The sequence below is a fragment of the Microvirga yunnanensis genome (assembly GCF_025460875.1).
Genome location: NZ_JAMXFI010000008.1, coordinates 1 through 56625, shown reverse-complemented (window position 1 = coordinate 56625; position 56625 = coordinate 1). Strand labels below are relative to the sequence as shown.

Here is a 56625-nt window from a genome sequence, read left to right as displayed (position 1 = left end):
CCGGTCCGCCATGGACCATGTGCGGCATCGGCGAGCCGTGGCCGGTCTGTTCCTTCGCGCAATCCCGGTCGATCAGTACCAGGCGGCCATGGAAGGCGCCCACGCCGAAGACGAGATCGGCCGCCGCAGCGGGGTCGTAGGTGTAGAGGGACGCCACGAGGCTGCCGTCGCCGCGATTGGCCAGGGTGACGGCCTGATCGAGGCCGTCATAGCCCATCACGGTGCAGACCGGGCCGAAGGCCTCGACGCTGTGGACATGGGTCGCCCGGATCGGGTCCGGGCAATGAAGCACCAGCGGCGGGATGAAGGCGCCGCGCTCGCGGTCCGCCCCTTCGACCATGAAATTGTCCGGATCACCGACGACGATATCCGCCTCTGTCCGGAGCTTCGCCACCTGAGCCATCACGTCCCGCCGCTGACCAAGCCCGACGACCGGTCCCATGCGGACGCTTTCGAGTTCCGGATTGCCGACCTTGATCCTGGAGAGCCGCTCCCCCAGAGCATCGATCACCGCAGGGACATGCGCATGGGGGGCGATGGCGCGGCGGATGGCCGTGCATTTCTGTCCTGCCTTGACGGTCATCTCCTTCGCCACTTCCTTGACGAAGAGGTCGAATTCCGGCGTTCCCGGCCCGGCGTCAGGCGCAAGAATGGCAGCATTGAGCGAATCGCGCTCGGCGATGAACCGGACGGATTCGCGCGCAACGATCGGGTGTCGCTGCAGTTTCTGGGCCGTATCGGCGGAGCCGGTAAAGGACACGACATCCTGACAGGTCAGATGTTCGAAAAGATCGCCCGTCGAGCCGACGATGCACTGGAGCGCTCCGTCGGGAAGGATGCGGGACTCCGCAATCATTCGTACCAGCGCATGGGCCACATAGGACGTGATGGTCGCCGGCTTCGTCACGACCGGGACGCCGGCCAGGATGGCAGGCGCGAGCTTTTCGAGCATGCCCCAGCAGGGGAAATTGAAAGCGTTGATGTGAACGGCGACGCCATGGAGAGGCGTCATCACGTGCTGGCCGACGAAGCTGCCGCCCTTCGAAAGGGCTTCGACATTTCCATCCAGAAGAAAGGTGGCGTTGGGCAGTTCGCGACGGCCCTTGGACGCATAGACGAAGAGGGTGCCGATGCCGCCATCCACGTCGATGAAGTTGTCGGACCGCGTGGTGCCGGTCTGGTAGGAGAGCGTATAGAGCTGGTCCTTGCGTTCTGACAGATGAATGGCAAGACGTTTCAGAAGTTCTGCACGCTGATGGAAGGTGAGCTTCCGCAGGTTGGGTCCGCCGACCTGGCGGGCATAGGCCAGCACCTCGCCCATGTCGAGGCCGCCGCTGGCGACCTGGGCGACCACGTTGCCGGTGACGGCGCTGTGAATATCGGCCAGGTCTTGGCCGGGCGATATCCAACTTCCACGAACGAAGCTCTCGAGTCTCATTGGGGCACCTTGGAATGATGAATGGGCGGCCCCGTTGGCATGGCCGCGCCTTTCGGGCATTATTAACCGACCGGCCGGTTAGTCAAGGAATTTTGGAGGCGCCGTCGTTCGCCCGGATGGCTCGACAGGGATGGGGCAGTCTGGGTAGGTGAAGGTCGGACAGGCGGAGGCGGCACCAGCTCCTCGGCCCCAGATCATCGGAGTACGCTTGCATGGCCGCGGTCGTAGAGGCTCTGCTGGACAGGTTCCACGAACGGACGCCGATCCGGGCGGGCTCGCTCATCGTGACGGTCTTCGGGGACGCGGTGGTACCCCGGGGCGGGGTGCTGTCCCTGGCATCCCTGCACGAGATCATGCGGGCCTTCCGCATCAGCGACACCCTTGTCCGGACGGCCCTGTCCCGCCTCGTCGCCGAGGGCTGGTTCGAGCGCTGGAAGGTGGGACGCAACAGCTATTATCGCCTGACGCCGCAGGGCCAGGAGGCTTTCGCGGAGGCCACGCGGCGGATCTATGCCGACCCGCCCCACGAGTGGCACGGATCGTTTGATCTCCTCCTGCTCGAGAACCCGCAGGACCGCAATGCGCTGAGGGGCGAATTGTCAGCGGCAGGGTATGGCACGCTGGGACCCGATCTCCTTATGGGTGCGGGACCCGCCGCCAGGACCGGCCCCTTCCTGAGGCTGGCCGCAACCCCGGCCGATCTGCCCACGGCCCGGCGTCTGGTGGAGAAGGCGTGGCCCCTGGCGGAGATCGAAGCCCGCTACAGGCGGTTCATCGACACCTATGCGGGCACCCTCGGGGCCCTCGAACGGGGTGCGGGGTTCACAAGTCTCGATGCCCTTCTCGTGCGCATCCTCCTGATCCACGATTACCGCAGGGCGGTCCTGAAGGATCCGCTGCTGCCGTCCCGGCTCCTTCCCAGGCCTTGGGCCGGAACGGGGGCCAGAGCCCTCTGCGGCACGATTTACCGCACTCTTCTTCCGGCTGCCGAGCGTTGGATCGATACCCATGCCCAGAACGACCTGGGACCGCTTCCCGCGGTCGACGAGACCTTCAGGCAGCGCTTCGCGGCGGCGGAACCGGCCGCTGAATTGAGGATCGGCTGATGAAAGTGTTACAAAAAATTCTTGCTTAATATGTTTTCTGTGACATATTGAAAGGGCCGCGGAAACCCGGAGAGGCATGCCGCCTGCGCGCCATCGCCGGCCGGCGCAGAAGGGCCGCTCCGGCGGCCGGGACTGCAAGACGAGAGCCCGACAGGCCTTAACGTCAGGGAGAAGCGCCGTGTACGCACAGATGGTGAAAACGGGCGTCGAGCACATCCGATCCAAGGACGAGATGTCTCCGGAGGAACGTGCCTTCCAGGATCGCATCGATGCCGACATCAAGATCGAGCCGAAGGAGTGGATGCCGGAGGCCTATCGCAAGACCCTGATCCGGCAGATCTCCCAGCACGCCCATTCGGAAATCATCGGCATGCAGCCCGAGGGCAACTGGATCACTCGCGCGCCGACCCTGGAGCGCAAGGCCATCCTGCTCGCCAAGGTGCAGGACGAGGCAGGCCACGGGCTCTATCTCTACTGCGCGGCCGAGACCCTCGGCGTGAGCCGCGACGAGCTCCTGGAGCAGCTCAACAGCGGCAAGGCCAAGTATTCCAGCATCTTCAACTATCCGACGCTCACCTGGGCCGACATCGGGGCCATCGGCTGGCTCGTGGACGGAGCCGCGATCATGAACCAGGTGCCGCTGCAACGCTGCTCCTACGGACCCTATTCCCGCGCCATGATCCGCATCTGCAAGGAGGAGAGCTTCCATCAGCGGCAGGGCTACGACGCCATGACCAAGCTCGCCCGCGGCACGCCCGAGCAGAAGCAGATGGCGCAGGACGCGCTGAACCGCTGGTGGTGGCCCTCGCTGATGATGTTCGGCCCGTCCGACGCAGATTCCGTCCACAGCGCGCAATCGATGCGCTGGAAGATCAAGATCAATTCCAACGACGAGCTGCGCCAGAAATTCGTCGACCAGACGGTGCCCCAGGCCGAATATCTGGGCCTCACCGTTCCCGACCCCGATCTCAAGTGGAACGCGGAGCGTGGGCATTACGATTTCGGCGCGATCGACTGGGACGAGTTTTATCAGGTGATCGCCGGCAATGGTCCCTGCAACCGTCAGCGCCTGCGCACGCGGGTAAAGGCCTATGAAGAGGGTCAATGGGTGCGCGATGCGGCGGACGCCTATGCGGCCAAGAAGGCCGCGCGGGGGCAAGTCAAGGCCGCTTAGGCGGGAGAGAGACGATGACCGACAAGAAGGAATGGCCTCTCTGGGAGGTGTTCATCCGCAGCCAGCATGGCCTGGCCCACCGGCACGTGGGCAGCCTGCATGCGCCCGATGCCGAGATGGCGATCATGAACGCGCGCGACGTCTATACGCGCCGCAACGAGGGCGTGAGCATCTGGGTCGTGAAGGCGTCCGATATCGCGGCGAGCTCGCCCGGCGACAAGGGGCCGCTGTTCGATCCCGCCAACAGCAAGGTCTATCGCCACCCGACCTTCTACGAGATTCCCGAAGAGCTGGGGCACATGTGATGAATGCGCAGGACGCTCTCGTCGAGTATCTGCTGCGGCTGGGCGACAACGCCCTGATCCTGGGCCATCGTCTCTCCGAATGGTGCGGGCATTCGCCGGCGCTCGAGGAGGATCTGGCGCTCTCCAACGTCGCCCTCGACCTGATCGGGCAGACGCAGCTCTGGCTCAACCTCGCCGGTGAGGTCGAAGGCAGGGGACGGGACGCCGACAAGCTCGCCTATCTGCGCGACGCGCGCGATTTCCGCAATGTGCTTCTGGTCGAGCAGCCGAACGGCGACTTCGCCGCCACGATGGCGCGGCAGTTCTATTTCGATGCCTGGCATTATCTGCTGCTGCGCGGGCTGACCGGCTCGACGGACCCCCGCATCGCCGAGATCGCCGCAAAGGGCCTCAAGGAGGTTACCTATCACCTGGAGCGGAGCCAGGAATGGGTCCTACGCCTCGGCGACGGTACGGAGGAAAGCCACCGCCGGATGCAAAGCGCCGTCGACGATCTCTGGATGTATACCGGCGAACTGTTCGAAGGCGACGAGGTCGACCAGGTCATGGTGCGGGACGGCATCGGGCCGGACCCCGCGACGCTCCATGAGCCCTGGCTCGGTCTCGTTCGTGCGACCATCGAGGAGGCGACGCTCACGCTGCCGCAGCCCGGATGGGCGCAGAAGGGCGGCAAGCGCGGCATTCATTCCGAGCATCTCGGCTACATCCTGGCCGATCTCCAGTTCCTGCAGCGGGCCTATCCCAACGCGACGTGGTGAGGAGCGCGGGAAAGATGATCGACAGCCTGACACGGCCGGATCCAGACCAGATCAGAGACTGGCTGGGCGACGTTCCCGACCCGGAGGTGCCGGCGGTCTCCGTCATGGATCTCGGCATCGTGCGCGACGTGCAATGGCAGGATGGCGAACTCGTTGTCGCCATCACGCCCACCTATTCGGGCTGCCCGGCCACGAGCGTCATCGCGTTCGAGATCGAAGCGGCCCTGCGGGCGAGAGGCATCGACCGCCTGCGGATCGAGCGGCGCCTCTCGCCGCCCTGGACCACGGACTGGATCACCCAGGAGGGCCGGCGGCGGCTGGAGGCCTACGGCATCGCACCCCCGGCGGAGAGCGCAGGCGGGCCGTCGCCATTCGATCGATTCCTGCGCAAGCCTTTGACCATCGCGTGCCCGCGCTGCCGATCCGAGAACACCGACCGGGTGAGCGAGTTCGGCTCGACGCCGTGCAAGGCACAATACCGGTGCCGCGACTGCCTCGAGCCTTTCGACTACTTCAAGTGCATTTGAAAAGAGCGGATGCTCCATGACGAAGTTCTACCCCGTCACCGTTGCCGACGTGCGGCGCGAAACCCGCGACGCCATCGTGCTCACTCTCGACGTGCCGGAGGAGCACAAGGATGCGTTCCGCTTCTCGCCGGGCCAGTACCTGACCCTGCGCACCACCATCGACGGCGACGAGGTGCGGCGGTCCTATTCCATCTGTGCGACGCCGATGGAGGGGCGGCTCCGGGTCGGCATCAAGAAGATCGCCGGCGGAGCGTTCTCCAGCTGGGCCAGCGAGCAGCTCGCCCCCGGGCAGGTCATCGAGGCGATGCCGCCCATGGGCAATTTCTTCGTGCCTCTCGACGAGACCCGCAGGCGTCACTTCGTGGGCTTTGCCGCAGGCAGCGGGATCACGCCGCTTTTGAGCATCATCAAGACCACCCTCGTCGCCGAGCCGAATTCATCCTTCACCCTGTTCTACGGCAATCGCGCGTCGGGTTCGATCATGTTCCGCGAGGAGCTCGAGGATCTCAAGAACGAGCATCTCGAGCGCTTCAGTCTGATCCACATCCTCAGCCGCGAGCAGCAGGACATCGACCTCTTCAACGGGCGCCTGACCAAGGAGAAGTGCGACCAGCTTCTGGACCATTGGATCGATGCGTCGTCCATCGATACCGCCTTCATCTGCGGTCCGCAGGATATGATGCTGGGCGTCGCGCAAAGCCTCGAGGAACACGGGCTCGACAAGCGCCAGATCAAGTTCGAGCTCTTCGCCACCTCGACGCCGAGCCGCCGCCAGCGCAAGCCTGAGGCGACCGCAGCGGACGACAACAGGAACCTGTGCGAGGCCACCATCGTCATTGATGGACGCGCCCGCACTCTGTCCTTCGAGAAGGGCACCGCATCGGTGCTCGATGCCGCAACCGCCGAGGGACTGGAGCTGCCCTATGCCTGCAAGGGCGGCGTCTGCTCGACCTGCCGGGCGATGCTGGTCGAGGGCGAGGTGGACATGGACGCGAATTTCGCTCTCGAGGATTACGAGATCGCGCGGGGCTACATTCTGACCTGCCAAAGCTACCCGGTGAGCGACAGGATTCTGGTCGATTTCGACAAGTGACGCCGCAGGAGGCGGGGAGGGTGGTTCCATGGTCGATGAAGAAAGCCTCGTCACCTTCGTGGCCGGCGGCGGTCGCCTCAGCGCTCCCGATAACGTGACGCCGCGCTATCGCGGCGAACTCATGCGCCTGATGGCGATCTTCGTCGATTCCGAGATGGCAGGAGCCTCGGGCTTCGCCGATTGCATCAACCTGGCTCCCGGGCTCAAGGAGCGGATCATCGCGACGCGCATCGTTTTCGAGAAGTTCGACCATGCCCGTCAGGTCTTGGCTCTCATGGAGCAGTTCGGCGCCGATACGGCGCAATATGTGGGGGCTCATCCCTGGGCGTCCCGTCTCGACCGCAGCGTCAATCTGGCCACGCGGCGCATTGCCGGAGACATGCGCCTCAACGTGTTCCATTACCCGATCAACGGCTGGGTCGACGCGGTGGTGATGAACTGCCTGATGGGGCAGGCCACCGTGGTGCAGCTCGACGAACTGACGCGCGGCTCCTATCAGCCCCTCGCCGACGTCTTGGCCGAGATTCTTCCCATCGAGAAGCGCCACGCGGAACGGGGGGAGCAGGGATTGCGGGCGGCTCTCGAGAGAGGCCACGACAGGACCGATGCCCAGGCCTCCGTCAACTACTGGTATCCGCGCGTGGCGGATACCTTCGGCAGCAGCGCGTCGGATCACTTCGCCCAGCATCGCAAATTCGGCCTGCGCCAAAAGGGCAGGGACGAGCTGACGGGGCAATGGCAGAGCCACGTTCATCCGATGCTCTCGCGCTTTGGGCTCGAGGTTCCGGGTCATGAGCCGCGCGAGATCGGCGATCAGGTCTCGCTTCAGTGACTGCTGAGCATCGGCCGTCCCGTGGGGCGCGGAATGCCCGAGCCGTCGCAGCCTCTATTCCGCAGCGCTGACCCGCCGCGACGAGGGTGCGGGTTCCGCCTGAAGATTGCGGGTTCCGTCCACGATGAGCCGCGAGACCAGCGCGGCATAATCTGCGCGGGTCACCTCGCCGGTGCTCTTGAACCACAGATAATGCCAGTTGATCATGCCGAAGAGCGACATGGTCACGGGCTTGAGCAGCTTGGTTCCCTTGAGCTGCGGCGCAACGCCCGCCACCGCATCGGAGAAGATCGTGACCAGGTCCCGCTCCACCGCCTTGAGCTCAGCCTGGCGGTCGGTCGGGAGCAGGCGCATGCCGTTGATCTGCACGTTGTGCTGGGCGTCGGCATCGCGATAGGCCTCGAGCAGCGCCGCCACGAGCTCCCTCAGGCGCTCGTCCGGAGCAAGGCCCGGGCGGTCGGCCGCCTCCACGACCTCCAGCAGCTCTTCGAGGTGGAAGCGGATCACGTCGAAGAGCAGCGCCTCCTTGTCCTTGTAGTAGTGGTACAGGTTGGCCTTGGAGACCCCGCAGGCTTCTGCGATCTTGCTCATCGAGGCGCGGTCGTAGCCGTGCTCGGCAAAGAGTTCGGCCGAGCGATCGAGGATCGCCCGGCGCTTGTCGTCATAATCGGTGGCACGGGTACGGGCCATGGGATTTTTCTATTCCTTCGGTCTGCGGTCGATCACGCGCCGCGCCTTGCCGAGCGAGCGCTCGATTCCTTCCGGGTCGAGGACATTGACCTGGGCCGTGATGCCGATGGTGTCCTTGATCGCCTGGCTCAGGCGGTCGGCGGCGGCTTGCCGGGTTTCCGGATAATCGGCATCCGGCCGGATCTCGGCCCTGATCTCCATCTGGTCCATCCGGCCCTCGCGGGTCAGGATGATCTGGTAATGTCCCGACAGGGTCGGAATGGCGAGGAGCTTCTCCTCGATCTGGGTCGGGAACACGTTGACGCCGCGGATGATCATCATGTCGTCGGTTCGGCCCGTGACTTTCTCCATGCGGCGCATGGTGCGCGCCGTGCCGGGAAGAAGACGCGTGAGATCCCGGGTGCGATAGCGGATGACCGGCATGGCTTCCTTGGTCAGCGAGGTGAAGACGAGCTCGCCCTCCTCGCCGTCCGGCAGGACTTCGCCCGTCACGGGGTTGATCACCTCGGGGTAGAAGTGATCCTCCCAGATGTGCAGTCCGTCCTTGCTCTCCACGCATTCGCAGGCGACGCCCGGCCCCATGACCTCGGACAGGCCGTAAATGTCGACCGCATGGATATCGAAGGCCTCTTCGATCTCCGTCCGCATGGCGTTCGTCCATGGCTCGGCGCCGAAGATCCCGACCTTCAGCGAGGATTGCCGGGGATCGAGACCTTGCTTCTTGAACTCGTCGAGGATCGCCAGCATGTAGGACGGCGTGACCATGATGATGTCGGGCTTGAAGTCCTGGATGAGCTGCACCTGGCGTTCGGTCATGCCGCCCGACATGGGGATCACCATGCAGCCGAGGCGCTCTGCGCCGTAATGCGCGCCCAATCCTCCGGTGAAGAGGCCATAGCCGTAGGCCACGTGCACCTTCATGCCCGGACGCCCGCCGCTCGCCCGGATGGAGCGCGCCACCACGTCCGCCCATGTGTCGATGTCGCGCTTGGTGTAGCCGACGACCGTGGGCTTGCCGGTGGTGCCCGACGAGCCGTGCACGCGGGCGATCTGGTCCTGCGGAACGGCGAACATGCCGAAGGGATAATTGTCCCGCAGGTCGGCCTTGGTGGTGAACGGGAACTTGGCGAGATCGCTCAGATCCCTGAAGCCGTCCGGATGAACGCCCGCCGCGTCGAACGTCGCTTTGTAATGCGGCACGTTCTCGTAGGCATGGCGCAGGGACCAGGCGAGGCGCTCGCGCTGCCAGGCGGCAAGCTCATCCCGGGACGCCAGTTCGAAGCGATCGAGCTGCGTCGCCTGAGGCTTGAGTTCGGACAGCTTGCGGTGCGGAATCTGAAGCAAGGGAACCTCCCATTCGTTCGTTCTTATGGGGTCTTTCCGGTGTCGCCCGATGCGAGAAGCGTGCCCGCGATGGTGCGCGAGTGCCCGCGGAATTCGGCGACGGTTTCGCCCTGACCGTTGCGGACCGTGACGTCGTAGATCCCCGAGCGGCCCGAACGGTGGCGCTCGACCGCATGGGCCGTGAGCGTGTCGCCCCGCCGGCCCGGCTGGAGGAACGTCACGGCGCATTGCTGGGCGACCGTGCGCTGGTCGTAGGTGTTGCAGGCGAACGCGAAGGCCGAGTCGGCGAGGGTGAAGATGAAGCCGCCGTGGCAGATGCCGTGCCCGTTCGTCATGTCCGGGCGGATCGTCATGGACAGGACGGCCTCGCCGGGCGACACGCGCTCGACCCTCATCCCGAGCCCCTGGCTCGCCTGGTCCTCGGCCCACATGGCGTCGGCGCAGGCTGCGGCGAGGTCGCAGGCGGAACGTCCTGCGGGGGTCGATCCTGCGTCCATCACGCCCTCCCGGTGAATTTCGGCTGCCGCTTCTCGAAGAACGCGGTGACGCCTTCGATGTAGTCGGGCGTGCGGCCGGCCTGGCCCTGAAGATCGCGCTCCAGATTGAGCTGGTGGTCGAGATCGTTGGTCTCGGAGGCGTCGAGCGCCTGCTTGATCAGACGAAGCCCGAGCGTCGGCTGAACCGCGAAGTGGGCGGCAAGGCGATGGGCCTCGTCCATCAGGGCGCCGTCCTCGACCGACTTCCAGATCATGCCCCAGGCCTCCGCCCGATCGGCAGGAACAGGCTCGGCCAGGAGCGCGAGCGCGCGGGCTCGCGCCGGCCCGACGAGGCGCGGCAGAAACCAGGTGCCGCCGGAATCGGGCACGAGGCCGAGCTTCGCAAAGGCCTGGATGAACTTGGCCGAACGGGCCGCCAGGACGATGTCGCAGGCGAGCGCGAGATTGGCTCCCGCGCCCGCTGCAACGCCGTTGACCGCGCCGATGACCGGCATCCGCAGGGCGCGCAGCTTGCGCACGAGCGGATTGTAGAGGCGCTCCAGGGTGGAGGAGAGATCCGGAACCTGGCCTGGGCTGAAGACCCGGTCGGACAGGTCCTGTCCGGCACAGAAGCCACGGCCGGCGCCCGTGAGGACGAGAGCCCGGCAGGTCTCGTCCGCTTCGGCATCGCGAAGGGCCGCCATCAGGGCCGCATGCATCGCCTCGTTGAAGGAGTTCAGACGATCGGGCCTGTTGAGGGTGATCACCTGATAACCCTCTCGACGCTCCGTGATGACGAGATCGTTCTCCACCATGGCCCTCCCGAACATTCGCTGGCAAGCGGGTGGTCTTGCGACTTGTTTACTATTGACCAACCGTCCGGTCAATTATATTGATGGGACAAACAGCGTCAATAAGCCAACACTCGGCCCTTTGCGGAGCGAAACGGGATGGCAGGTTTCGACGGCCAACAGGATGCACGCGCACGGCAACGCCAGCCTCGCGCAGTCCTGTCCCATTGCTCCGTTCCCGCAACGACCGGCAGGCTCCCGACGGCCTGATCCCTTGCGCAACAACAAGAACAACAAACGACAACGAACCTCGGAGGAAACACATGAACGCGAAGGCAACTCACACGATCCTGCTGGCGACCTCTCTCATGGGCCTGGCTCTGTCCCATGGCGCGCTCGCGCAGGACACCGTCAAGATCGGATCCGTTCTCTCGGTCACCGGGCCGTCGTCCTTCCTGGGTGAACCCGAGGACAAGACGCTCAAGCTCTACGTCGACAAGATCAATGCGGCCGGCGGCGTCGCGGGCAAGAAGATCGAGCTCGTGATCTACGACGACGGCGGCGACGCCAACAAGGCGCGCACCTTCGCGACCCGCCTCATCGAGGACGACGAGGTGATCGCCATGGTGGGCGGCACGACGACCGGAAGCACCATGGCGATGATCCCGGTCTTCGAAGACGCGAAGGTCCCGTTCATCTCGCTCGCCGGCGCCATCGAGGTCATCGATCCCGTGCGCAAGTTCGTCTTCAAGACGCCGCACACCGACAAGATGGCCTGCGAGAAGATCTTCGAGGATCTGAAGAAGCGCAATCTCACCAAGATCGGCATGATCTCGGGCACGGACGGCTTCGGAGCGTCCATGCGGGCGCAATGCGTCAAGGTCGCGCCGAATTACGGCATGCAGATCCTCATCGACGAGAATTACGGTCCGCGCGACAGCGACATGACCGCCCAGCTCACGAAGATCAAGAACACGGCGGGCGTGCAGGCGGTGGTCAATCCGGGCTTCGGCCAGGGGCCGGCTATCGTGACCCGCAACTACGCCCAGCTCGGCATGACGAACATCCCGTTCTACCAGAGCCACGGCGTAGCCTCGAAGAGCTTCATCGATCTGGCCGGTCCGGCCGCCGAGGGTGTGCGTCTGCCGGCCGCAGCGCTCCTCGTCGGCGACAAGCTGCCGGAGAGCGACCCGCAGAAGAAGGTGGTGACCGAATATAGGCAGGCCTACGAGGGCGCCACGAAGCAGCCGGTCTCGACCTTCGGCGGTCACGCCTACGACGGACTGTTCATCCTGGTCGAGGCCATGAAGCGCGCGAACTCGACCGATCCCCAGAAGATTCGCGACGAGATCGAAAAGACCAAGGGCTTCGTCGGCACAGGCGGCATCGTGAACATGTCCGCCACCGATCATCTCGGCCTCGACCTCTCGGCGTTCCGCATGCTCGAGATCAAGGGCGGCGACTGGAACCTGGTCGCCTCCGGAAGCTGATCCCACGCTGCAACCGATCGGGCGGCAGGCTGCCGGTCAGCCTGCCGCCCGGCAACCTGAAGGTCGCGGGGCTGCATCATGGCCGAGTTCCTCCAGTTCCTCATCTCCGGTCTGACGGTGGGAGCCGTCTATGCGCTGGTCGCACTCGGCTTCACCCTGATCTACAACGCCTCGGGCGTGGTGAACTTCGCCCAGGGCGAGTTCGTCATGCTCGGCGGCATGGTGACGGTGTTCGCGTCGGCAGCCGGTCTGCCGCTGCCGCTGGCGGCCCTGGTCGCCATCGCGGCCGCCGTGGCAATCGGGCTCATGCTGCACCGCTTCGCCATCGAGCCCGCGCGCGGAGCGTCGGCCGTGACGCTCATCATCATCACCATCGGAGCCTCGATCCTGCTGCGCGGCGTCGCGGCGATCGTCTTCGACAAGCAGTTCCACAAGCTCCCCGCCTTCACGGGCGACACCCCGGTCGACGTGCTCGGCGCCGCCGTGCAGCCGCAGAGCTTCTGGGTGCTCGGCGGAACCGCGGTCGTGGTCCTGGGGCTCTACGTCTTTCTCGAGCATACGCTTCTCGGCAAGGCCGTGCTGGCCACGGCCGCGAACCGTCTGGCCGCGCGGCTCGTCGGGATCAACACGACCACAATCATGGCGCTCGCCTTCGGCGGCTCCGCGGCCATCGGGGCGATCGCCGGCATCCTGGTCACGCCGATCACCCTGACGAGCTACGATGTCGGGACGTTGCTGGCCCTGAAGGGCTTTGCCGCCGCCATGCTGGGCGGCATGGGCAATCCGGTCGGTGCGGTCGTCGGCGGGCTCCTGCTCGGTCTGCTGGAGGCCTTCGGCGCGGGCTATCTCAGCTCGACCTACAAGGATGCCTTCGCGTTCCTGGTCATCCTGATCGTCCTGTTCGCGGCGCCCCAGGGCCTGTTCGGACGCCGGGTCGTGGAGAGGGTGTGAGCATGCGTGCACTCGTGAACCAGCGCTTCGTCACCCTCGCGATCCTGGCCGTCGTGATCGCCGTGCTGCCGCTCGCCTTTCCGTCGAGCTACTATTTCCGCGTCGCCTCGCTCGTGTGGGTGTCGGCGCTCGCGGCCATCGGCCTCAACATCCTCATGGGACAGGCAGGCCAGGTCAGCCTCGGGCACGCGGCGTTCTTCGGCATCGGCGCCTACGCGGTCGCCATCGGTCCGACGCATCTCGGCATCCCGCCCTGGGCGGCGCTTCTCTTCGGGGCGCTTCTCTCGGGCGTCCTGGCTTACCTCGTGGGGCGCCCCATCCTGCGCCTCAAAGGCCATTATCTGGCCATCGCCACCCTGGGGCTCGGCGTTCTCGTGGCGCTCGTCATCACGACGGAAAGCCGCTGGACCGGCGGGCCGGATGGCATGCCCGTCGAGAGGCTCACCCTGTTCGGCTGGCGGGTCAGCGGATCCTACACCTGGTACTGGGTGACCGGAGGCCTCCTGCTGATCGGGACCTGGATCGCCCTCAACCTCGACGAGACGCCGACCGGGCGTGCCTTCCGGGCCCTGCACGACAGCGAGGTCGCCGCGCAGGTGGTCGGCGTCGACGTGGCGCGCTTCAAGCTGCAGGCCTTCGTGATCGCCGCGATCTATGCATCGCTGGCCGGATCCGCGCTGGCCTTCATGAACGGGTTCATCAACCCGGATCAGGCCGGTTTTCTGCATTCGGTGGAACTCGTCACCATCGTGGTGCTGGGCGGGCTCGGATCCGTCGTGGGCAGCATCGTGGGCGCTGCGGTGCTCGTGACGTTGCCGCAGGCACTCACCGTCTTCCAGGAATACGAGCATCTTCTGCTCGGTCTCATCATCATCGTGGCGATGATCTTCATGCGCAACGGGATCGTGCCGAGCCTGTCGAACCTGCTTCTCCGGAGGGCGCGCTCATGAGCATCCTGAAGGCGACGGATGTGGGCATCTCCTTCGGCGGCGTGAAGGCCGTCGACGGGGTGAGCTTCTCGGTGAACCCCGGGCAGATCCTGTCCATCATCGGACCGAACGGGGCGGGCAAGACGACTCTCTTCAACATCGTGTCCGGCGTCTACGTGGCGAGCCGCGGGTCGATCCATCTCGCCGACGAGGACGTGACCGGACTTGCGCCGCACAAGCTGGCGGCGCGCGGTTTGTCCCGCACCTTTCAGAACCTGCAGATCTTCCAGCGCATGACCGCCTGCGAGAACGTGATGGTAGGCCGTCATCTTCGGGAGAAGTGCAGCCTTCTTCCGGCCCTGTTCAGAACCCCTTCCGTCACGCGCCAGAATCGTGAGACGCGGGCCGCCTCACTCGCGCTTCTGGCAGAGGTCGGGTTGAAGGATGCTGCGGATACCCCGGCAGGCTCGCTGCCCTACGGCGCCTGCAAGCGCCTCGAAATCGCGCGCGCGCTCGCCGCCGAACCACGCGTCCTTCTCCTCGACGAGCCGGCCGCCGGCTGCAACGCGGTGGAGACCGAGGAAATCGATCACCTCATCAAGCAGGTCGCCGACCGGGGCGTGGCCGTCGTTCTCGTCGAGCACGACATGAAGCTCGTGATGAAGATCTCCGACAGGATCCTCGTGCTCGAGCGCGGCCGTCCGCTCGCCGAGGGAACGCCGCGGGAGGTGCGCGATGATCCACGGGTCCTTGAGGCTTATCTGGGACAGCACGGCGCACGGGAGGCTGCCCGTGCTTGAGGTCCAGGATCTGCGCAGCGCCTATGGCCGGATCGAGGTGCTCAAGGGCATCAGCCTCGATGTTCGCTCGGGCGAGATCGTCGCGCTCGTCGGCTCGAACGGCGCGGGCAAGACCACGCTGCTCCGGACGCTCTCCGGCGTTCAGCCGATGACCGGTGGCGAAATCCGCTTCGAGGGCCGGCGCATCGACCGCCTGCCGCCGCACCGCAGGGTCGGGCTCGGCATCACGCAATCGCCGGAAGGCCGACAGGTGTTCGGGCCGCTGACCGTCGAGGACAACCTGCGCCTCGGCGCCTATCATCGTCGCGACCGGGAAATCGATCAGGATCGCGACCGCATCTTCGCCATGTTCCCGGTTCTGGCCGAGAAACGCCACCTTCTCGCCGGAGGGTTGTCAGGCGGTCAGCAGCAGATGCTGGCGATCGGCCGCGCGCTCATGGGAAGGCCCAAGCTTCTGCTCTTGGATGAACCGTCCCTCGGGCTTTCGCCGCTTCTCGTCGACCAGATCCTCGATGCCATCGTGTCCCTCAAGAAGGACGGCATCACGGTCCTTCTCGTCGAGCAGAACGCCAGTGCGGCTCTGGCCATCGCCGACAGGGGCTATGTGCTGGAGACCGGAAAAGTCGCTTACAGCGGAGCGGGTGCGGCCCTGCTGGCCGATCCGCAGGTCAAGGCCGCCTATCTCGGCATCGCGTGATCAGACCGATCCGTCCTGGGCCTGGTGCAGGCTCTGCCGGGCGAGGGCGAGAGCCTCCTGCAGCACGGCCTGGTCGCCGATATGGTTGGCGAGGATCAGAACGAGGGCGCTGTTGAGCGCTGCGCTGTCCTCGTCCGACAATCCCCGGTGAGCTTCGATCAGCGCACGGTAGGCGCGGTCCGGATCGGGGAAGCGGCTCTCGATGATGAGCGAAGTCATGCGCAATCCCCCTCGAAGCCTCTCAGGCGACGGGAGGCGCGCTCGATCTGAGCCGGCGCGGCATGACGCCAGCGTGCCGCGAGATGCTGGTCCGGTCGCACGAGATAGGTGCTTCCGGGCGTCGCGTCGAAGCGTCGGGCGAAATGGCCTTCCGGATCGATCAAGTCGTCACCGATGACGAGCACGCGCTTACCTGCGGGCGGCGGAGCACCGTCGGGCACATGGATGATGGTCTCCTCGCTGCCCAGGGTGTCGAGCAGCCAGACAGGCTGACCGCCGCGGGTCCGCATCGGAGCGTCGGGCAAGGGAGCGCCGAGGCGGGCGGATCCGGACCAGGCCTCACGATCGGGTGTCGACAGAGGGCTCTCATAGGTCGAGGGCAGGGACAGCCGACCGGAATTCACCATCCGCTTCGCGAAAGGAGTGTGACGCGCGAGAGCAAGGGTCGCATCGCGGAAACGTCGCTCCTGCGCCGAGCGCGGGGCAATGAAGTCGGTGGAGCGGGTCGAATGACCGATGTTCTCGTCCGCGGCCGCCGAGCGTTCGATGTCGTAGGTGTCGATCAGACGCGCCGGGGCTTCGCCCCTGACGACGAGCGCCAGCTTCCAGGCAAGGTTCTCGGCATCCTGAATGCCGGAATTGGCCCCGCGCGCTCCGAAGGGAGACACCTGGTGGGCGGCGTCGCCGGCAAAGACCACGCGGCCATGGACGAAGCGTTCCAGGCGGCGGCACTGGAACGTGTAGACCGAGACCCATTCGAGCGTGAAATCCTCATGCCCCAGCATCTGCCGAAGGCGGGGAATGACCCGCTCGGGCGCCTGCTCGGCCTTCGCATCCGCATCGGGGCCGAGCTGCAGGTCGATGCGCCAGACATCGTCGGGTTGCTTGTGAAGAAGCGCCGAGCGACCGTCGTGGAAGGGCGGATCGAACCAGAACCAGCGCTCGGGCGGAAAGTCGCCCTTCATCTTCACGTCGGCGATGAGGAAGCGATCCTCGAAGACTTCACCGCGGAAATCCAGACCGAGCATTCCGCGCAAGGCCGAGCGGGCGCCGTCGGCGGCCACCACCCAATCGGCGTGGAGCTCGTAGGCGCCCTCGGGCGTGTCAACGGTGAGCGTCACGCCGTCGTGACAGCGCATGAGACCGGTCACCTTGTTGCGCCAGCGGATGTCGAGATCGGGCAGCTCCGCGGCGCGCTCGACGAGGGCATGCTCGAGATAATACTGCTGAAGATTGATGAAGGCCGGCATCTTGTGCCCGTCCTCGGGCAGCAGGTCGAAGGCATAGAGCTGGTCGTCCCGCTGGAACACCTTTCCGAGCTTCCAGGTCACGCCTCTCTCGAGACAGGGTTGGGCGGCGCCGAGCCGGTCGAGGATCTCGAGCGTGCGTTTGGCATAGCAGATGCCGCGGGATCCCTCGCCGATCCGATCCGCATCGTCGAGAAGAACCACGGACACGCCACGCTGCGCCAGGTCGATGGCCGTGCAAAGGCCCACGGGACCCGCGCCGACCACGATGACCGGATGCCGGGCCGGGGAGGGCCGATCCTGGTCGGCGCTGCGGCGGTAACCGAACTGGAAGAGGGTCTTGCGATTGTTCATGGCGGCCTCCGCCCGTTCGCCCCGGACTAGCCTTGCAGGGCCGCCCACATCTCCCGGTCGCGCTCGGCGGTCCAGATGACGGGATGATCGATGCCGGAGGCTTCGTCGAAGGCGCGCGACACGTTGAACGGCAGGCAATGCTCGTAGATCGCGAAGCTTCCGAATTTCGGGTCCATCGCGTCGCGCGTGGCCGCGAAGGTCTCCTTGAGGGAGCGTCCGCGCGCAGCCGACAGTTCGGCCGCTCCATAGAGCGTGCCCACGAAGTCGCGGGTCATCGCCACCGCCTCGCGGACCGCCTGCTCGCCCTGCAGCGCATCGCCCCGCCCCGGCGCTATCGCCTTCGGCTGGAAGTCGAGGATCGAGTCCAGGGTCTGCGGCCACTCGCGCAGGTAAGCGTCGCCGCAATAGCAGGCGGAGTGATACTCCACCAGATCGCCGGTGAACATCACTTCCGCGTCCGGCACCCAGGCCACGATGTCGCCCGCCGTGTGGCCGGCGCCGAGATGGAAAAGCTTGACCTCGCGCTTGCCGAGAAACACCGACATGCCGCTCTCGAAGGTGAGCGTCGGCCAGGTCAGACCGGGTGGGATGCTGCTTTCGCCGCGGAACAGGCGCGGGAAGCGGCCGATCTCGGACGCCTTGTCCTGCTCGCCGCGCTCGACGATCAGATCGTAGGTGGTTGTCGAAGCGATGATGCCTTGCGCCTTGTAGGCCGAGGCCCCGAGCACGCGCACGGCATGGTAATGCGAGAGCACCACGTACTTGATCGGCTTGTCGGTGACTGTGCGCACACGGGCGATCACGTCCTCGGCCATGGCCGGCGTGGCCTGCGCGTCGATGACGATGCAGCCGTCATCGCCGACGATGATACCGGAATTGGGATCGCCTTCGGCCGTGTAGGCATAGAGATCGGGCCCGATCTCCGTGAACGATACCGTCTTGGCGGTGGTGTCGCCTGTCGAGGCGAAAGCCTTTTCGGCCATGGCGATTCTCCCTGTCGTGGAACGCAGCTCATGCCGTCGCCTTCGACGTCGAAGGCGACGGCGGGTTGCTTTGACCGACAGGGTAGTCGCGATCCCACGACCGTCAAGGTCGCGACCGTGGCTTGGCTCAGCGGATGTTGAAGCGAAGCGGCACGGTGAACGTCGATTGCGGGATGAAGTCCGGGATCGGCGGCAGGGACGATCCCGGGCTTGCCGCGGCAAGCGCAGCCTGATCGAGCGCCGGATGGCCTGCGCCCCGCACCAGGGACGCGCTCACGATGCGACCGGACCGATCCATGGTGAAGCGCACCGTTGCAACGCCCGTGACGCCCTGGTTGCGCGCGACGTCGGGATAACGCAGGCGGTTGCGCAATGAGGCCACGAGGCTGGCCAGGTAGCGATTGCGGGCGGTCGGATCGGCCGAGGCCGCCTGGCCGCCCGTATCCTCGCGTGAGGCCGAAGCCTGCCCCTGGCGGGCATCCGAGGGAAGCGGCTTCGGTTCCGCGACGGTCCGGCGCAGCGGCGGCCTGCGCTCTACCGGCTTCGGCGGTGGCTTCTTCTCCGGCGTGGGCGGCGGGGGCGCGTCCTTGGGCGGCGGGCGCGCGTCGACGGGCTTGGCGACGACTGTCTCGGGAGGCGGCAGGATGATGGCCTCGGTCTGCGCCGCCTCCTGTTCGACCGGCACGGCTTCGACAGGGACCGCTTCGGCCACCTCCTGCGGCTGGACTTCGGCGATCTCCTGCGGAGGCTGCTCCTCGACGGTGTCCGATCCGACCGGCAGGGCCTCCGCCTCGATGGGCGGCACGTCCTGGGACTGCTCGAGCGATGGCGCGACCGACACGATTTCTTCCATGGCGGGCGCGAGATCGATGGTGATCTCCTGCTCCCCGGGCGATTTCTCTGTATCGGACGACCACAGGGTCACGGCCGTCAGCGCCGCTCCATGCAGCAGGAGCGCGGCGAGAAGGGCGATCCCGAGCCGGTTCGGCTCCTGCGTCGGTCTGAGAGTATGAACGGACATCGGGCTGCTGCGGATCCTACGGGGCCGGCGGTCCGCTCGGGGCCTGCGCGATCAGGGACACCCTGCTGAAGCCTGCGGCGTTGATCTGGCCCATGATCTCGATGATGCGTCCGTACGGAACGGCCTTGTCGCCACGAACGAGGACGACCTGACCCGCATCCGCGCCCGCAAGCTGCCGCAGCCGCGGCATCATAGTCTCGGCCGCGAGGGGCTCCTTGTCGAGGAAGGGCTGGCCCTGCGCGTCGATGGTGACCACCACCGGCTGCTTCGGCTGCGACACCTTCGGGGCCGTCGTCTTCGGCAACTGCACGGGCACGCCGACGGTCATCAGCGGGGCTGCCACCATGAAGATGATGAGCAGAACGAGCATCACGTCCACAAGCGGCGTGACGTTGATCTCCGACAGGGGAGCGGACCCGAACTCGTCGTCGGTATCCTGCGCCCGGATTGGCCCCATGCCCATTATTTGGCAGCCTCCGCTCGAACGGGGGATTTGCGGTCGCGGGCGAGCCGGTCGCCGAGCGCCGTGATGCCGGCCGCGAAGGATTGCTGCAGGCGGCCGAGATCGGTCGTCAGCTTGTTGTAGGCCATCACGGCCGGGATGGCGGCCACGAGGCCGATGGCGGTGGCGAACAAGGCCTCCGCGATGCCGGGGGCCACGACGGAAAGGCTCGTGTCCTGGCTCGCCGCGATCGCCGAGAAGGAGTTCATGATGCCCCAGACCGTGCCGAACAGGCCGATGAACGGTGCGGCGGAGCCGATGGTGGCGAGAAACGGGAGGCCGACCTGAAGCTGGCGCATGTCGACGGACAGGGCAGCCCGCATGGCCCGCTCGATCCGCTCGCGCCGCTCGGCCCGGCTCTCGGAAACATCCTGATCGCGCCAGGCCTCGTGACCCGCCGCGACGATCCGGCCCGTCGCCCCGGGCATCTGCGGGTGAAGCCTGTCTCCCGAGCGCGCCGCGGCTTCGAAGGAGCGAGCCTGGCGGCGGATTCTTCCGAAGCGAAGAAGCTTCTCGATGACGATGGTCCAGCAGCCGAGGGACGCCAGGACGAGCAGGATCATGACGCCCTTGACGATCGGATCGGCTTGCAGGAACAGGCCGAGGAAGGACATGTCATGCGTTGCGGCAGGCATGATCTCGTTCATCATGGCAATCTCACTTCACGAAGGATACGGCGTCGATCTTGGAGGCTGTCTCAATTCCGGACAGGCATTCCTCGCGCGCGGTGGTCGCGCCTTCGCAGGTCAGGACGTCGTTGAGCAGAACACGTCCGAAGCGCGAGCAGTTCAGCCCAGGAAAGTCGAAGAGCTTGATGAGGGTCTTGCGGCGAGGGACCGGACCGACCTCCACCGCCAGCCGCTTGGCCGCCACCCCGTCGGTGTCCAGTGCGAAGAGGTCGAGCTTCAAAGATTTCCAGCTCTCGCCTTTCTGATTGTCGATCCGGAAATAGGTCCGGCAGCTTTCCCCCGATGCTTCGATCTTGTTCAACTCGATCCGTAAGGGACTGGAAGCCGGCGCATTGTCCTGGGCAAGCGCCATTCCGCTGAAAGGCAGGAGCAGAGCCAGGCAGGCGAAGACGCTTCCCGATGTGAACCCAGGCTCATTCCATGTGCTCATGCCCATGAACTCGTTCTCCTCATACTGGGGCGCGACCGCCGGACGTGGTGCGCAGTTCCGGATCCTTCGCCGGACGAGCTGAACGCCCTTGCCTCCGGCAGATCGACCGACTGCCCGAAACCGGGAGGATTCCCGTAGGCACGTCCGATGAAGTATCTGAAAGAAGTGAGATTGATCAAGGGCTTAGCGGAAAGTCAGAGGCGTTCTAAAACACCCGCTACAGCCTTGAGATCGGGGTGATATTCGCTTCCTTAAAAGGGCTTCAAAGTAATTTTCTTCCGCTTTGCCGCGCCGTTCGGGTGCCGGCATGGCCTTGTCCCGACTTCACCTCGGGCACCGCCCGTCGAACGAAGCTCGGCCATTTTTCCTGCGAATTCCACGAAAAGACCATTTTGCCTGAAGAAGAGAGAGCATGCCCTTGATTCAGGAGAACCTGCTTGAGCTTCAACGGTCACGACAAGCCCTTTCCCACCTGGTACCCCTACGCGTTCGTGGGTGCGCTGGCAGCGATCGGCGCGGCGTTCTACGTGCTCGGCTAGGAACACCCGTTTATGGATGGGTCATATGCTGCGGCTGACGGGGCGCGACGTCGTGGGAAATGGTTGGCGCGCTTGCGGGCCAGGAGCGGTGCGGCAGGGGCTCCAGCACTGCATCCCAAAACGAAGCGAGGCGGTACATCCGCGCCCCGTTCGCTTTTGGGAGAGTGTTGATCCGGCGAGGGATCAGCAGGAAGATCATCGCTCGGTGATGGTTAACGACTGGTTAACGAGCCTCCGAAGGAGCGATGTATCGCACTCGCCGCCCGTCGGGACGAGCCGGGAGCATCGAATTCCGGCTCCCCGTTCTGCTTACATCGTCGCGCCGACCTGCCACGGAACGAACTCGAGATCGCCGTAGCCGAGTTCCTCCGACTTGGTGTGCTCACCGGACGCGACCCGGAGCAGGATCTCGAAAATCTCCAGACCCTTCGTGTCCAGGGACACGCCGTCGAGGACATCGCCGCAATTGATGTCCATGTCGTCGAGCATGCGACGGTAGATATCGGAATTGGTAGCGAGCTTCAGGGACGGCACGGGCTTGCAGCCGAAGGCCGAGCCGCGGCCCGTCGTGAAGGCGATCAGGTTCGCGCCGCCGGCCACTTGGCCGGTCGCGGCAACAGGGTCGTAGCCCGGCGTATCCATGTAGACGAAGCCGTGGTCCTTCACCGGTTCGGCATATTCGTAGACGGCACGGAGCGTGGAGCGTCCTCCCTTCGCTGCGGCGCCGAGCGATTTTTCGAGGATCGTCGTCAACCCGCCCGCCTTGTTGCCGGGCGAGGGGTTGTTGTTCATCTCGCCGCCGTTTCGGGCCGTGTAATCCTCCCACCATCGGATCCGCGACACGAGCTTCTCGCCGATCTCCCGGGTGGCAGCCCGCCGGGTCAGAAGATGCTCGGCACCGTAGATCTCGGGAGTTTCGGACAGGATCGACGTTCCGCCGTGGCGGACCAGGAGATCGGACGCGACACCGAGGGCCGGGTTGGCGGTGAGCGCCGAATAGCCGTCGGAACCGCCGCATTGAAGGGCAAGCACAAGCTCCGATGCGGGGCGTGTCTCCCGCTGAGCCCGGGCGGCGATCGGCAGCATGTCCTTCACGGCATCGACGATGGCCTGCACGGTGCGTCTCGTGCCGCCCGTCTCCTGAATGGTGAGGGTCCGGAAGGTTTCACTTTCGGTGAGGCCGTATTCCTGCTTCATCCGGCCGATCTGAAACACCTCGCAGCCGAGACCGACCATGATGACGCCCGCGAAGTTGGGGTGGCTGGCATAGCCCCATTGCGTGCGACGCAGGATGTCGAACCCTTCGCCATAGGCCGCGTGACCGCAACCGGTTCCGTGGACGATCGCAACGACGCCGTCGATGCCGGGGTAGTCGCGAAGAAGGCCGGCACGCTCGACTTCGGCGGCGGCGAAGCGTGCGACGGACGCGGAGCAGTTCACCGATGTCAGAATGCCAATATAGTTGCGCGTGCCCGTCCGGCCGGAAGCGCGGCGGTAACCCTGGAACGTGGCCCGCAGCTCGGACGGGAGCAGGTCGTCCTCCCGGGCATCCGCGCTGAAGGCGTAGTCCCGCTCGAAGTCGTGCAGGCCGACATTGTGCTCGTGCACCCATTCCCCGGGCGCGATGTGGGTCTTGGCGAAGCCGATGATCTGGCCGAATTTCTTGATCGGCTCGCCTTCCCGGATCGGCTCCGCGGCCATCTTGTGGCCGCGCAGGATGCGCTCGCGGGCCGTCAGTCCAGCCGCGCTCGCGCCTTGATTCACGAGATCGATCGCGATGACCACGTTGTCATCGGGGGAGAGGCGGATGGTGCGAGGAGTGCTCATGAGGATCTCGATAACCGGTTAGGAATGTCTTTCGAACGATCCACTATCGTCCCAAACCCATTTTCTGCGGAAGCCAAAGCGTCAGTTCTGGAATATAGGTGATCGCGATCAGCGCGAGCATCAAGGGGACGAGCCAGGGAAGGATCGCCACCGTGGTGCGCTCGACCGAAAGCCTGGAGACCCGCGCCAGGACGAAGAGCACCATGCCGAGGGGCGGATGAAGCAGGCCGATCATCAAATTCAGCGTCATGATGAGGCCGAAATGGATCGGATCGATGCCAAGCTTGAGCACGATCGGCAGCAGGATCGGCACAAGGATCGTGATCGCCGCGATGGTATCGATGAAGCAGCCGACGAACAGGATGAGGATGTTGGCCAGCAGCAGGAACACCCACTTGTTCTGCGTGAAGCCCAGAATCGCGTCCGACAGGATCTGCGCCGCTTGGCTGACCGTCAGAAGCCAGGCGAAGATCGACGCCGCCGTGACGATGAACAGAACCGAGGCCGTCGTCTCGATCGTATCGAAGGTCGCCTTGGCCAGGCTTCTGAACGTCATGGAGCGATAGCGGACGAGGCCCAGGAACAGCGACCAGATGACGGCCGCGACCGCCGCCTCCGTCGGGGTGAAGAGGCCGAGCGTCATGCCGCCGATCAGGATGACCGGCGCCATCAGGGCCATCACGGCCGAGAAGTCGAAATACCAGTCAAGGGCCAGCAGGACCACCAGGGCGATCCCGATGGAGAGATTGGGGGAAAGTCCGGCCTGGATCAGCAACCAGACGGCGACCGGAAAGGCCAGGACGATGGCGACCTCGATGGTGGCATTGCCCAGTTGAGTCCATGAGAACGGAGTATCTGCGCCCCATCCGTTCCGATAAGCGAAATAGGCGACGGTTCCCATCATCAGCAGGGTCATCACGATGCCCGGGATGAGGCCGCCCAGGAAGAGAGCCCCGATCGAGACGTTCGCCATCATTCCGTAGATCACGAACGGCAAGGAAGGCGGGATGATCGGCCCGAGGGTCGCGGATGCCGCCGTCACGCCAACGGCAAACTCCGTCGTGTAGCCGTGATCCTTCATGGCTTTGATCTCGATCGTCCCAAGGCCCGCCGCATCGGCGATGGCCGTTCCGGACATGCCTGAGAAGATCACCGATCCGATGATGTTCACCTGACCGAGGCCACCCTTCATCCACCCGACGAGCGCAACCGCGAACGAGTAGATTCGGCCGGTGACGCCGGCGATGTTCATGAGATTGCCGGCGAGGATGAAGAACGGGACTGCCAGCAGCGGAAAGCTCTCGACTCCGGCGATCATGCGTTGCGCAACGATGACGTCCGGCACCGTGCCGGTCGCGAGGATGAAGAGCAGGGAGGCGACAGCCATGGAGAGGGCCACGGGCAGGCCGAGAACCATCAAAACGAGAAATGAGCCGATCAGGATGAGCATCAGGTTTCCGCCACCAAGGGTGCATCGAAGGCTTCGGGCCGCTCGAGCACGGAATAGCCGCGGCGCCAGTTGGCGACAGCGACCTGCACGGAGCGGAAGAACATCAGGACGAAGCCTATGAAAACAAAGGCATAGCTGAGATTTTTCGGGAGAGCGATCGTCGTCATCTGCTCATCGCCGATGATGCTCATGAAGCGCCAGACGAGGAGAGCCGCATAGGCGAAGAAGGCGACACGGATGACGTCGATCAGGGTCGCCAGAACGCGGGCGAGACCGGGTGAGAGGTAGCGATAGAGGAAGTCGACCTGGATGTGGCGGCTCATGCGCACGCACATGGATGACCCGATGAAAACGAGGGCGACCAGGAGATTGGTCGCGATCTCCTCCGTCCAGGCGAAGGAGTCGTTCAGCACGTATCGCGTGAAGAATTGAACGAAGACGGCAAGCGACATCGCCCAGAACAGGGCCAGGGACAGCCAGTCCTCGAAGGCATAGCCCGAAAGGTCGACCGGCGCGTGCTCGCTCTCGTCGAAAGTCTGCGCCAGTTCCTCGGCGCTGACCTGGGTGTGAACCTCAGTCGTCATGTCTTGGTGAACCTCGTTCCTGGAGGTCTGAAGCGATCCCCGCCGCGGCGGGCGGCGGGATACTCGAACGGCAGAACGGCGGGCCGCCGAAAACGGCCCGCCCGAAACCTCAGAGACCTTCGGATTTCAGAGCCTGGATCTTGTCGAAATCCGCCTTCCGATAGCCCAAGGATTCCAGGGTCACGTTCTTCATGACCGCTTCCTTGAACTCGTCCTTGTTGACCTCGGTGATCGTCAGACCCTTCTGCTTGAAGGTCTCGATCAATTCCTTCTCCTTCGCCTGGATCTCTCCCGAGGCGCGGGCAGCCGCCTCTTGCGCGACAGCGGTGAAGATCTTCTTGTCTTCATCCGAGAGCTTGGCCCAGAGCTGCTTGGAGACGATCGTCGCGAGATGGTCGACGATATGGCCGGTCAGCACGATGTTCTTCTGGACCTCGTAGAACTTCTTTGCCTCGATCGTCGTCAGAGGGTTCTCCTGCGCGTCGACCGTGCCGTTCTGAAGGGCCAGGTAGACCTCCGCGAAGGCGATGGGCGTGGTATTGGCGCCGCAGGACCGCGGCATGGCCAAGTAGGCCGGGGCATCGGGCACGCGGATCTTGAGGCCCTTCATGTCGGCGCAGGTCTTGAAGGGCTTGTTCGTGGACGTGTGGCGAATGCCATAATAGGTGAGCGCCAGCATCTGGTGCCCTGTCTTCTCGGCGTAGCCGGCGCCGAGTTCCTTGAAGACGTCGCTCTTCGCGAAGGCGAGCAGGTGGGCGGAGTCGCGGAAGATGTAGGGATAGTACCCGATGCCGATCGGCGGATAGCTGCGTGCGGCGAAGCTTGGACCGGAGATGATCATGTCGACCGTGCCGAGCGACAGGCCCTGATTGATGTCGCTCTCCTTGCCGAGCTGCGAGGCCGGATAGACGTCGATCTGATAGCGGTTGTTGGTGCGCTTCGCGATCTCCTGGGCCGCCCATACCGACTGGGTGTGGAACGGCTCCGAAGTTTCGTAGACGTGAGCCCACTTCAGCTTGGTCTGGGCACTCGCCGGCAATGCGGGAAGAATGACGGTTGCGGCGGCGACGAGGCCCAGCGCGAGACGGCGGGTCAGAAATGGCATAGGCGTTTCTCCGAATGCCGGCTCTGTGGCCGGTTGAAACATGATCACGAGCGGTGCCGCTCGTGGAAGCTACCCGACGAGACGGTGGCGTCCGCCCAACGGTTCGGCTAACATGTTAGGCAAATGGACGCCGTGGACAAGAGAAAAAGTTATGATTTCCTTGCTCCCCTCGAGCGGGGGAGCCGAGGGCATACGACGGACCTGGTGGAGCGCTCCCTGCGCTCGGCCATCGTGGCGCTCGATTTCGCTCCGGGCGAGTTCATCGACAAAGGCGCCGTCTGCAGTGCCCTAAGGGTGTCCCGGTTCCCGGTTTCGGAGGCGCTGACACGCCTGGCGGCGGAAGGGCTCGTCGAGATCCTGCCGCAGCGCGGGTCGAGAGCAGCGCGCATCCGCCTGGCGGAAATCAGGGAATCCATGCTGATCCGTCAGGCTCTGGAAGGGATGGTGGCGGAGAATGCCGCGCGGTATCTGTCCTGTCACGCCATCGAGGCCCTGCGTGGCAACCTGGAGGCGCAGCAGCAGGCCGTCCTGAGGGGAGATCGCCCGGGCTTCCACGTGCTGGATCTCGAATTCCACACGATCCTCGTCGAAGGGCTGAAGCTGCCGCGGGTCGCCGCCGTGATCGACGCCTCCCGGGCCAACATCGATCGTGTGCGCCGACTTCTCTCCTCGCCCCGCCGGCATATCGTGACCCTGGCCGAGCATTGGGAGATCTTCCGGGCTCTCGAGGCTCACGATGCGCTGGCCGCGCGCCGGGCCATGGAGGCGCACCTGGAAGCCGTCGTGGAGGAGTTGGGGCGGTTCTCCGTCGAGCGCGCGGAGGTGTTCGTGGAGGCCTGAACGGCAGGACGCGTCCCGCCTCGCCATCCAGGGTGCCGCTCCGGCGCCTGCGACCCGTCGCGGAGACGCGCCCGGTCCTGCGCCGGACGACACTTCACCGGCAACGCCCTGCGGTTTATAAATGTCGGATCGCCGGATCGGTAGCCGATGAAGGGACCAGGGCGATCGTTCCGCGACCCGAGGCCTGATGGCGTTCCGTCCGCTGGTGGATGCCGGCGACCTGCGCCGCACCGCGTGCCGGCTGCGGACTTTCGGCGACGCCATCCGTTTTCGCCTCAAGGAGTGCAAGCCATGAGCACGGCGGCCTATCCGCAAGCAGGACCGGATCGCTCGGCTGCCCGGCCGCAGGTCGATGCCTTCTTCGATCAGCGGACCTGCAGCGTCCAGTACATCGTGGCCGATCCTGCAACCGGACGCTGCGCTCTCGTCGATCCCGTTCTCGACTATGACGAGACGTCGGGATCGATCGCGACCGCGTCGGCCGATGCACTGCTTGCCCGCGTGAACGAGAAGGGCCTCACCGTCGAGTGGATTCTGGATACGCATCCCCATGCAGACCACCTGTCCGCCGCGGGCTATCTCAAGGACAGGACGGGTGGGAGGACGGCCATCGGGGAGCGGATCGTCGATGTGCAGCGGCTCTGGAAGGAGATCTACAACCTTGAGGAGTTTGCGGCCGACGGCTCGCAATGGGACCGCCTGCTCGCCGACGGCGAGGTCTTTCGGATCGGAGACATGGATGCACGCGTGATGTTCTCACCAGGCCACACCCTCGCATCCATCACCTATGTCGTCGGGGATGCCGCCTTCATCCACGATACGCTCTTCATGCCGGATTTCGGCACGGCCCGGTGCGACTTCCCCGGCGGGGACGCGAGAGCCTTGTGGCACACCATTCAGCGCATCCTCTCGCTGCCGGACGAGACCCGTCTGTTCTCGGGCCATGATTACAGGCCGGGAGGCCGGGATCCCGCCTGGGAGAGCACCGTCGCCAGTCAAAAGGCCTCCAACATCCACCTCGTCCGGGCTCCCACGGAGGACGCGTTCGTCGCCATGCGCCAGGCACGGGATGCCAAGCTGCCGATGCCGAAGCTGATCCTGCACGCCCTGCAGGTGAACATGGCCGGAGGACGGCTGCCGGCGTCCGAGTCCAACGGAACACGCTATCTCAAGATACCGCTCGACAGGCTCGCCTATGCCGTCTGGGATTGATCGGGTCTCGTCGACGAAAGACCGCGACCCGGAGCAGGGTGGTCCCCATTTGACGGCCTCCTCCCGAGATCTGCATTCTGCGCACGCCCGTCCCGGTGCTATAATGACTCCCGCCCTGTGACGTTCTGACAAGAGCGCGAGCCTCCGGAGTCGATCGGCGTGATCCGAGGAGGCCGGGGCCGAGGGAGCGCCGTCATGCTGCCGCAGAACGATCCTGCGCTTGTCCAGACCCTGCGTCCGCCCGTCGAGGCGCCGGTTTTTCCCGGCACGTCGAGCGAGTTCGTCACCGTTATGGCGCATTACCACCGGGCCGAGATTGCCCGGATGGCCGGGTGGCGCGACCGGATCGACCGGACGACCAACTGGGCCATCACCGTGGTGGCCGCCATGCTGTCGGTCTCGCTCTCCACGCCCACGGCCCATCATGGGGTGCTGATCTTCGCCATGGTGCTTGTTCTGCTGCTCCTGGTGATCGAGGCGCGCCGCTACCGCTTCTTCGACGTCTATCGCAATCGCGTGCGCCGGATGGAGCGCAACTACTTCGCCCAGATCTTCTCGCCCGAGGAGGGAACGACGGCCGACTGGGTCCAGAAGCTGGGCGACGACCTCAGGCGCCCCCTGTTCCTGACGAGCACCAGCCAAGCCCTCTCGCGCCGCCTCCGCCGCAATTACTGCTGGATGTTCCTGATCCTGCTGTTCGCCTGGATCGTCAAAACCACCTTCATCAGAATGCAGGAAAATGCCGTCGATGCCCACCTCGTCGCGTCGGTGGGGGAATGGGTCCGGAACGCGGCGATCGGGCCGGTTCCCGGATGGGCGGTTATCACCGCCCTGGCGATCTTCTATGGCTGGATTCTCTACGCCACGTTGCGCAAGCAGACAGGGGAGGGAGAGCTGGCCTTCGGCAATGTGCACGTCTGAAGCCTCAGGCCCGACCCGGTCTGAAGAAGATTGGATGTGCCGAACGCGGAGTTCGGGAGTATAATGTTTCCGGGGCATCGGCTCGCAGGCCGACCGAGGTGGTTGCCATGAAGGCCATTCTGGTTCCGGTTGAGCAGCACAGCTTCATTCGCTCGGTCCTTGACACCGCCCTCCTCGTGGCCGGCCGTTTCGGGAGCCATGTGGAAGGCCTGGCGCTCGGTCCCGACATTCCTGACGTCATCGCGTTCGATGTTCCGGTCGGATGGACGATCCTGAGCGAGAAGGAGCAGCGTGAACTGGTGGAGCGGGCGCGCCACCTTTTCGAGGAGTTCATGCTGTCCTGCGCGGTGCCACGGAAGACGGAGGTGCCGGAGGAGGCCTCCTGCGGGTGGATCGGTCCGCAGCTGTTTGGGGACAGCTATATCGGGAATTTCGGCCGGGTGTTCGATCTGATCGTCCTTGGGCGCCCGGGGTCGAGCGACGAGCCGCCGCGACTGGCCACTCTCGAGGCCGCCTTGTTCGAGGGAGGGCGGCCGGTGCTGATGGTTCCGCCCTCGACCCCGGCATCGATCGGCGAGACCGTCGTGATCGCCTGGAATGGCAGTACGGAGACGGCTCGGACCGTCGCGCTCGCAATGCCCCTTCTGGCGAAGGCCGACCGCGTCGTCGTTCTGACCCTGGAGGGATGGGGCGTCGACGGGCCGAGCGGCGCGGAACTGGCGCTTCGCCTCCAGCGGAACGGCGTCCGGGCCGAGACGGCGGCACGCAGGCTGAACGCGCGCGTTCCCGGCGAAGCCATCCTGGAGGATGCGGCCTCATTCCGCGCGGACCTGCTCGTCAAGGGAGCCTATACCCAGAGCCGTCTCAGGCAGATGATCTTCGGCGGAGCCACCAGCCATATCATCGCTCATGCCGGATTGCCCGTCCTGATGGCTCATTAGCGAGGCCGCCCGCAGCGTTCGACGGCGGTCGTCATCGTGGGGAGCGTCCAGAATGGCGCCCCGGCGTTTGGGGTTGTGCTCGTCTGCAAACGGTGGAGGCATCCATGTATGTCGTCATCCGGAAATTCCGCAACATGCGCTCCGTGCCCGAAGCGGCCCGACGCGCCGAGAGCGGGATCGGCCAGATCCTGCGACAGTCGCCGGGCTTTCAGGGCTACCATGTCTTCGATTGCGGCAACGGCGTCGGCGGCTCGGTGACGCTGTTCGACAGCCGCGAGGCTGCGCTTGCGGCCAACGAGAAGGCCCTGGCGTGGATCCACGCGAGTCTGGCCGATCTGATCCAGGGCGAGCCGGAAATCACGGCGGGCGAAGTTCTGGCGACCGTGAAGCCTTGACGGCCCGGCCGGTTGGTCCGTGCGTCCGGAGCCTGTCGATAACCGGTCATGCCCTCTTTTGAAACGGCTCAGCCTATGGCCGAATGGTGTTTCGTTCCTAGTTCTCTCGGGAGGAGAACGAAAGACCATGACCGATTACGGACCGCTGACCCTTCACGTGCCAGAACCGGCCGTTCGACCCGGGGGGACACCCGACTTCTCCAATGTGAGAATCCCCAAGGCCGGGGCCGTCCCCCGGCCCGAGATCGACGTGGATCCGGAAACCATCCGCGATCTCGCCTTCTCCATCATCCGCGTCCTCAATCGAGCCGGAGAGGCGGTCGGACCCTGGGCCGGGCTCCTGAGCGACGAGGAGCTCGTCGAAGGCATGCGCAACATGATGACATTGCGCACCTTCGATGCCCGCATGCTGATCGCTCAGAGGCAGGGCAAGACATCCTTCTACATGCAGCATCTGGGCGAGGAGGCCATCAGCTGCGCCTTCCGCAAGGCGCTCCTGCCGGGGGACATGAACTTTCCGACCTATCGGCAGGCCGGGCTTCTGATCGCAGGCGGCTATTCGATGGTCGACATGATGTGTCAGGTCTATTCGAATTCCCGCGATCCCCTGAAGGGACGCCAGTTGCCCGTCATGTACTCCTCCAAGGAGCACGGGTTCTTCACGATCTCGGGCAACCTGGCCACCCAGTACGTTCAGGCCGTCGGCTGGGCGATGGCCTCGGCCATCCGAAACGATACCAAGATCGCCGCGGCCTGGATCGGCGACGGATCGACGGCGGAGTCGGACTTCCACGCGGCGCTCGTCTTCGCGTCCACCTACAAGGCCCCGGTCATCCTCAACATCGTCAACAATCAATGGGCGATCTCCACGTTCCAGGGCATCGCCCGCGGCGGAGCGGGGACGTTCGCGGCGCGCGGCCTGGGTTTCGGCATTCCGTCCCTGCGGGTCGACGGCAACGATTATCTCGCCGTCTACGCGGTGGCGAAATGGGCCGCCGAGCGGGCCCGGCGCAATCTCGGCCCGACACTGGTCGAATACGTCACCTATCGGGTCGGCGCCCATTCGACCTCCGACGATCCCTCGGCCTATCGCCCCAAGACGGAGTCCGATGCATGGCCGCTCGGAGATCCGATCATCCGGCTGAAAAACCATTTGATCCTGCGCGGGGCCTGGTCGGAGGAGCGGCACAAGCAGGCGGAAGCCGAGATCCTCGATACGGTGATCGCCGCGCAGAAGGAGGCGGAGAGCTACGGCACGCTCCATGCCGGCGCCAAGCCATCGGCCCGCGAGATGTTCGACGGCGTCTATGCCGAGATGCCGCCGCATCTGCGTCGTCAGCGGCAGCAGGCGGGAGTCTGAGCCATGGCGCGCATGACGATGATCGAAGCCATCCGTGACGCGATGGACGTGATGATGGCGCGCGACGAGCGCGTGGTCGTCTTCGGCGAGGATGTGGGCTATTTCGGCGGCGTCTTCCGCTGCACGGCTGGGCTCCAGCAGAAATACGGCAAGACGCGCTGCTTCGATGCGCCGATCAGCGAGGCCGGCATCGTCGGGACGGCGATCGGAATGGCGACCTATGGACTGCATCCCTGCATCGAGATCCAGTTCGCCGATTACATGTATCCCGCCTATGACCAGATCGTGTCCGAGGCGGCGCGGCTGCGCTACCGCTCGAACGGCGAGTTCACCTGTCCCCTGGTGATCCGCATGCCGACCGGCGGCGGCATTTTCGGCGGGCAGACCCACAGCCAGAGCCCCGAGGCCCTGTTCACCCACGTGGCGGGGCTGAAGACGGTGGTGCCATCCAATCCCTATGACGCCAAGGGTCTTCTGATCGCGGCCATCGAGGACCCGGACCCGGTGATCTTCCTGGAGCCGAAACGTCTCTACAACGGCCCCTTCGACGGTCACCACGACCGGCCGGTGACGCCATGGTCGAAGCACGATCTGAGCGAAGTCCCGAACGGCCATTTCAGCCTGCCGCTCGGCAAGGCCTCCATCGTGCGGGACGGCGCCGCCGTCACCGTGCTGGCCTATGGAACGATGGTCTATGTGGCGCAGGCCGCGGCCGCCGAGGCTGGGATCGATGCGGAAATCATCGACCTGCGGACGCTGATCCCGCTCGACATGGAAACGATCGCCGCATCCGTCCGGAAGACGGGCCGCTGCGTGGTCGTCCACGAGGCCACCCTGACGTCCGGCTTCGGGGCAGAGCTGGCGGCCCTCGTGCAGGAGGCCTGCTTCTTCCATCTGGAAGCGCCCGTCGCCCGGGTCACCGGGTGGGACACGCCTTATCCCCATGCTCAGGAATGGGATTACTTCCCGGGGCCGGCCCGTGTCGGACGCGCCCTCGTCGAGACGATGGAGGCCTGACATGGGCGAGCACCTGATCAAAATGCCCGATGTCGGCGAAGGGATCGCCGAGGCCGAGCTCGTCGAGTGGCACGTCAAGGTCGGCGACCTCGTCCGCGAGGATGCCGTGCTGGCGGCCGTGATGACCGACAAGGCCACGGTGGAGATTCCCTCCCCGGTCGATGGCGAGGTGCTGTGGCTCGGGGCCGAGATCGGCGACGTGGTGGCCATCGGTTCCCCTCTGATCCGCCTGAAGGTCGAAGGGGAAGAGAGCGCGTCGTCCGAGAACAGCCCGCCGGAGAAGGCCGCCGAGGCGCCCGCACGAACCGGCGAGATCGAAGCCCAGGCGGATGGTGCCGTCCGGGTTCCGGATGCCATCGTCGAACGGCAGGCCCGCAGCACGCCGCCTCAGACGGTGGAGAGGCCGCCGGCTCCGCCGGTGAGGATGCATCGCGCGCCCGCGATGCGCGCAGAGGGCGAGAGGCCGATCGCGTCGCCGGCCGTCAGGCTGAGAGCACGCGAGGCCGGCGCCGATCTCCGGCAGGTTCCCGGTTCCGGTCCCGCAGGCCGGATCACCCATGAGGATCTCGATGCCTTCCTGACCCATGGCCGGCAAGTCTCCAAGGCGCCGGGGCTCGTGCAAAACACCGCCGTCGAGCACATCAAGGTCATCGGGCTGCGGCGCAAGATCGCCGAGAAGATGGCGCTCGCGAAATCGCGCATCCCGCACATCACCTATGTGGAAGAGGTCGACGTCACGGCGCTCGAGGATCTGCGGTCTTCGCTCAACGCGAACCGGCGGTCCGATCGGCCGAAGCTGACCCTGCTTCCTTTCCTGATGCGCGCGATGGTCAAGGCGATCGCCGAGCAGCCGCATCTGAATGCGGTCTACGACGACGACGCGGGAATCGTCCACCAGCATGGCGGCGTGCATATCGGCATCGCGACGCAGACAGGCTCCGGCCTCATGGTGCCCGTGGTAAAGCACACGGAGGCACGTGATCTCTGGGACTGCGCCGCCGAGCTGAACCGTTTGGCCGAGGCGGCGAAGTCGGGCCTCGCGAGCCGCGAGGAGCTGAGCGGATCGACGATCACCATCACGTCGCTCGGCGCCATGGGCGGCATCGTCACGACGCCGGTGATCAATTATCCGGAGGTCGCGATCGTGGGAGTCAACAAGATGGTCGTGCGGCCGGTCTGGGACGGTTCCACGTTCATTCCCCGCAAGATGATGAACCTGTCCTCCAGCTTCGATCACCGGATCATCGACGGCTGGGATGCGGCCGTTTTCGTGCAGCGCATCAAGGCGCTTCTGGAGACGCCCGCCATGATCTTCGTGGAGACCTGAGACCGATGAAGGACATTTCCTGCAAGCTCCTGGTCATCGGAGCCGGACCCGGCGGCTATGTCTGCGCCATCCGGGCCGGTCAGCTGGGGATCGACACGGTCATCGTCGACGCGGGCAAGCCCGGCGGAACCTGTCTGAACGTCGGCTGCATTCCCTCGAAGGCGCTCATCCATGCGGCGGAGGAGTACGACAGGATCGTCCATCTCGCGAATGGTCGCAATTCTCTCGGGATCAGAGCGACGAAGCCCGAGCTCGACCTCGCGCAGACGATTGCCTGGAAGGACGGCATCGTCGGGCGGCTCAACAGCGGGGTGTCGGGCCTGCTCAAGAAGGCGAAGGTGAAGATCGTCCAGGGCCGGGCCCGCTTCCGCGACGGCAAGACGGTCGAGGTGGAGACGGAGACGGGCCGCCAGATCGTCCGCGCCGAGACCGTCGTGATCGCAACCGGGTCGGCGCCCGTCGCCTTGCCGAACCTGCCGTTCGGAGGGGCCGTGATCTCCTCCACGGAGGCGCTGGCGCTGACTTCGGTTCCGGAGCGCCTCGTCGTGGTCGGGGGCGGCTATATCGGCCTGGAACTCGGCACCGCCTTCGCCAAGATGGGAGCGAAGGTCACGGTCGTCGAGGCTCAAGGCCGCATTCTGCCGCAATACGACGCCGAGCTGACGCGTCCCGTGTCCAAGAGGCTGCAGGCCCTGGGAATCGACGTGATGACCGGAGCCAAGGCCAAAGGCTTGGCCAAGGCCGGCAGCACCCTGCTGGTCGAGGCGGAGGACGGATCCGAGGCGTCACTTGCCGCCGACAAAATTCTCGTCACGGTGGGGCGGCGGCCGGTGACGCAGAGCTGGGGGCTGGACGAACTCGTCCTCGACATGGATGGGCCCTTCATCCGCATCGACGAGCGGTGCCAGACATCCATGCGCGGGATCTATGCCATCGGGGACGTGACCGGGGAGCCGATGCTGGCTCATCGCGCCATGGCCCAGGGCGAGATGGTGGCCGAGATCATCGCCGGCCATAAGCGCGTCTGGGACAAGCGCGGCATTCCTGCGGTCTGCTTCACCGACCCCGAGATCGTGACCGTCGGCCTGTCGCCGGAGGAGGCTCGTCGAACGGGCGTCGAGGTCACGATCGGTCAGTTCCCGTTCTCGGCCAATGGCCGTGCCATGACCAAGATGGGCGAGGACGGCTTCGTGCGGGTCGTTGCGCGCGTGGACAATCATCTGGTCCTCGGCATTCAGGCCGTCGGCCACGGCATCTCCGAACTGGCGGCCGCTTTCGGTCTCGCGCTCGAGATGGGGGGGCGCCTCGAAGACGTCGCCGGTACGATCCATGCGCACCCGACGCAGGGCGAGGCCTTCCAGGAGGCGGCTCTCAAGGCGCTCGGGCAGGAACTGCATATCTGATACTGCGTATCTGGCGCCGTGTCGCTCGTCCTCCCTACGGGGAGGTGATGATTCGATAGGCTTCCAGGTCGCCCTTGCCTTTGATCGGGACCGGGCCCAGGGGGAAGGCGTCGATCCGGGTCTTCACCTGTTCCCATGCGGCCGCGCTGATATTGATGCTGGCGCTCGTGCCGTAGGCCGCGAGGCGGGCCGCGACGTTGACCGTGTCGCCCCAGATATCGAAGCTGAACTTCTGGCGGCCCACGACGCCGGCCACCACGGGGCCGACATGGATGCCCACCCGCACGTCCCATGGGATCGGCAGACGGGATGCTGACGCGATCGTCGAGGCCGCGCATGCGATGCTGGACATCACCGGGTCCGGGTTGGACAGGAGAAGGCCGGCGGTCGCGAGAAGTCCGTCGCCGACCGTCTTGATCTTCTCGAGGCCGTGTTCCGCGGCATTGTCCTCGAAGGCAGTGGCGAAGACGTGGAGGTTGGCGACGATCTCCTCGGGAGCGAGGAGGTCGCAATAAGCCGTGAAGCCGACCACATCCGCGAAGAGCACGACGACGTTCTCGTGCCGCCGCGGCGTGACGCTCTGAACGCTTTCGAGCTCCTCCACGGCCTGAGCCGGCAGGATGGCATGGAGAAGCGCTTCCGCTCGGGACCGCTGCCGCTCGATCTCCTTGAGGTAGCTCAATTCCTGATCATGCAGCCTCTTCTTCTCCAGGCATGCGCCGACCCTGGCCCGCAGGAGCGCCGGATTGAAGGGCTTGGGCAGGTAATCCTCCGCTCCGAGTTCGATGCAGCGGACGACGCTCTCGAACTCGGACAGGGCCGAGATCATCAGCACAGGAATATCGCGGGTCGCGGAATGCGATTTCAGGTGCTTCAGAACCTCGTAACCGTTCAGCTCGGGCATCATGATATCGAGGAGAATGAGGTCGAAGCGTTCCTCGGCGACCCTGCCGAGGGCTTCGCGCCCGTTCTCGGCGGTGATCACGTCGGTCCAGCCTTCCCGGTGCAGCCGGCGCATCAGGGTATACCGGTTGTCCTCATTGTCATCCACGACCAGGATACGAACGCCGGCATAGATCATGGTGTCGTCCGATCCTGCAGAAGCCTGTCGATCTTCGCCAGGAGCTTCTCGAAAGCGACCGGCTTCGCGTCGTATTCGTCGCAGCCTGCCTCCAGGGCCCGTTCCCTGTCTCCCGGCATCGTATGCGCGGAGAGTGCGACGATCGGAATTCGCCGGGTGTCGGGTGCTGCCTTCAACAGACGGGCGGCGCTCCAGCCGTCCAGGGTCGGGAGGCCGAGATCCATCAGGATGAGATCGGGCTTCTCCCGGCGGGCCATCTCGACGCCCTGCTCGCCATCGCGGGCAACGAGAACCTGGAAGCCATGCCGCTTCAGGCGCTGTGACAGCATGTACACGTTGTCCTCGTTGTCCTCGACATACAGAATCCGGATCATGCTCGCTCCCGAGGTCCGGCGCGTCCGGGCCTCATGCAATCGGCGATGACCTCCCGCAGGCTGGACAGCACCTCATCCTTTCCGCCGAGCCGCTTGCGCAGGATCTTGCGGATGCCGCCGCTGAGGCGGCGGTGATCATCGTCGCTGAGGTCCGCGGCCGTCAACACGATCAAAGGGAGATGGCGGGTCTTCTCGTCTCGGCGAACCTCGTCGACGAATTCGAACCCGTCCATCTCGGGCATCATCAGGTCGAGGAGGACGATATCCGGATCGACCAGGGCAAGCCGATCCAGGCCCACCCTTCCATTCTCCGCCTCGGCCGTCTCCCATCCGTCCTCCCGGAGGATGCGCGTCAGCCAGCCGCGGGTCTGGGTGTCGTCCTCGATCACCAGGACACGCGGGTTCGCATGTTCGGGACGGCAGGACGCAAGCGCCTTCAGGAGGCACTCCCGGTTGACCGGCTTCGTCAGATAGGCGGCGGCGCCGAGGGCGTACCCACGGTTCTCTTCATCCACGATGGTGACCATGATGACCGGGATGTCCCTCAAGGCGACATCCCGCTTCAACTCTTGAAGGGTGCTCCAGCCATCGGAGTCCGCCATCAGCACGTCAAGGGTGATGACCGAGGGCCGGAAGTCCCGGGCGATCGCGATCCCCTGAGGACCGCTTTCGGCTGTCATGACCTCGAAACCCTCGCGAGTCAGGAGCTGCCTGAGGATGCCGCGCGACGTGTCCTCGTCGTCGATGACCAGCGCGCGCTGCCCGCGTCCGATCGGGTGGGTGCCGATCGGCAGACGTTTCATGTCGGAGCGCAGGCTGCGCATGCCCGGCGGGCTTCGTCCCGCCGGCAACGTGACGGTGAAGGTGCTTCCGCTCCCTGGGGAGCTTCGAACGGTGATATCCCCTCCCATGATCCGGCAGAGCCGGCGACTGATGGCAAGACCCAGCCCGGTTCCTCCGTACTTCCGGGTGATCGAACTGTCGGCTTGGGTGAATTCCTGGAAGAGGTTGGCGCATTGCGCCTCCGTCAGGCCGATTCCGGTATCGTGAACGGAAAGAACCACCCGGTCCCCGCCTGGAGCGGTCTCGCGCCCGGCACGGAGGGTGACGGTTCCGCTCCTGGTGAACTTGCAGGCATTGCTCAGAAGGTTGAGCACGATCTGGCGGATCCGAACGGGATCGGCATGGATGCTGCCGAGATCCGCCGCAATCTCGGTGACGAGACGGTTCTCGTTCTTCACCGCAAGGGTCTCGGCCGTTCGCACCGCGTCCTCCAACAGGCAGCCGAGCTCGACCTCCTCCATATGGAGCTCGAGCTTGCCGGCCTCGATCTTGGCCAGATCGAGAATCTCGTTGATGAGAGCCAGAAGATGCGCGCCGGCGTGGTGGATCCGGTCCAGCGGCTCGATCATGGCCGTCTCGCCCGCCTCCTCCGCATCCTCCTTCAGCATCTCGGTGATCCCGATGATGGCGTTGAGCGGCGTTCTCAGCTCATGGCTCATGTTGGTGAGGAACTGGCTCTTGGCCCTGGTCGCCGCCATGGCTTGGTCGCGGGCCAGTTCGAGCTGCGTCGCGTGGCGCTTGACTTCGGTGATATCCGTATAGACCGCGACGGTTCCGCCGCCGGCGATCCTGCGCTCGCTCACCTGGATCCAGCGGTCGCCCTCGCGGTGCTGCACTTCGGCCACGACCGGATTGCGGTGGCGGGCCAGTCGCTCGACCACCCAGGGGTCGATCCGTCCTCTCGCCTCCTTGATCAGTCCGAGCTCCGCGGCACGCCGGATCACGGTCTCGAACGATGTGCCGGGCGTCATGGGGACGTTCGTCGCCGGGTAGAGAAGCTCCTGATAGCGGCTGTTGCACAGGACGAGGCGGTCATCGGCATCGTAGAGCGCAAAACCCTCGTTGATGCTCTCGATGGCGTCGATCAGACGCTGCCGGGCGTTGGCGACCTCGCGCAGGTTCTTCTCCTCGACCTCGATCGCCGTGTCGCGGAAGACGGCGAGTGCCCTGGCCATCTGTCCGATCTCGTCGCCGCTGTCGGCCGGCAGGGGAGCCCGCAGGTTGCCGCCGGCGATCGCCAGCATGCTCTCGCTCAGGTTGCGCAGGCGCGCGACGAGGTTGCGGTCGACGTAGAGCCAGACGATGAGAAGCGAGCTGATCAGGCTCAAGGCGACCACGCCGCGCAGGACGTTGTTGGCGACGCGCTGCGCCGTCATCGCCTCCCGGCTGGCCGCCTGGATATCCTGCCGGGCCGCGGTGACGAGACCGTCGACGGCCTGTGTGAGCTGGGACGACAGGCCGGCATTTTCCTGCAGCAGGCGCTCGGCATCCTCGATCAGGCCGAGCTCGGTCCTTCGCGCCGACAGAAGGCTGTCCGGTCCCTCGACGAGCTTGGCGAAGTCGGCGATGCGCTGGTCGAAGCGGCCGCGAAGCCGCGGATCCGTCAGGTCGGCGGAGATCTGACGCAGGGCCGAGAGCGAGCGGTTCAAGGGGAAGCCGAGAACCGCGATGTCGGCCGCGTTGTCCGTCAGGGAGGCCTTGAGCAGGCCATCGCCGATCGCGGCGAATTCGAGCTGCGCCTTCTGCATCAGCAGGTTATCGGCGATCTCCTGAATGACCACCGCGGGAGGCAGAGGGGCTCCTTGTGTCGGTTGTTCGCGCCGTGAGGCGGCGAACTTGGAATCCAGGACCACGAGAGCCGGGGCGACGAGGCGCTGCGCCGCCACCGTGGCGTTCGACAGGCGCCGCAGGAGCGCGTCCTTGTGCGTCGAGACGACAATCCGGCCGGCGACGAGGCCGGCGAGCGCCGTGAGGTTGCGACGGAGCCGCTCCACGGCCGGCTCGAGGGAGATTCCCGTCGCGGGGTCGACATCGCTCTTGATTTGGGCGAGCAGAGCCTCCAGACGGTCGACCTCGGCCGTGATCGAGGCCGAAATCTCCCGATACTGCACCTGTGAGCGCGCGCTCAGCAGAGTGGGGGCGGCCGCGACGATGCGTTCGGCCTGCCGCGACAGATCGAGGGCCGTGATGGCCGCGGGCACGCGCTGCTCCGTGATGCGCTCGATCACATAGGCCATCTGGCGGAACGCGTAGGTGCCCGCCGCGGCCGCCAGCAATGCGAAGGCGCTGATTCCGAGAAACGCCAGAAGAAGGCGCCAGCGGACGCTCAGCCAGACAGGCATGATGGTAAGCGCATCGCCCCTCCCTTACTCCAGGGGAACATACCGGTCGCTCCGCCAGATGAACCATTCGAAGCCGGGCTGCCGGACATCGCCCTTGTCGTCGAATCCGACCCGGCCGAGAATCGTGTCGAACTCGTTGCCGCGCAGGGCATCGATGACGCTCTTGGTTTCCGTGGATCCAGCACTCATGACCGCCTGGGCCCAGGCCTGAACGGCGCCGTAACTGTAGAGCGTGTAGCCTTCAGGTTCGAAGCCCTGCCGGCGGAAGCGCTCGACCACGGGTGCGGCCACGGGGCTGCGCCGCGGGTCCCGGAAGGACGTGAAGAGGGTGCCCGTGCCGGCTTCTCCCGTGACCTGCACGAAGGCTTCGCTCGCGATCCCGTCCCCGGACACCAGCTGCAAGGGGTAGCCGTCCTCGCGCGCACCCCGGATGAGCAGGGCGGCTTCACGGTAATAGCCGCCGAAATAGGCGACCTCGATCCCGGCGGCCCGCAGTTTTGCGATCAGCGCAGAATAATCGTTCTGCCCGGGCACGAGGGTCTCGAACATGGTCTCCGTGACGCCATGCTTGTGGAGCTGGCGGCTCGTCTCTTCGGCGAGGCCCTTGCCGTAGACGGAGTCGTCATGGACGATGGCGATCCTGGCGTCTTTCCATCGCGCGGCCAGGAAGTCGCCGGCGATGGCCCCCTGCTGATCGTCGCGCCCGCAGATCCGGAAGGTATTGGTTCTCCCCTCTTCGGTGAGGCGCGGATTGGTCGAGGCGGGTGTCATCTGGACGATGCCGGCCCGCGCATAGATCGCGGCGGCCGGGATGGACGCGCCCGAGCACTGATGCCCGACGACAAACGACACCCTGGCGGCAACAAGGCGTTGCGCGGCGGCGATCGCCTGAGCGCTGTCGCATGCATCGTCGACGGAGATGAGCGTGATCGGCTGGCCGAGAAGGCCGCCCGCGGCGTTGATGTCGGCGATCGCCATCTCGACGCCCTGCTGCTGCTGCTCTCCCTGATAGGCGTTGGGGCCCGTCAGCGCGCCCGCCATGCCGATCAGAATCTCTCCGTGAGCTGCAGCAGCGCTCATCGCGCAAACGACGGCAATGGAAAGACCCCGCAGAAGCCCTCTCATGGCGACCCTCCAACCCGGGTGCATCTTTGGAGTGTCGGCGGCTGACGGCGAGAGACAAGATTACGTCGAGGCGGGGCTTGGCTTCTAGAAAGTCCTGACGGCCCCGGCATCCTCCGCGAACCAAGAACGCCTTCCACCGGCAGCATCAAGTTACGCTCCAGTTTGCATACTAAACGATCTGGCAACAGGGGTCGATTGCCATTCACCGTCTGCCCAAAGGAGGTAGGCGAGAAGGGATGCGTGGCGGCGGCTTTATCTAGGCACCCCGGGCCGCACGGCAATTCCCCGCAAGAGGTAAATCACACAATAGAAACACCCAAGCAAATTTCATGATAAAACTTGATGTATACCGGGGAGGCGCAAGCTTGCTATGAGTAATTGACGGCCATTACTGGCCGTGCCAGCATTCATTCTTATAACGAATAACAATCCAGAACAGCTTCCATCGGGAGGATGCAATGCAGTTGAGGCAGCTTTCGCTAGTGTCTGCGGCAGTTTGGATTGCGGGCACGGGTCTGGCCCTTGCCCAGGGTCAGACCTTGACAATCGCAACGGTCAACAATGCGGACATGATCATCATGCAGCGCCTGTCACCCAAATGGGAGCAGGCGACGGGCAACAAGCTGAACTGGGTGGTGCTCGAGGAGAACGTGCTGCGCCAGCGTGCGACCACCGACATCGCCACCAAGGGCGGGCAGTTCGACATCATCACGATCGGTTCCTACGAGGCGCCGATCTGGGGCAAGCAGAACTGGCTCGTCCCCTTGAACGATCTCGGCGCCGATTACGATTACGCCGATATCATTCCGTCGGTGATGAACGGCCTGTCCTACGACGGCAAGCTTTATGCCGTACCGTTCTATGCCGAAAGCTCATTCACCTTCTACCGCAAGGATCTGTTCGATCAGGCGGGCATCAAGATGCCCGACAAGCCCACCTACGACCAGATCGCGGAATATGCCGCCAAGCTCACCGACAAGTCGAAGGAACAGTACGGGTTCTGCCAGCGCGGCAAGCCCGGATGGGGCGAGAACATGGCCTTCGTCGGCCCCATGGTGAATGCCTTCGGCGGGCGCTGGTTCAACGAGAAGTGGGAACCCCAGCTGACGACCGAGCCGTGGAAGAACGCGATCAACTACTACGTCAAGAACATGCGGGAATACGGCCCCCCGGGCGCGACGGCGAACGGGCATAACGAGAACCGCGCCCTGTTCGCCACAGGACATTGCGCCATGTGGGTCGATGCCACGTCGGCTGCGGGCTACATCTACAACCCGAAGGAAAGCCAGGTCGCGGACAAGACCGCCTTCACGGCCGCGCCGGTGGAGGTTACGAGCAACGGATCGGGCTGGTTCTGGGCATGGGCGCTCGGCATCCCGGCCTCCTCGAAGAAAGTCGATGCCGCCAAGTCCTTCGTGAAATGGGCGACGTCCAAGGAGTACATCACTCTGGTGGGCGGCGAGTCCGGCTGGGTGGCCGCTCCTCCCGGCACGCGCAAGTCCACTTATGACAACCCGGAGTACCAGAAGGCGGCGCCCTTCGCGAAGGTCGTCTATGACGCCATCGTCAATGCCGACCTGACCAAGCCGACCAAGGATCCGGTGCCCTATATCGGCATCCAGTATGTGGCCATTCCCGAATTCCAGGGCATCGGCACGGCGGTCGGGCAGCAGATCGCGGCCGCCTTGGCCGGCCAGACGACCGTCGAGCAGGCCCTGGAGACGGCGCAGCGCTCGACCGAGCGCACGATGAAACAGGCAGGCTATCCCAAGTAAGCCGATCGCCATGCAACCGGCGGGCCCGTGATCCGCCGGTTGCTCTCCAGTCGCGAGGATCGCAATGGCGAGCACCACCACGACCGTCTCCGTTCCCGGCGCCACGGCTCCTGCCGGGAGACGCAGCCAGCGCAACGTCAGAACCCTGCCGCTGATCGCCCCGTCCGTGATCATCCTCTTCCTCTGGATGATCGTGCCGCTGGTGATGACGCTCTGGTTCTCGTTCCAGTACTACAACCTTCTCGACCCGTCGGTCGGCGGCTTCGCGGGTTTCGAGAACTACACCTTCCTGCTCACCGATCCGTCCCTCTGGACGGCAATGGCCAATACGCTCTTTCTCGTCTTCTGGGTGCTCGTGATCACGGTCGGCCTCGGCACGCTTCTGGCGGTGCTGTTCGACCAGGAGTTCTACGGCCGGAGCATTGCCCGTCTGCTCGCCATCGCGCCGTTCTTCGTCATGCCGACGGTGAGCGCCCTGATCTGGAAGAACATGCTGATGCACCCGGTCAACGGGCTCTTCGCGTTCTTCGCGCGCTCCCTCGGCCTGCCGGCCATCGACTTCTTCGGCAGCTTCCCGCTGACCTCCGTGATCATCATCGTCGCCTGGCAATGGCTGCCCTTCGCCCTTCTGATCCTGCTCACGGCGATCCAGTCCCTCGACAGCGAGCAGAAGGAGGCCGCACGCATGGACGGCGCAGGTCCCTTCTCGATGTTCTTCTTCATCATCCTGCCCCATCTCGGCCGCGCCATCAGCGTCGTCATCATGATCGAGACGATCTTCCTGCTGTCGGTCTTCGCCGAGATCTACGTCACGACATCGGGCGGCCCCGGGCTTGCCTCGACGAACCTGGCCTTCCTGATCTACCTGCGGGCCCTGCGCGAATACGACGTGGGCGGCGCTTCGGCGGCCGGCGTGATCGCCGTCATCCTGGCCAATATCGTGGCGATCTTCCTGGTCCGGTCGATCGCGAAGAACATCGCCGATTGAGGGGGAGCCATGCATCCCAAAACCCGCGAGAAGCTGATCCTCACACTCGTCGGATGGCTCGCCGCCGGACTGATCTTCTTCCCGATCTTCTGGATGATCCTGACGAGCTTCAAGCCGGAAGTGGAGGCGATCGCAACGCCGCCCAGGCTCTTCTTCACGCCGACGCTGGAGAATTACGTCACCGTCCGCGAGCGGGCCGACTACATCCATTTCGCCATGAACAGCATCATCATTTCCGTCGGCGCGACCCTGCTGGCGACGCTCATCGCCGTTCCGGCCGCCTACGCCATGGCGTTCTTCCCGGGAAAGCGCACGAAGGATCTGCTGCTCTGGATGCTGTCGACCAAGATGATGCCCGCCGTCGGCGTCCTGATCCCGATCTATCTGCTCTTCCGTGACACCGGCGCTATCGATACCCGCTGGGGCCTGATCGTCGTCTACACGCTCATGAACCTGCCGATCGTCGTGTGGATGCTCTACACCTTCTTCAAGGAAGTGCCGAAGGACATCCTCGAGGCCGGGCGCATGGACGGTGCGAAGCCGAAGCAGGAGGTCTGGATGCTCCTCCTGCCTCTGTCGCTGCCTGGCATCGCATCGACGGCGCTCCTGTCCATCATCCTGTGCTGGAACGAGGCTTTCTGGAGCTTGAACCTCACCACCTCGCAGGCCGCGCCGCTGACTACGTTCATCGCGTCGTTCTCGGCGCCTGAGGGCCTTTTCTGGGCCAAGCTCTCCGCCGCGTCGACGATCGCCATCGCGCCGATCCTGGTCTTCGGCTGGATGAGCCAGCGCCAGCTCGTGCGCGGTCTCACCTTCGGCGCGGTCAAGTAAACGGGAAACGCAGCATGTCGACGATCGTCCTGAAAGGCATTGAGAAGAGCTACGGCGCGGTGCAGGTCATCAAGGGGGTCGACCTCTCCATCGACGACCGCGAGTTCTGCGTCTTCGTCGGACCCTCGGGATGCGGAAAGTCGACGCTCCTGAGGATGATCGCCGGCCTCGAGGAGATCACCGAGGGCGATCTTCTGATCGACGGGCAGAGGGTCAACGACGTGCCGCCATCCGACCGGGGTCTGGCGATGGTGTTCCAGTCCTATGCGCTCTATCCGCACATGTCTGTTGCGGACAACATGGGGTTCTCGCTGCGGCTCGCCGGCGTGCCCAAGGAGGAGCGGCGCGCCAAGGTGGCGGAGGCCGCGCGAATCCTGCATCTGGACAAGCTCCTGGACCGCAAGCCGAAGGAATTGTCCGGCGGCCAGCGGCAGCGCGTGGCGATCGGTCGGGCCATCGTGCGCAAGCCCAAGGTGTTTCTGTTCGACGAGCCGCTCTCCAACCTCGATGCGGCCTTGCGCGTCCAGATGCGAATCGAGCTGGCCCGTCTGCACGACGAGCTCGCCGCGACGATGATCTACGTCACCCACGACCAGGTCGAGGCCATGACGATGGCGGACAAGATCGTGGTGCTGCAGGGCGGCATCGTCGAGCAGGCCGGCACGCCGCTGGAGCTCTATCATCACCCCAGGAACCTGTTCGTGGCGGGCTTCATCGGCAGCCCCAAGATGAACTTCCTGCCCGCGACGGTCACCTCGGTGACGGAAGCGGCGACCACCATCCAGCTCGCCGGCGGGGCATCCCTGTCGGTACCGGTCCGGCCCGGGCGCCAGAGGGTCGGCGACGCCGTGACCCTCGGGGTGCGCCCGGAGCACATGCGCCTGGCCGGCGAGGGGGAGATCGCCGGCGAGGTGATGGTCGTGGAGCGCCTCGGCGGCGAAACGTTCCTCTACACCCAGCTCGAGGACGGCACGATGCTGATCGTGCAGGCGGACGGGGAGATTCCGACCGCCGTGCATGAGCGCATCGCGATCAAGCTCGACCCGGCGACCTGCCACCTGTTCGACGGCGACGGACTCGCGCTCGAGCGCGCGCAGAGGCATCCGCTCGCCAATCTGCGTCGGCTGCCGACCCGCAAGGCGAGCTGACGCCTTCCTGCGAGAGGCGGATCATGGCCTCCAGGCGGTTCGATTATATTGTCGTGGGCGGCGGCAGCGCAGGCTGCGTCGCGGCGAGCCGCCTCGTGGCCGGGCACGATGCCCGCGTGCTGCTCGTGGAGGCGGGACGTCGCCGGGTGAGCCCGATCCTGGCCATGCCGGCCGGGTACATGAAGTTTCTCGCCCGGGACACGTATCTCACCATGCACCACGTGCTCCCCCAGGAGCAGCTCGGCGGCCGCGCGCCCATCGTGCCGCAGGCGAGGGTGCTGGGCGGCGGAAGCGCCGTCAACGCCATGGTCTACATCCGGGGACAGGCCGACGATTACGACGCATGGGACAGGGCCCTGGGCGGAGCCGGGTGGAGCTACGGGGATCTCCTTCCCCATTTCATCCGCCAGGAGGGCAACGATCACCTCGGGGCGCCCTATCACGGGGTGAGCGGCCCGTTGAAGGTGTCCCATCTGGGCCAGCACTCCGCCATGAGCCGCGCCTTCGTGCAGGCCATGCAGGAGAAGGGCGTTCCCTTCACGGCCGACTTCAACGGCGCGCGGCAGAACGGCGTCGGGTTCATGCAGCACACGATCGACTGGGCCACGCGCCGCCGGTGCAGCGCGGTCGACGCGTTCCTGCGGCCCATGCTGTCCCATCCCAATCTGACGGTGCTGACGAACGCCACGGTCACCCGCCTTCGACTGGAAAAGGCGCGCGCGATCGGCGTGGACCTCGCCGGCGCGCCCGGATGGGAGAGTGCCTTCGCCGACGCGGAGGTGATCCTCGCGGCCGGCACCTACATGACGCCGAAGCTGCTGATGCTGTCGGGCATCGGTCCGGCCGGCGAACTCTCGCGGCATGGGATCCCGGTCGTCGCCGACCTGCCCGGCGTCGGCCGGAACCTGCAGGATCACCATGAGGTCCCCATCGTGGCCACGACCTCAGGGGCGTTCGGCTATTTCGGCCAGGATCGCGGCCTCGCGATGCTGAGCAGCGGCCTGCAATACATGCTCTTCAAGTCGGGAGCCGTGACGACCACCGGCGTGGAAGCCTGCGCCTTCATCGATCCCGATGGCGGCGACCGGCCGACGATCCAGCTCTATTGCGTCCCGACCGTCTATCTCGATCGCGACGTCTCGGGAGTCGAGCCGACTCATGGGGTGACCCTGAATCCCTGCCTGCTGCGCCCGAAGGCGCGCGGCTCGGTGCGGCTTGCCTCCGCGGATCCCGCGGCACTGCCGCAGGTGGATCCGCAATTCTTCGGTCATCCTGACGACCTGCGCCTGACCATCGCCGGATTGCGCTATGCCCGGGAGGTCCTCACGACGAGCCCTGTCCGGGAGATGGTCACCCGCGAGATCTTTCCCGGACCCGGCACCGCGTGGAATACGGACCTTGCCGATCACTGCCGCAGGACCGTGAAGACCAACTATCATCCGGTGGGCACCTGCCGCATGGGCGTCGACGGCGATGCCCATGCCGTCGTGACGCCGGATCTGCGGGTTCGCGGCATCGCGGGCTTGAGGATCGTCGATGCCTCCATCATGCCGGCGATCCCCAGCGGCAACACGAATGCGCCCGTGCTGGCGATCGCCGACAAGGCCGTTGACATAATCACGGGACATCGCGGCATAGTCCGTGACCCGGCGGCCGCTCCCGCAAACCGCATCGCTCCCGTGCCCGATCAGGTCCAACCGTCATGACCCAGCGCTTGAATCTCGCCAATCTTTCCCATCTGCCGTCCGGGGTCGCCACGCCGCGATATGCGCGCGACGATCTTCGGGCCGGCATCCTGCATATCGGCGTCGGCAACTTCCATCGCGCCCATCAGGCGGTCTACCTGGACGATCTCTTCAATGCCGGGAAGGATCGCGACTGGGCTCTGGTCGGCGCCGGCATCCGCGCCGGCGACAGGGCCATGCGGCAGGCTCTGGAGCCTCAGGACTGGCTCACCACGGTGGTGGAGCTCGAGCCGGGCGCCAACGTGGCGCGCGTGACCGGCGCCATGGTGGGGTTCGTGCCCGTGAACGAGGATGGACGCGCCATCGTGACGGCCCTGGACGATCCGGCCCTGCGCATCGTGTCCCTGACCGTCACGGAAGGCGGCTACTGCATCGATCCGGCGACGGGAGCGTTCAATCCGAACCATCCGGACATCGTCCACGACGCCGCCCACATGGATGCGCCGAAAGGGGTGTTCGGCGTTCTCCTGGCCGCGCTCCGGCGCCGCCGCGACCAGGGTCTCGCACCGTTCACGGTGATGTCGTGCGACAACATCCCCCACAACGGGCAGGTGGCGCGCGATGCGGTGGCGGGCCTCGCCGATCTCGTCGACCCGGCCCTGGCCGCCTACGTGCGGGAGCAGGTGGCCTTTCCGAGCAGCATGGTCGACCGGATCACGCCCGCGACCACCGATCGGGAGCGGGCCATCCTGAAGGAGCGCTTCGGCATCCAGGACAACTGGCCGGTCTTCTGCGAGCCGTTCCGCCAATGGGTGCTGGAAGACAATTTCCCGACGGGTCGTCCGGCCCTGGAGGAGGTCGGCGTCACATTCACGCCGCATGTGGCGGCCTTCGAGTTCATGAAGCTCCGGATCCTCAACGGCGGCCATGCCACGATCGCCTATCCGGCAGGCCTCCTGGGGATCCATTTCGTGCATGACGCCATGGCCGACCCGCTGGTGCGCGGCTTCCTCGACAAGCTTGAGACGGACGAGATCATCCCCTGCGTGCCGCCGGTGCCCGGGGTCGATCTCCACGACTATTACGAATTGATCGCCCGGCGCTTCGCCAATCCGGATGTGGGAGACACGATTCCGCGTCTCGCACAGGACGGCTCCAACCGACAACCCAAATTCATTCTGCCCTCGACGCGCGATCGATTGAATGCGGGCGCCGACGTCACGGGTCTGGCGCTCGAATCCGCTCTTTGGTGCCGGTATTGCGCCGGAACGACCGATGCGGGCGAGCCCTTCACGCTCGACGATCCCAATGCCGGCCGCCTGACGGCCGCGGCCTTGGCCGCGAAGGACGATCCGACGTCCTTCCTCGATCTGCGGGACATCTTCGGCGATGTCGCGGATGCGCCGCAGTTCCGATCGCGCTTCGAAGCGTCTTTGGCCGGCCTGTGGCGCGACGGCGTCCGCGCCACCCTGCAGCGCTACCTGGACGGCAGCGCCTGAACCCGGTTCAGCCAGGCATGTCGATCTGCACCTTCACGGAGGCAGGCGGCATGGCCTTGGCGAAATCGAAGGCCTCGACGCTGTCCTTGAAGGTGAAGCGGTCGGTGATCAGAGGCTTCACGTCGATCCGTCCCGATGCGATCATCGCCACTGCCCGCGGGTAGACATGGGCGTAGCGGAAGATGCTCTCGACCCGGACCTCCTTGACCTGTGCCTTGCTCACATCGAAGGCGAACGGCTCGAGCGGAATGCCGACCAGGGCCACTTTCCCGCCCGGACAGACGAGATCGAAGATCTCCGCCATGGCGGGCGGGTAGCCCGAGCATTCGAAGATGACGTCCGCTCCCCAGCCGTCGCTCTCGCGCCTGACGGCGGCCAACAGGTTCTCGCTTCTCACATTCACCGGGACGACGGGACCGAGCTTGCGCGCCATGTGCAGCTTCGGCTCGTGGATGTCGCTTACGATGACGCGGGAGCAGCCGGCAGCCAGGGCGGCCAGGATCGTCATCATGCCGATCGGCCCGGCCCCGATGACGACGGCGAGGTCGCCGGGCTGGACCTGCACCTTGGTGGCCGCGTGGACCCCGACGGCCAGAGGCTCGACCATCGCGCCTTCCGCGTAGGAGACATGGTCGGGAAGCTTGAACGTGAAATCGACAGGGTGGACGACGGTCGGCCGCAGCACGCCGTGCACCGGCGGGGTCGCCCAGAAGCGAACGGCCGGATCGAGATTGTATTTGCCGAGACGCGTCGCGCGGCTCGTCGGATCGGGAATGCCGGGCTCCATGCAGACGCGGTCGCCCGGGCTCAGCTCCGTCACGGCCGACCCGACCTCGACCACCTGTCCTGCCGCCTCATGCCCGAGGATCATCGGTTCCCTGACGACGAAGGGGCCGATGGCTCCGTGCGTGTAGTAATGGACGTCGCTGCCACAAACGCCGACCGTTCGAAGGGCGATCCGCACGTCCCGAGGACCCAGTGTTTCCTCGAGCGCAAAGTCGCGCAAGTGGAGTTCGTCCTTGCGCTCCAGCACCAGCGCTTCCATGACTCACACTCCTCATCGTGCGTTCATTGTGCCTCATCATGGTCGGAGTGCATAGGGTTTCCGAATGCTCGTCCGACGACCCCATCGAGTCTCGAATGGGCAAAGAGCGTCTGCCGATGAGGCGATCACGGGCCTGCATCGGCCCCCGTCGTTCAGAATCTATGACGAGCGTGCACGCGCCCGATCCCGAACCGCAGTCAGGACAATGGCCCTCTCCCGGGCCCGTCGAAAAGCCAAGCTGTGCGGGGCGGATGGCCGGCGGGGTATCCCGGGCGCGCTGGATGCCGGGCCCAATCGACCATGGCCGCCGAGGCCCAGTCTTGGTGCCGGAGCGAGGCTCCCGCCTTTCGCCTTGGGGCGGAAGAAGGCTCGACAATTCGCGTCGCCCGTTTGACGACCTGCGCCCATCCCGCAGCGTCGAAGGGCCGAAGAGATGAACGGAAGGTGAATAGGGGTGCGACGTATACTGTCGAAAGGGCAAAATGAACGGATATTCATCATGATGAACGTGAAAACGCCATCCCGCATCCTGCACGTTGCTTGGAAACTACTTGCCGAATGACGCGTTATCGGTTGCCGGGTGCGAAGCCCGAACGTTCATTCAGGAGTATGATCATGTCGAAGAAGATCCTTCTTGCGGGTGCTGTCCTCGCCTCTCTCGTCCCTGCGGCGGCCTTCGCCCAGTCGGGCGGCGCTGCTGCCGGCGCGGCCACGGGCGCGGTCGGCGGCGCGATCGTCGGAGGTCCGGTCGGTGCGGCTGTCGGCGGCGTGACCGGCGCCATCGTGGGCGGCATCGCCGACCAGCAGCAGCCGGAATTCCGCCAGTACGTGACGACCCAGAGCGTGCCGTCCTACACCTACAAGGAAGAGGTGCGTGTCGGCGCGACCCTGCCTGCGTCCGGCGTGACCTATTACGAGGTTCCGGCCCAGTACAAGGTGAAGGGCTACAAGTACACGGTGGTGAACAACACCCCGGTGCTGGTCGAGCCGAGCAGCCACAAGATCGTGCAGGTCATCCGCTAGGGCTGCTTCCCCTCACGTGGAATCATCTCTCTTTTTGGCCTAGCCGCATTTTCTGACGGTGAACCGGATCCACTTCACCGGAAAATGCTCTAACGACCGCTCCGTCCCGAGTGGAGCATGGGCGGCCCGGATGGGCCGCCCTTTTTCTTGGGTTTTTTCTTGGGTTTTTTATTGGTTTTCTCTTGGTTTTCTCTTGGGCCGTTTCCTTGGGTCTCTCTCTTGGAGAGGTGGAAACTCGTCTCGCGGACGATATCTTGTTCCGCAGGTAGAGCCGTCGGTCTCCCATCCGGTCCGAGGGCTCCTCTCACGTCGACGGGAATAAATCGGCTCGTTCCTTCGTTATGATGCGAAGAGGCTATGCGGAGCAGGAATGCCGGCAGCCATAGGACAGGAACTGGTGGCGCTTCTGCCCCGGCTCAGGCGCTTTGCGCTTGTGCTTTGCCGTTCGCAGCCCCTGGCGGATGATCTCGTCCAGGGGGCCTGCGAGCGCGCCCTCGCCAATGCAGGCAGCTGGACGCCGGGGACCAAGTTCGATGCGTGGATGTTCCGCATTCTCCGCAACCACTGGATCGATCACCTCCGACGGATGAAGGCTGAAGGCATGACGGAAGATGTATCCCTGCAGACGCAGCTCATCGGGGATCCGGGAGAGGGGCCGATCCTGAGCCGTCTGGTCCTGTCGCAGGTCCAGCGTGCCATCGACAGCTTGCCGCAGGAGCAAAGGGAGGTTCTCGTCCTGGTCTGCGCCGAAGATCTCAGCTACCGGGAGGCTGCCGAGGTCCTGGGGGTCCCCATCGGGACGGTCATGAGCCGGCTGGCACGGGCGCGCAGGCGATTGATGGAGATGACGGCTGCCGCCTAGATGCAAACGAAAAGGAACAGGGGAGCGATCGTGATGTCCCAGCTGCACCTCAGTGATGAGATCCTGATGGCCTTCGCCGACGGCGAACTCGAGGAGCCCACGGCTGCTGCGATCGCCAAGGCGATGGCGGAGGATCCCGTGGTGGCCAGACGGATCTTGGAATTTCAGCAGAGCCGTCGCCTGACCCGATCCGCCCTCGCCGACGCCCTGATGTCCGATGTGCCGGCCCAGTTGCGGTCGGCCGTTTCGGCTCAGATCAATGCCTATGAGGCCGCAGCGGGAGCACCATCGGAACCGCGCGCCAAGGCGCCATGGAGCGAACGGCTGAGATCGAACCAGGCGTTCCGTCAAATGGCCCTGGCCGCGTCCGTCGCCGCCATCGCGCTTGCGCTGGGCTACTTTGCCGGTTGGCGGAGCAGACCCGAAGCGCATGGGTTGCTGGCCCGCTTGGAAAGCCCGGTCCTCCACCGTGAACTGGACAAGACGAGCTCGGGAAGGGACGTGGACCTGCCGTTCGGCCGCCTGCGGGTGATCTCGACCTATCGCCTTGCGGACGGATCCCTGTGTCGTGAATTTCGGCTGCATGCTCCTGCCGAGTCCGCCGAGGCGGTCGCGTGCCGCGATGGGGAATGGAAGCCGACCTTCGCCCTGGCAACTCCCGTCAACCAAGATGCGTACGTGCCGAGCGGCGGAGGCGATCCGACGGCGGCCTATCTCCAGACGATCGGGGCTGGCGAGCCTCTTGCCGACGAGGCGGAGGCCAAGGCTCTCGCCGAGACGGCTCCGTGAGGTTGCTCCGCAAGGGCCAGGCTTCACGGGGATCGGGACACTTGAGAATTTTTCTAGGAAAGGTGGAATAAACCCGCGGGCCCTTCCGTTCTCTGTCCAATCCGGCGAGTGATAGAGGATGAGTATGAGAGCCGCGTACCATCTGGCTTTTGCCGTCTTCTCCGTGGGGACCATTGCAACCCCCACGACGGCGCCGAATGCGACGGATCCGCTCGCGACGGCCTCGGTCAATCCATCGCACGCCATCCCGGAGGCCGTCCGCACCATGGCGGCTGACCTGTCGGCCAGGTTGACCGTCGGGCTGGAGCGGTCACCGACGACATCAGTCGCCCAGGGAACATCGGTCGGCGACAGCCTGTCCGAGACCATCGAGCTGCGCCCGATTCCTAAGCACGAAACCTACCGTTACGCGGTGGTCGATGGCCGCCGCGTGATCGTCGATGCCACATCCCGAAAGATTGTCTACGTCATCCAGTGACGGCTGAGCCTGCACGATGACGAAAATTCATTTGCGAGAAGAAGAGGCGAACACGACATGTCGTTACAAAGCGCCGCCGAAACCCGTTTGATGTACAACGATCGTGCCTGTTCCTCGACGATCGTATTTCCGGTCTGCACCAATCCCCTGCTTCGCCTCGGTCTGGAGAACGTCCTGTCGGAAGCAGGCTTCATCGTCTGGCACGACATCGTCGACGGATTTTCAAGCCTGCCCCGGATCGACGACGAGGTGTCTGCGCTCTTCATCATCGATGGAAGCAGCTTCGCCGATGGCGTCACCGATCTGGCGAGACGGCTCAAGGCACATGCTCCCGATGCCAGGATGGTGATGCTGGCCGATTCCTTCGATGCGGCTGTCGTGCACGCGGCATGGAGCGCGGGAGTGCACGGCTTCTGCCTGACGAATCAGCGGCAGGATGTGCTGATCAAGTCCCTTGAGCTGGTGATGCTGGGGGAGATCGTTCTGCCGGCCGCGATCGTGCTGCCGATCGTAGAGCTGGGGCTGAACGATGCCGAGGGCGATGCGGGCGAAGGTCTGGTTCCGATGCGCGTCAATGGCCATCAAAGCCGGAAGCTGTCCAGCCGCGAAGCCCAGATCCTCACCTGCCTGAGGGATGGGGCGCCCAACAAGGTCATCGCCCGCCAGCTGAACCTGTCCGAGGCCACGGTGAAGGTCCACGTCAAGGCGATCCTGAAGAAGATCGGAGCCTGCAATCGCACGCAGGCGGCGCTCTGGGCGGCGCGGTACGTCCGGAAGGAGCCGAAGCCTCTGCCGTCCGTCTAGCGCATCGTGCGGCCCTCTGGGTCCGCCCGGAACGATGCGTCGCTCCGGCAAAGGAGTATCGGATCCGATCCCAAAAGTGGGTCCACTTTTCACGTCCGATGCTCTCGCGCCGCCGATGCGGTCGCCGGCGACCGGTCGGAGGGCCCCGGCTCCGCCGCCTAGCCTCTGACATAGCCGGGATATTTCGCCCGGATCTCGTCCACGTAGGACAGGGTCCCGGAGAGGTGATGGCGCAGGTGCTCCTGGGCGTCCTCGGGGCGTCCCTCGGCGATCGCCTGCACGATCAGCCGGTGATGCTGCACGATGTCCTGGGCCTTGCCCGGCGTGGGAAGATGGAGGCGGCGCAGGCGGTCGATATGGCCGCTGCGGCTGCGCACGAGACTCCACAGGTCGGTCATCCTGGCCGCCTCGTAGAGATGCTGGTGAAAGGCCTGATCGGTCACGGAGAAAGCCTCGAAGTCCGCGGCCTCCATCAGGGCCTGCTGCTGGGCGAGAAATCCCTGGAGCCTGGCGACGAGCCTCGGGTCCCGGGTGAGCGCCAGGTCGCGGACAATCTCGAGCTCGAGGGAGCGGCGCAGGAAATGGGCCTGCTGGGCGAGCCTCAGGTCAATCGGGCTGACCACGGTCGCATGCTGCGGGAAGATGTCGACGAGCCCGTCCTCCTGAAGCCTCAGGAGCGCATCCCGGATCGGGGTCGAGCTGAGCCCGAATTCCTGCTGCAGGGTGACCCGGTTGAGGACCGTCCCGGGAGCCAGGGCGAGGGAGATGATCATCTCCCGCAGCTGTTCGAAGACCTGGGGCGCCGCCTGGCGGCCCCGTTCGAGCCGATCCGTGGCGGGAAGCGCGGGTTGCGGGGCGGAGGCGGTGCGGGATGGCGGCATCGGAGGGAACCTGAACTTTCGTCGGTCCTGTCTATACCACACTTGTGCCGGATGCACTAATGCATTAGTGTATGAGTTATCGGCTGATGGGCCGAGCTTGGCCATCGAGGCTCCCGCGAAGAGGGGCCCACCCCTAGAGGAAGCACCATGAAGAAGCAGATGCGGCGCCTGTGCGCCGGTATCGCGGCCGCCGTTGGGCTGGCCGCCCTTTCGAACCCGGTTCTCGCGCAGCAGAAGAATGAGGTCTCGATCACGCGGCAGCCCGGCATCATCTACCTGCCGACCCACATCATCGAGAAGCAGCAGCTCATCGAGAAGCACGCCGCCCGCCTCGGCCTGCCCGACCTGAAAACCAAGTGGATCACCTTCAGCGGCGGCGGCGCGCAGACCGATGCACTCCTTTCCGGCGGCGTCGACATGGTGAATACCGGCGTCGGCAACCTGCTCCTGCTCTGGGACCGCACCAAGGGCGGCGTGAAAGGCATCGTGGCCTCGTCCGCCCTGCCGCTCGCCTTCGTGACGCACGATCCCAAGATCAAGTCGCTGAAGGATATCGGCCCGGGCGACAAGATCGCCGTGCCGACCGTCAAGGTCTCGACCCAGGCGATCCTGCTCCAGATGGCGAGCGCCAAGGAGTTCGGCGCCGACCAATGGTCGAAGCTCGACGCCAACACGGTGCAGCTCGGCCATCCGGACGCCGTCGTGGCCATGACCAATCCACAGCACGAGGTGAAGAACCACTTTGCGGCTCCGCCCTTCCAGTACATCGAGATGAAGACGGTTCCCAACGCGCGCATCATCCTGCAATCGCCCGACATCATCGGCGGGCCGCTCACGCAGGGCCAGTTCTTCACGACGACGAAATTCGCCGAGGCCAACCCGAAGGTCATCGAGGCCGTCCGTGCCGCGTCCAAGGAGGCGCAGGACTTCATCCGCAGCGACACGAAGGCGGCGGTCGACATCTACAAGGAGATCACTGGCGACAAGACCAGCCCGGAGGATCTGCTCGCATGGCTCAAGGAGCCCGGCATGATGGAGTGGAACCTCGAGCCGCAGGGCACGATGAAGTTCGCCGAGCATCTCTACAAGATCGGCACGCTCAAGACCCAGCCCAAATCCTGGAAAGACTTCTACCTGCCGATCGCGCACGATCTCAACGGCAGCTGACGAATTGCGCCTGGCGCCCGGCGCATAGACCGGGCGCTCCACTCCATTTCATGTCAGGTATTGATCGATGTCCGCTCTTCTCGACGTCAGTGGCGTCACGCTGCGCTATAAAACTCCC

The 56625-nt window shown here is 65.1% G+C and carries 55 protein-coding genes (1 of these 55 only partly in view); 33 read left to right on the top strand and 22 right to left on the bottom strand.

Annotated elements, in window-relative coordinates; genetic code table 11:
• Positions 1-1438: the 5' portion of a phenylacetic acid degradation bifunctional protein PaaZ gene (gene paaZ, locus NF876_RS06195; protein WP_262267974.1), read on the bottom strand. It extends 590 nt beyond the left edge of the window; only the first 1438 of its 2028 coding nucleotides appear in the window; the start codon lies at positions 1436-1438; its stop codon lies off the left edge, out of view.
• A gap of 212 nt (positions 1439-1650) precedes the next feature.
• On the opposite strand from paaZ, the gene NF876_RS06190 reads away from it, so the two are divergent.
• The 7 genes from NF876_RS06190 to NF876_RS06160 all read left to right on the top strand — a co-directional run bounded on the left by NF876_RS06190 (position 1651) and on the right by NF876_RS06160 (position 7233).
• Positions 1651-2544 carry a PaaX family transcriptional regulator gene (locus NF876_RS06190; protein WP_262267973.1) on the top strand — a complete coding sequence of 298 codons (894 nt, stop codon included), beginning with the start codon at positions 1651-1653 and terminating at the stop codon, positions 2542-2544.
• Positions 2545-2722: 178 nt separating this feature from the next.
• Positions 2723-3718 carry a 1,2-phenylacetyl-CoA epoxidase subunit PaaA gene (gene paaA / locus NF876_RS06185; RefSeq protein WP_262267972.1) on the top strand — a complete coding sequence of 332 codons (996 nt, stop codon included), beginning with the start codon at positions 2723-2725 and terminating at the stop codon, positions 3716-3718.
• A gap of 14 nt (positions 3719-3732) precedes the next feature.
• Positions 3733-4023, top strand: a complete 291-nt coding sequence (gene paaB, locus NF876_RS06180) for a 1,2-phenylacetyl-CoA epoxidase subunit PaaB (protein ID WP_262267971.1) — start codon at positions 3733-3735, stop codon at positions 4021-4023.
• Positions 4023-4781: a 1,2-phenylacetyl-CoA epoxidase subunit PaaC gene (paaC, locus tag NF876_RS06175; protein ID WP_262267970.1), complete on the top strand. Its 759-nt coding sequence runs from the start codon at positions 4023-4025 to the stop codon at positions 4779-4781. Before paaB ends, paaC begins: the two co-directional genes overlap by 1 nt.
• Positions 4782-4795: 14 nt before the next feature.
• A complete protein-coding gene (gene paaD, locus NF876_RS06170) occupies positions 4796-5308 on the top strand; it encodes a 1,2-phenylacetyl-CoA epoxidase subunit PaaD (RefSeq protein ID WP_262267969.1) in 513 nt (170 codons plus the stop codon).
• A gap of 16 nt (positions 5309-5324) precedes the next feature.
• Complete coding sequence (gene paaE, locus NF876_RS06165; RefSeq protein ID WP_262267968.1) at positions 5325-6401, top strand: 1,2-phenylacetyl-CoA epoxidase subunit PaaE; 1077 nt, start codon at positions 5325-5327, stop codon at positions 6399-6401.
• A 28-nt stretch (positions 6402-6429) separates the two neighbouring features.
• Complete coding sequence (locus NF876_RS06160; protein ID WP_262267967.1) at positions 6430-7233, top strand: Phenylacetic acid catabolic protein; 804 nt, start codon at positions 6430-6432, stop codon at positions 7231-7233.
• A gap of 54 nt (positions 7234-7287) precedes the next feature.
• Here the strand turns inward: NF876_RS06160 and NF876_RS06155 are convergent, their stop codons facing one another.
• Genes NF876_RS06155 through paaG form a run of 4 tightly spaced genes read right to left on the bottom strand, consistent with a single transcriptional unit; the run spans position 7288 to position 10555 of the window.
• On the bottom strand, positions 7288-7923 hold the full coding sequence (locus NF876_RS06155; protein WP_262267966.1) for a TetR/AcrR family transcriptional regulator: 636 nt from the start codon (positions 7921-7923) through the stop codon (positions 7288-7290).
• A gap of 9 nt (positions 7924-7932) precedes the next feature.
• Positions 7933-9267 carry a phenylacetate--CoA ligase PaaK gene (gene paaK / locus NF876_RS06150; protein WP_262267965.1) on the bottom strand — a complete coding sequence of 445 codons (1335 nt, stop codon included), beginning with the start codon at positions 9265-9267 and terminating at the stop codon, positions 7933-7935.
• 23 nt (positions 9268-9290) lie between these two features.
• Complete coding sequence (gene paaI, locus NF876_RS06145; RefSeq protein ID WP_262267964.1) at positions 9291-9764, bottom strand: hydroxyphenylacetyl-CoA thioesterase PaaI; 474 nt, start codon at positions 9762-9764, stop codon at positions 9291-9293.
• Positions 9764-10555 carry a 2-(1,2-epoxy-1,2-dihydrophenyl)acetyl-CoA isomerase PaaG gene (paaG, locus tag NF876_RS06140; protein WP_262268048.1) on the bottom strand — a complete coding sequence of 264 codons (792 nt, stop codon included), beginning with the start codon at positions 10553-10555 and terminating at the stop codon, positions 9764-9766. Before paaG ends, paaI begins: the two co-directional genes overlap by 1 nt.
• Positions 10556-10857: 302 nt before the next feature.
• Between paaG and NF876_RS06135 the strand changes: the two genes are divergently transcribed.
• The 5 genes from NF876_RS06135 to NF876_RS06115 all read left to right on the top strand — a co-directional run bounded on the left by NF876_RS06135 (position 10858) and on the right by NF876_RS06115 (position 15401).
• On the top strand, positions 10858-12024 hold the full coding sequence (locus tag NF876_RS06135) for an ABC transporter substrate-binding protein (protein WP_373371365.1): 1167 nt from the start codon (positions 10858-10860) through the stop codon (positions 12022-12024).
• A 78-nt stretch (positions 12025-12102) separates the two neighbouring features.
• Entirely contained in the window at positions 12103-12975 is an 873-nt protein-coding gene (locus NF876_RS06130; protein WP_262267963.1) for a branched-chain amino acid ABC transporter permease, read from the top strand.
• Between the two features lie 2 nt (positions 12976-12977).
• Positions 12978-13925 (top strand): branched-chain amino acid ABC transporter permease, encoded by a 948-nt coding sequence (locus tag NF876_RS06125; protein WP_262267962.1) that lies wholly within the window; start codon positions 12978-12980, stop codon positions 13923-13925.
• On the top strand, positions 13922-14704 hold the full coding sequence (locus NF876_RS06120; RefSeq protein ID WP_262267961.1) for an ABC transporter ATP-binding protein: 783 nt from the start codon (positions 13922-13924) through the stop codon (positions 14702-14704). The genes NF876_RS06125 and NF876_RS06120 overlap by 4 nt, the downstream gene beginning before the upstream one ends.
• Complete coding sequence (locus NF876_RS06115) at positions 14697-15401, top strand: ABC transporter ATP-binding protein (RefSeq protein WP_262267960.1); 705 nt, start codon at positions 14697-14699, stop codon at positions 15399-15401. Before NF876_RS06120 ends, NF876_RS06115 begins: the two co-directional genes overlap by 8 nt.
• Here the strand turns inward: NF876_RS06115 and NF876_RS06110 are convergent, their stop codons facing one another.
• From NF876_RS06110 to NF876_RS06060, 11 genes are all read right to left on the bottom strand, one after another.
• Complete coding sequence (locus NF876_RS06110) at positions 15402-15620, bottom strand: DUF2783 domain-containing protein (RefSeq protein WP_262267959.1); 219 nt, start codon at positions 15618-15620, stop codon at positions 15402-15404.
• Positions 15617-17221, bottom strand: a complete 1605-nt coding sequence (locus tag NF876_RS06105) for an FAD-dependent oxidoreductase (protein WP_262267958.1) — start codon at positions 17219-17221, stop codon at positions 15617-15619. Before NF876_RS06105 ends, NF876_RS06110 begins: the two co-directional genes overlap by 4 nt.
• Positions 17222-17247: 26 nt before the next feature.
• Positions 17248-18204 (bottom strand): MBL fold metallo-hydrolase, encoded by a 957-nt coding sequence (locus NF876_RS06100; protein WP_262267957.1) that lies wholly within the window; start codon positions 18202-18204, stop codon positions 17248-17250.
• Between the two features lie 127 nt (positions 18205-18331).
• Positions 18332-19225, bottom strand: a complete 894-nt coding sequence (locus NF876_RS06095) for a TonB family protein (protein ID WP_262267956.1) — start codon at positions 19223-19225, stop codon at positions 18332-18334.
• Between the two features lie 16 nt (positions 19226-19241).
• On the bottom strand, positions 19242-19688 hold the full coding sequence (locus NF876_RS06090; RefSeq protein WP_262267955.1) for an ExbD/TolR family protein: 447 nt from the start codon (positions 19686-19688) through the stop codon (positions 19242-19244).
• The gene (locus NF876_RS06085; RefSeq protein ID WP_262268046.1) at positions 19688-20374 is read right to left on the bottom strand and encodes a MotA/TolQ/ExbB proton channel family protein; all 687 of its coding nucleotides are present in this window, start codon (positions 20372-20374) and stop codon (positions 19688-19690) included. The genes NF876_RS06090 and NF876_RS06085 overlap by 1 nt, the downstream gene beginning before the upstream one ends.
• 10 nt (positions 20375-20384) lie before the next feature.
• The gene (locus NF876_RS06080) at positions 20385-20846 is read right to left on the bottom strand and encodes a Tat pathway signal protein (RefSeq protein ID WP_262267954.1); all 462 of its coding nucleotides are present in this window, start codon (positions 20844-20846) and stop codon (positions 20385-20387) included.
• Between the two features lie 848 nt (positions 20847-21694).
• Positions 21695-23212, bottom strand: a complete 1518-nt coding sequence (locus NF876_RS06075; protein ID WP_262267953.1) for a UxaA family hydrolase — start codon at positions 23210-23212, stop codon at positions 21695-21697.
• A 43-nt stretch (positions 23213-23255) separates the two neighbouring features.
• Complete coding sequence (locus NF876_RS06070) at positions 23256-24662, bottom strand: TRAP transporter large permease (protein ID WP_262267952.1); 1407 nt, start codon at positions 24660-24662, stop codon at positions 23256-23258.
• Entirely contained in the window at positions 24662-25246 is a 585-nt protein-coding gene (locus tag NF876_RS06065) for a TRAP transporter small permease (RefSeq protein WP_262267951.1), read from the bottom strand. Before NF876_RS06065 ends, NF876_RS06070 begins: the two co-directional genes overlap by 1 nt.
• Before the next feature lie 109 nt (positions 25247-25355).
• Positions 25356-26351, bottom strand: a complete 996-nt coding sequence (locus tag NF876_RS06060; RefSeq protein WP_373371362.1) for a sialic acid TRAP transporter substrate-binding protein SiaP — start codon at positions 26349-26351, stop codon at positions 25356-25358.
• A gap of 132 nt (positions 26352-26483) precedes the next feature.
• Here NF876_RS06060 and NF876_RS06055 point away from each other — a divergent pair, with 132 nt between their 5' ends.
• The 9 genes from NF876_RS06055 (at position 26484) to lpdA (ending at position 35767) form a co-directional block, all read left to right on the top strand.
• Positions 26484-27191 (top strand): GntR family transcriptional regulator, encoded by a 708-nt coding sequence (locus NF876_RS06055; RefSeq protein WP_262267950.1) that lies wholly within the window; start codon positions 26484-26486, stop codon positions 27189-27191.
• A gap of 291 nt (positions 27192-27482) precedes the next feature.
• The gene (locus NF876_RS06050) at positions 27483-28403 is read left to right on the top strand and encodes an MBL fold metallo-hydrolase (RefSeq protein WP_262267949.1); all 921 of its coding nucleotides are present in this window, start codon (positions 27483-27485) and stop codon (positions 28401-28403) included.
• Positions 28404-28598: 195 nt separating this feature from the next.
• Positions 28599-29324, top strand: a complete 726-nt coding sequence (locus NF876_RS06045; RefSeq protein ID WP_373371361.1) for a DUF2270 domain-containing protein — start codon at positions 28599-28601, stop codon at positions 29322-29324.
• Positions 29325-29431: 107 nt separating this feature from the next.
• Positions 29432-30265 (top strand): universal stress protein, encoded by an 834-nt coding sequence (locus NF876_RS06040; protein ID WP_262267948.1) that lies wholly within the window; start codon positions 29432-29434, stop codon positions 30263-30265.
• Positions 30266-30369: 104 nt separating this feature from the next.
• The gene (locus NF876_RS06035; protein ID WP_262267947.1) at positions 30370-30660 is read left to right on the top strand and encodes a hypothetical protein; all 291 of its coding nucleotides are present in this window, start codon (positions 30370-30372) and stop codon (positions 30658-30660) included.
• Between the two features lie 127 nt (positions 30661-30787).
• The gene (locus NF876_RS06030) at positions 30788-32020 is read left to right on the top strand and encodes a 3-methyl-2-oxobutanoate dehydrogenase (2-methylpropanoyl-transferring) subunit alpha (RefSeq protein WP_262267946.1); all 1233 of its coding nucleotides are present in this window, start codon (positions 30788-30790) and stop codon (positions 32018-32020) included.
• 3 nt (positions 32021-32023) lie between these two features.
• Entirely contained in the window at positions 32024-33037 is a 1014-nt protein-coding gene (locus NF876_RS06025; protein WP_262267945.1) for an alpha-ketoacid dehydrogenase subunit beta, read from the top strand.
• Between the two features lies 1 nt (position 33038).
• Positions 33039-34364, top strand: coding sequence for a dihydrolipoamide acetyltransferase family protein (locus NF876_RS06020; protein ID WP_262267944.1), 1326 nt, complete (start codon positions 33039-33041; stop codon positions 34362-34364).
• Between the two features lie 5 nt (positions 34365-34369).
• The gene (lpdA, locus tag NF876_RS06015; RefSeq protein WP_262267943.1) at positions 34370-35767 is read left to right on the top strand and encodes a dihydrolipoyl dehydrogenase; all 1398 of its coding nucleotides are present in this window, start codon (positions 34370-34372) and stop codon (positions 35765-35767) included.
• Between the two features lie 34 nt (positions 35768-35801).
• On the opposite strand, the gene NF876_RS06010 is transcribed toward lpdA, so the two are convergent.
• From NF876_RS06010 to NF876_RS05995, 4 genes are read right to left on the bottom strand one after another with little or no spacing between them, the layout of a single operon-like run.
• Positions 35802-36848, bottom strand: coding sequence for an adenylate/guanylate cyclase domain-containing protein (locus tag NF876_RS06010; protein ID WP_262267942.1), 1047 nt, complete (start codon positions 36846-36848; stop codon positions 35802-35804).
• On the bottom strand, positions 36845-37222 hold the full coding sequence (locus NF876_RS06005) for a response regulator (protein ID WP_262267941.1): 378 nt from the start codon (positions 37220-37222) through the stop codon (positions 36845-36847). Before NF876_RS06005 ends, NF876_RS06010 begins: the two co-directional genes overlap by 4 nt.
• Positions 37219-40407, bottom strand: a complete 3189-nt coding sequence (locus NF876_RS06000; protein ID WP_262267940.1) for a response regulator — start codon at positions 40405-40407, stop codon at positions 37219-37221. The genes NF876_RS06005 and NF876_RS06000 overlap by 4 nt, the downstream gene beginning before the upstream one ends.
• A 24-nt stretch (positions 40408-40431) precedes the next feature.
• Entirely contained in the window at positions 40432-41532 is a 1101-nt protein-coding gene (locus tag NF876_RS05995) for a branched-chain amino acid ABC transporter substrate-binding protein (RefSeq protein ID WP_262267939.1), read from the bottom strand.
• Positions 41533-41990: 458 nt separating this feature from the next.
• Here NF876_RS05995 and NF876_RS05990 point away from each other — a divergent pair, with 458 nt between their 5' ends.
• The 6 genes from NF876_RS05990 (at position 41991) to NF876_RS05965 (ending at position 49458) form a co-directional block, all read left to right on the top strand.
• Positions 41991-43307 carry an ABC transporter substrate-binding protein gene (locus tag NF876_RS05990; protein WP_262267938.1) on the top strand — a complete coding sequence of 439 codons (1317 nt, stop codon included), beginning with the start codon at positions 41991-41993 and terminating at the stop codon, positions 43305-43307.
• Between the two features lie 64 nt (positions 43308-43371).
• Positions 43372-44295, top strand: coding sequence for a carbohydrate ABC transporter permease (locus NF876_RS05985; RefSeq protein WP_262267937.1), 924 nt, complete (start codon positions 43372-43374; stop codon positions 44293-44295).
• Between the two features lie 9 nt (positions 44296-44304).
• Positions 44305-45126 carry a carbohydrate ABC transporter permease gene (locus NF876_RS05980; RefSeq protein ID WP_262267936.1) on the top strand — a complete coding sequence of 274 codons (822 nt, stop codon included), beginning with the start codon at positions 44305-44307 and terminating at the stop codon, positions 45124-45126.
• Between the two features lie 14 nt (positions 45127-45140).
• Complete coding sequence (locus NF876_RS05975; RefSeq protein ID WP_262267935.1) at positions 45141-46274, top strand: ABC transporter ATP-binding protein; 1134 nt, start codon at positions 45141-45143, stop codon at positions 46272-46274.
• A gap of 23 nt (positions 46275-46297) precedes the next feature.
• Entirely contained in the window at positions 46298-47980 is a 1683-nt protein-coding gene (locus tag NF876_RS05970; RefSeq protein WP_262267934.1) for a GMC family oxidoreductase, read from the top strand.
• Complete coding sequence (locus tag NF876_RS05965) at positions 47977-49458, top strand: mannitol dehydrogenase family protein (RefSeq protein WP_262267933.1); 1482 nt, start codon at positions 47977-47979, stop codon at positions 49456-49458. The genes NF876_RS05970 and NF876_RS05965 overlap by 4 nt, the downstream gene beginning before the upstream one ends.
• A gap of 7 nt (positions 49459-49465) precedes the next feature.
• Here NF876_RS05965 and NF876_RS05960 read toward each other — a convergent pair whose 3' ends face one another.
• Positions 49466-50503: an NAD(P)-dependent alcohol dehydrogenase gene (locus tag NF876_RS05960; RefSeq protein ID WP_262267932.1), complete on the bottom strand. Its 1038-nt coding sequence runs from the start codon at positions 50501-50503 to the stop codon at positions 49466-49468.
• A gap of 615 nt (positions 50504-51118) precedes the next feature.
• Between NF876_RS05960 and NF876_RS05955 the strand changes: the two genes are divergently transcribed.
• The 5 genes from NF876_RS05955 (at position 51119) to NF876_RS05935 (ending at position 54459) form a co-directional block, all read left to right on the top strand.
• Entirely contained in the window at positions 51119-51526 is a 408-nt protein-coding gene (locus NF876_RS05955; protein ID WP_262267931.1) for a DUF1236 domain-containing protein, read from the top strand.
• 370 nt (positions 51527-51896) lie between these two features.
• Positions 51897-52388 carry an RNA polymerase sigma factor gene (locus tag NF876_RS05950; protein WP_262267930.1) on the top strand — a complete coding sequence of 164 codons (492 nt, stop codon included), beginning with the start codon at positions 51897-51899 and terminating at the stop codon, positions 52386-52388.
• 33 nt (positions 52389-52421) lie between these two features.
• Entirely contained in the window at positions 52422-53177 is a 756-nt protein-coding gene (locus NF876_RS05945; protein WP_262267929.1) for a hypothetical protein, read from the top strand.
• Between the two features lie 124 nt (positions 53178-53301).
• Positions 53302-53655, top strand: coding sequence for a DUF1236 domain-containing protein (locus NF876_RS05940; protein ID WP_262267928.1), 354 nt, complete (start codon positions 53302-53304; stop codon positions 53653-53655).
• A gap of 57 nt (positions 53656-53712) precedes the next feature.
• Positions 53713-54459 (top strand): response regulator transcription factor, encoded by a 747-nt coding sequence (locus NF876_RS05935; protein ID WP_262267927.1) that lies wholly within the window; start codon positions 53713-53715, stop codon positions 54457-54459.
• Positions 54460-54617: 158 nt separating this feature from the next.
• Here NF876_RS05935 and NF876_RS05930 read toward each other — a convergent pair whose 3' ends face one another.
• The gene (locus NF876_RS05930; RefSeq protein WP_262267926.1) at positions 54618-55340 is read right to left on the bottom strand and encodes a GntR family transcriptional regulator; all 723 of its coding nucleotides are present in this window, start codon (positions 55338-55340) and stop codon (positions 54618-54620) included.
• A 159-nt stretch (positions 55341-55499) separates the two neighbouring features.
• Here NF876_RS05930 and NF876_RS05925 point away from each other — a divergent pair, with 159 nt between their 5' ends.
• Positions 55500-56507 carry an ABC transporter substrate-binding protein gene (locus NF876_RS05925; protein WP_262268043.1) on the top strand — a complete coding sequence of 336 codons (1008 nt, stop codon included), beginning with the start codon at positions 55500-55502 and terminating at the stop codon, positions 56505-56507.
• The last annotated feature ends 118 nt before the right edge of the window (positions 56508-56625 follow it).

Bases quoted from the DNA above. Each gene is read 5' to 3' on its own strand.
- NF876_RS06190 (WP_262267973.1), top strand. From the start codon at position 1,651: ATGGCCGCGGTCGTAGAGGCTCTGCTGGACAGGTTCCACGAACGGACG.
- paaB (WP_262267971.1), top strand. From the start codon at position 3,733: ATGACCGACAAGAAGGAATGGCCTCTCTGGGAGGTGTTCATCCGCAGC.
- paaC (WP_262267970.1), top strand. From the start codon at position 4,023: ATGAATGCGCAGGACGCTCTCGTCGAGTATCTGCTGCGGCTGGGCGAC.
- paaD (WP_262267969.1), top strand. From the start codon at position 4,796: ATGATCGACAGCCTGACACGGCCGGATCCAGACCAGATCAGAGACTGG.
- paaE (WP_262267968.1), top strand. From the start codon at position 5,325: ATGACGAAGTTCTACCCCGTCACCGTTGCCGACGTGCGGCGCGAAACC.
- NF876_RS06160 (WP_262267967.1), top strand. From the start codon at position 6,430: ATGGTCGATGAAGAAAGCCTCGTCACCTTCGTGGCCGGCGGCGGTCGC.
- NF876_RS06155 (WP_262267966.1), bottom strand. From the start codon at position 7,923: ATGGCCCGTACCCGTGCCACCGATTATGACGACAAGCGCCGGGCGATC.
- paaI (WP_262267964.1), bottom strand. From the start codon at position 9,764: ATGGACGCAGGATCGACCCCCGCAGGACGTTCCGCCTGCGACCTCGCC.
- NF876_RS06135 (WP_373371365.1), top strand. From the start codon at position 10,858: ATGAACGCGAAGGCAACTCACACGATCCTGCTGGCGACCTCTCTCATG.
- NF876_RS06130 (WP_262267963.1), top strand. From the start codon at position 12,103: ATGGCCGAGTTCCTCCAGTTCCTCATCTCCGGTCTGACGGTGGGAGCC.
- NF876_RS06125 (WP_262267962.1), top strand. From the start codon at position 12,978: ATGCGTGCACTCGTGAACCAGCGCTTCGTCACCCTCGCGATCCTGGCC.
- NF876_RS06120 (WP_262267961.1), top strand. From the start codon at position 13,922: ATGAGCATCCTGAAGGCGACGGATGTGGGCATCTCCTTCGGCGGCGTG.
- NF876_RS06110 (WP_262267959.1), bottom strand. From the start codon at position 15,620: ATGACTTCGCTCATCATCGAGAGCCGCTTCCCCGATCCGGACCGCGCC.
- NF876_RS06105 (WP_262267958.1), bottom strand. From the start codon at position 17,221: ATGAACAATCGCAAGACCCTCTTCCAGTTCGGTTACCGCCGCAGCGCC.
- NF876_RS06100 (WP_262267957.1), bottom strand. From the start codon at position 18,204: ATGGCCGAAAAGGCTTTCGCCTCGACAGGCGACACCACCGCCAAGACG.
- NF876_RS06095 (WP_262267956.1), bottom strand. From the start codon at position 19,225: ATGTCCGTTCATACTCTCAGACCGACGCAGGAGCCGAACCGGCTCGGG.
- NF876_RS06090 (WP_262267955.1), bottom strand. From the start codon at position 19,688: ATGGGCATGGGGCCAATCCGGGCGCAGGATACCGACGACGAGTTCGGG.
- NF876_RS06085 (WP_262268046.1), bottom strand. From the start codon at position 20,374: ATGAACGAGATCATGCCTGCCGCAACGCATGACATGTCCTTCCTCGGC.
- NF876_RS06080 (WP_262267954.1), bottom strand. From the start codon at position 20,846: ATGAGCACATGGAATGAGCCTGGGTTCACATCGGGAAGCGTCTTCGCC.
- NF876_RS06075 (WP_262267953.1), bottom strand. From the start codon at position 23,212: ATGAGCACTCCTCGCACCATCCGCCTCTCCCCCGATGACAACGTGGTC.
- NF876_RS06070 (WP_262267952.1), bottom strand. From the start codon at position 24,662: ATGCTCATCCTGATCGGCTCATTTCTCGTTTTGATGGTTCTCGGCCTG.
- NF876_RS06065 (WP_262267951.1), bottom strand. From the start codon at position 25,246: ATGACGACTGAGGTTCACACCCAGGTCAGCGCCGAGGAACTGGCGCAG.
- NF876_RS06060 (WP_373371362.1), bottom strand. From the start codon at position 26,351: ATGCCATTTCTGACCCGCCGTCTCGCGCTGGGCCTCGTCGCCGCCGCA.
- NF876_RS06050 (WP_262267949.1), top strand. From the start codon at position 27,483: ATGAGCACGGCGGCCTATCCGCAAGCAGGACCGGATCGCTCGGCTGCC.
- NF876_RS06045 (WP_373371361.1), top strand. From the start codon at position 28,599: ATGCTGCCGCAGAACGATCCTGCGCTTGTCCAGACCCTGCGTCCGCCC.
- NF876_RS06040 (WP_262267948.1), top strand. From the start codon at position 29,432: ATGAAGGCCATTCTGGTTCCGGTTGAGCAGCACAGCTTCATTCGCTCG.
- NF876_RS06035 (WP_262267947.1), top strand. From the start codon at position 30,370: ATGTATGTCGTCATCCGGAAATTCCGCAACATGCGCTCCGTGCCCGAA.
- NF876_RS06030 (WP_262267946.1), top strand. From the start codon at position 30,788: ATGACCGATTACGGACCGCTGACCCTTCACGTGCCAGAACCGGCCGTT.
- NF876_RS06025 (WP_262267945.1), top strand. From the start codon at position 32,024: ATGGCGCGCATGACGATGATCGAAGCCATCCGTGACGCGATGGACGTG.
- NF876_RS06020 (WP_262267944.1), top strand. From the start codon at position 33,039: ATGGGCGAGCACCTGATCAAAATGCCCGATGTCGGCGAAGGGATCGCC.
- lpdA (WP_262267943.1), top strand. From the start codon at position 34,370: ATGAAGGACATTTCCTGCAAGCTCCTGGTCATCGGAGCCGGACCCGGC.
- NF876_RS06010 (WP_262267942.1), bottom strand. From the start codon at position 36,848: ATGATCTATGCCGGCGTTCGTATCCTGGTCGTGGATGACAATGAGGAC.
- NF876_RS06005 (WP_262267941.1), bottom strand. From the start codon at position 37,222: ATGATCCGGATTCTGTATGTCGAGGACAACGAGGACAACGTGTACATG.
- NF876_RS06000 (WP_262267940.1), bottom strand. From the start codon at position 40,407: ATGCCTGTCTGGCTGAGCGTCCGCTGGCGCCTTCTTCTGGCGTTTCTC.
- NF876_RS05995 (WP_262267939.1), bottom strand. From the start codon at position 41,532: ATGAGAGGGCTTCTGCGGGGTCTTTCCATTGCCGTCGTTTGCGCGATG.
- NF876_RS05990 (WP_262267938.1), top strand. From the start codon at position 41,991: ATGCAGTTGAGGCAGCTTTCGCTAGTGTCTGCGGCAGTTTGGATTGCG.
- NF876_RS05985 (WP_262267937.1), top strand. From the start codon at position 43,372: ATGGCGAGCACCACCACGACCGTCTCCGTTCCCGGCGCCACGGCTCCT.
- NF876_RS05980 (WP_262267936.1), top strand. From the start codon at position 44,305: ATGCATCCCAAAACCCGCGAGAAGCTGATCCTCACACTCGTCGGATGG.
- NF876_RS05975 (WP_262267935.1), top strand. From the start codon at position 45,141: ATGTCGACGATCGTCCTGAAAGGCATTGAGAAGAGCTACGGCGCGGTG.
- NF876_RS05970 (WP_262267934.1), top strand. From the start codon at position 46,298: ATGGCCTCCAGGCGGTTCGATTATATTGTCGTGGGCGGCGGCAGCGCA.
- NF876_RS05965 (WP_262267933.1), top strand. From the start codon at position 47,977: ATGACCCAGCGCTTGAATCTCGCCAATCTTTCCCATCTGCCGTCCGGG.
- NF876_RS05960 (WP_262267932.1), bottom strand. From the start codon at position 50,503: ATGGAAGCGCTGGTGCTGGAGCGCAAGGACGAACTCCACTTGCGCGAC.
- NF876_RS05955 (WP_262267931.1), top strand. From the start codon at position 51,119: ATGTCGAAGAAGATCCTTCTTGCGGGTGCTGTCCTCGCCTCTCTCGTC.
- NF876_RS05950 (WP_262267930.1), top strand. From the start codon at position 51,897: ATGCCGGCAGCCATAGGACAGGAACTGGTGGCGCTTCTGCCCCGGCTC.
- NF876_RS05945 (WP_262267929.1), top strand. From the start codon at position 52,422: ATGTCCCAGCTGCACCTCAGTGATGAGATCCTGATGGCCTTCGCCGAC.
- NF876_RS05940 (WP_262267928.1), top strand. From the start codon at position 53,302: ATGAGAGCCGCGTACCATCTGGCTTTTGCCGTCTTCTCCGTGGGGACC.
- NF876_RS05935 (WP_262267927.1), top strand. From the start codon at position 53,713: ATGTCGTTACAAAGCGCCGCCGAAACCCGTTTGATGTACAACGATCGT.
- NF876_RS05930 (WP_262267926.1), bottom strand. From the start codon at position 55,340: ATGCCGCCATCCCGCACCGCCTCCGCCCCGCAACCCGCGCTTCCCGCC.
- NF876_RS05925 (WP_262268043.1), top strand. From the start codon at position 55,500: ATGCGGCGCCTGTGCGCCGGTATCGCGGCCGCCGTTGGGCTGGCCGCC.